General features: G+C 62.2%; 53 protein-coding genes and 1 riboswitch (2 of these 54 running past the window's edge). Of the genes, 15 read left to right on the forward strand and 38 right to left on the reverse strand.

Translation table 11 applies throughout. The annotated features are described in order from the left end of the window. From LDZ28_RS00275 to LDZ28_RS00290, 4 genes are all read left to right on the forward strand, one after another. Positions 1-196, forward strand: the 3' end of a protein-coding gene (locus LDZ28_RS00275; protein ID WP_244826757.1) for an ATP-binding protein. The gene continues 1,097 nt to the left of window position 1, outside the view; only the last 196 of its 1,293 coding nucleotides appear in the window; its start codon lies off the left edge, out of view; the stop codon is at positions 194-196. Between the two features lie 32 nt (positions 197-228). Further along, the gene (locus LDZ28_RS00280) at positions 229-771 is read left to right on the forward strand and encodes a response regulator transcription factor (RefSeq protein ID WP_244826758.1); all 543 of its coding nucleotides are present in this window, start codon (positions 229-231) and stop codon (positions 769-771) included. Positions 772-1,255: 484 nt separating this feature from the next. Next, positions 1,256-2,815, forward strand: a complete 1,560-nt coding sequence (locus tag LDZ28_RS00285; protein ID WP_244826759.1) for a methyl-accepting chemotaxis protein — start codon at positions 1,256-1,258, stop codon at positions 2,813-2,815. A gap of 293 nt (positions 2,816-3,108) precedes the next feature. Further along, positions 3,109-4,410: a solute carrier family 23 protein gene (locus LDZ28_RS00290; RefSeq protein WP_244826760.1), complete on the forward strand. Its 1,302-nt coding sequence runs from the start codon at positions 3,109-3,111 to the stop codon at positions 4,408-4,410. Positions 4,411-4,465: 55 nt separating this feature from the next. Here the strand turns inward: LDZ28_RS00290 and LDZ28_RS00295 are convergent, their stop codons facing one another. Continuing rightward, positions 4,466-6,130, reverse strand: a complete 1,665-nt coding sequence (locus LDZ28_RS00295) for a Na+/H+ antiporter (protein WP_244828152.1) — start codon at positions 6,128-6,130, stop codon at positions 4,466-4,468. A 364-nt stretch (positions 6,131-6,494) separates the two neighbouring features. Here LDZ28_RS00295 and LDZ28_RS00300 point away from each other — a divergent pair, with 364 nt between their 5' ends. Then, positions 6,495-7,814 carry an EAL domain-containing protein gene (locus LDZ28_RS00300; RefSeq protein WP_244826761.1) on the forward strand — a complete coding sequence of 440 codons (1,320 nt, stop codon included), beginning with the start codon at positions 6,495-6,497 and terminating at the stop codon, positions 7,812-7,814. A gap of 24 nt (positions 7,815-7,838) precedes the next feature. Here the strand turns inward: LDZ28_RS00300 and LDZ28_RS00305 are convergent, their stop codons facing one another. Then, positions 7,839-11,414: an indolepyruvate ferredoxin oxidoreductase family protein gene (locus LDZ28_RS00305; protein WP_244826762.1), complete on the reverse strand. Its 3,576-nt coding sequence runs from the start codon at positions 11,412-11,414 to the stop codon at positions 7,839-7,841. A 234-nt stretch (positions 11,415-11,648) separates the two neighbouring features. Between LDZ28_RS00305 and LDZ28_RS00310 the strand changes: the two genes are divergently transcribed. After that, positions 11,649-12,296, forward strand: a complete 648-nt coding sequence (locus tag LDZ28_RS00310; RefSeq protein WP_244826763.1) for a glutathione S-transferase family protein — start codon at positions 11,649-11,651, stop codon at positions 12,294-12,296. A 6-nt stretch (positions 12,297-12,302) separates the two neighbouring features. Here the strand turns inward: LDZ28_RS00310 and LDZ28_RS00315 are convergent, their stop codons facing one another. The 9 genes from LDZ28_RS00315 to LDZ28_RS00355 all read right to left on the reverse strand — a co-directional run bounded on the left by LDZ28_RS00315 (position 12,303) and on the right by LDZ28_RS00355 (position 19,986). Then, on the reverse strand, positions 12,303-12,545 hold the full coding sequence (locus LDZ28_RS00315) for a hypothetical protein (RefSeq protein WP_244826764.1): 243 nt from the start codon (positions 12,543-12,545) through the stop codon (positions 12,303-12,305). 42 nt (positions 12,546-12,587) lie between these two features. Next, positions 12,588-12,809: a hypothetical protein gene (locus tag LDZ28_RS00320; RefSeq protein WP_244828154.1), complete on the reverse strand. Its 222-nt coding sequence runs from the start codon at positions 12,807-12,809 to the stop codon at positions 12,588-12,590. A 63-nt stretch (positions 12,810-12,872) separates the two neighbouring features. Further along, positions 12,873-13,790: a carbohydrate kinase gene (locus tag LDZ28_RS00325; protein WP_244826765.1), complete on the reverse strand. Its 918-nt coding sequence runs from the start codon at positions 13,788-13,790 to the stop codon at positions 12,873-12,875. Between the two features lie 5 nt (positions 13,791-13,795). Further along, positions 13,796-15,040 carry an AGE family epimerase/isomerase gene (locus LDZ28_RS00330; protein WP_244826766.1) on the reverse strand — a complete coding sequence of 415 codons (1,245 nt, stop codon included), beginning with the start codon at positions 15,038-15,040 and terminating at the stop codon, positions 13,796-13,798. Positions 15,041-15,052: 12 nt separating this feature from the next. After that, the gene (locus LDZ28_RS00335; RefSeq protein ID WP_244826767.1) at positions 15,053-16,054 is read right to left on the reverse strand and encodes a LacI family DNA-binding transcriptional regulator; all 1,002 of its coding nucleotides are present in this window, start codon (positions 16,052-16,054) and stop codon (positions 15,053-15,055) included. A gap of 194 nt (positions 16,055-16,248) precedes the next feature. After that, a complete protein-coding gene (locus LDZ28_RS00340) occupies positions 16,249-16,857 on the reverse strand; it encodes a class I SAM-dependent methyltransferase (RefSeq protein ID WP_244826768.1) in 609 nt (202 codons plus the stop codon). After that, positions 16,854-17,660, reverse strand: a complete 807-nt coding sequence (locus LDZ28_RS00345) for a PIG-L deacetylase family protein (protein ID WP_244826769.1) — start codon at positions 17,658-17,660, stop codon at positions 16,854-16,856. Before LDZ28_RS00345 ends, LDZ28_RS00340 begins: the two co-directional genes overlap by 4 nt. After that, the gene (locus tag LDZ28_RS00350) at positions 17,648-18,694 is read right to left on the reverse strand and encodes an acyl-CoA dehydrogenase (protein WP_244826770.1); all 1,047 of its coding nucleotides are present in this window, start codon (positions 18,692-18,694) and stop codon (positions 17,648-17,650) included. Before LDZ28_RS00350 ends, LDZ28_RS00345 begins: the two co-directional genes overlap by 13 nt. Positions 18,695-18,966: 272 nt before the next feature. Then, the gene (locus LDZ28_RS00355; RefSeq protein ID WP_244826771.1) at positions 18,967-19,986 is read right to left on the reverse strand and encodes a bile acid:sodium symporter family protein; all 1,020 of its coding nucleotides are present in this window, start codon (positions 19,984-19,986) and stop codon (positions 18,967-18,969) included. 477 nt (positions 19,987-20,463) lie between these two features. Between LDZ28_RS00355 and LDZ28_RS00360 the strand changes: the two genes are divergently transcribed. Both LDZ28_RS00360 and LDZ28_RS00365 read left to right on the forward strand, forming a co-directional pair. Beyond that, positions 20,464-20,862, forward strand: a complete 399-nt coding sequence (locus LDZ28_RS00360; RefSeq protein WP_244826772.1) for a hypothetical protein — start codon at positions 20,464-20,466, stop codon at positions 20,860-20,862. Between the two features lie 511 nt (positions 20,863-21,373). After that, complete coding sequence (locus tag LDZ28_RS00365; protein WP_244826773.1) at positions 21,374-22,468, forward strand: porin; 1,095 nt, start codon at positions 21,374-21,376, stop codon at positions 22,466-22,468. Between the two features lie 87 nt (positions 22,469-22,555). Here LDZ28_RS00365 and LDZ28_RS00370 read toward each other — a convergent pair whose 3' ends face one another. After that, on the reverse strand, positions 22,556-23,518 hold the full coding sequence (locus LDZ28_RS00370; protein ID WP_244826774.1) for a nitronate monooxygenase family protein: 963 nt from the start codon (positions 23,516-23,518) through the stop codon (positions 22,556-22,558). Between the two features lie 226 nt (positions 23,519-23,744). Here LDZ28_RS00370 and LDZ28_RS00375 point away from each other — a divergent pair, with 226 nt between their 5' ends. Next, positions 23,745-24,635 (forward strand): alpha/beta fold hydrolase, encoded by an 891-nt coding sequence (locus tag LDZ28_RS00375; RefSeq protein ID WP_244826775.1) that lies wholly within the window; start codon positions 23,745-23,747, stop codon positions 24,633-24,635. 31 nt (positions 24,636-24,666) lie between these two features. Here LDZ28_RS00375 and LDZ28_RS00380 read toward each other — a convergent pair whose 3' ends face one another. From LDZ28_RS00380 to LDZ28_RS00410, 7 genes are all read right to left on the reverse strand, one after another. Beyond that, on the reverse strand, positions 24,667-25,569 hold the full coding sequence (locus tag LDZ28_RS00380) for a hypothetical protein (protein WP_244826776.1): 903 nt from the start codon (positions 25,567-25,569) through the stop codon (positions 24,667-24,669). Positions 25,570-25,650: 81 nt separating this feature from the next. Next, entirely contained in the window at positions 25,651-26,133 is a 483-nt protein-coding gene (locus tag LDZ28_RS00385; protein ID WP_244826777.1) for a hypothetical protein, read from the reverse strand. Between the two features lie 453 nt (positions 26,134-26,586). Next, positions 26,587-27,498, reverse strand: coding sequence for an MBL fold metallo-hydrolase (locus LDZ28_RS00390; RefSeq protein WP_244826778.1), 912 nt, complete (start codon positions 27,496-27,498; stop codon positions 26,587-26,589). Beyond that, on the reverse strand, positions 27,495-28,049 hold the full coding sequence (locus tag LDZ28_RS00395) for a DUF1289 domain-containing protein (RefSeq protein WP_244828155.1): 555 nt from the start codon (positions 28,047-28,049) through the stop codon (positions 27,495-27,497). The genes LDZ28_RS00390 and LDZ28_RS00395 overlap by 4 nt, the downstream gene beginning before the upstream one ends. Before the next feature lie 38 nt (positions 28,050-28,087). Next, the gene (locus LDZ28_RS00400) at positions 28,088-28,591 is read right to left on the reverse strand and encodes a YbaK/EbsC family protein (RefSeq protein WP_244826779.1); all 504 of its coding nucleotides are present in this window, start codon (positions 28,589-28,591) and stop codon (positions 28,088-28,090) included. Positions 28,592-28,621: 30 nt separating this feature from the next. Further along, positions 28,622-29,545 carry a hydroxymethylglutaryl-CoA lyase gene (locus LDZ28_RS00405; RefSeq protein ID WP_244826780.1) on the reverse strand — a complete coding sequence of 308 codons (924 nt, stop codon included), beginning with the start codon at positions 29,543-29,545 and terminating at the stop codon, positions 28,622-28,624. A gap of 54 nt (positions 29,546-29,599) precedes the next feature. Further along, entirely contained in the window at positions 29,600-30,541 is a 942-nt protein-coding gene (locus LDZ28_RS00410) for a glyoxylate/hydroxypyruvate reductase A (protein WP_244826781.1), read from the reverse strand. Positions 30,542-30,691: 150 nt separating this feature from the next. On the opposite strand from LDZ28_RS00410, the gene LDZ28_RS00415 reads away from it, so the two are divergent. Together LDZ28_RS00415 and LDZ28_RS00420 are read left to right on the forward strand one after the other, a co-directional pair. Beyond that, positions 30,692-31,291, forward strand: a complete 600-nt coding sequence (locus tag LDZ28_RS00415) for an alpha/beta hydrolase (protein ID WP_244826782.1) — start codon at positions 30,692-30,694, stop codon at positions 31,289-31,291. Positions 31,292-31,401: 110 nt separating this feature from the next. After that, positions 31,402-32,379 (forward strand): sulfate ABC transporter substrate-binding protein, encoded by a 978-nt coding sequence (locus tag LDZ28_RS00420; protein WP_244828157.1) that lies wholly within the window; start codon positions 31,402-31,404, stop codon positions 32,377-32,379. A gap of 46 nt (positions 32,380-32,425) precedes the next feature. Here LDZ28_RS00420 and bioB read toward each other — a convergent pair whose 3' ends face one another. The 11 genes from bioB to LDZ28_RS00475 all read right to left on the reverse strand — a co-directional run bounded on the left by bioB (position 32,426) and on the right by LDZ28_RS00475 (position 43,875). Next, entirely contained in the window at positions 32,426-33,475 is a 1,050-nt protein-coding gene (gene bioB, locus LDZ28_RS00425) for a biotin synthase BioB (RefSeq protein ID WP_244826783.1), read from the reverse strand. Between the two features lie 4 nt (positions 33,476-33,479). Then, complete coding sequence (gene bioD / locus LDZ28_RS00430) at positions 33,480-34,181, reverse strand: dethiobiotin synthase (protein WP_244826784.1); 702 nt, start codon at positions 34,179-34,181, stop codon at positions 33,480-33,482. Next, positions 34,178-35,383 (reverse strand): 8-amino-7-oxononanoate synthase, encoded by a 1,206-nt coding sequence (bioF, locus tag LDZ28_RS00435; protein ID WP_244826785.1) that lies wholly within the window; start codon positions 35,381-35,383, stop codon positions 34,178-34,180. Before bioF ends, bioD begins: the two co-directional genes overlap by 4 nt. Continuing rightward, positions 35,380-36,693 carry an adenosylmethionine--8-amino-7-oxononanoate transaminase gene (locus tag LDZ28_RS00440; protein ID WP_244826786.1) on the reverse strand — a complete coding sequence of 438 codons (1,314 nt, stop codon included), beginning with the start codon at positions 36,691-36,693 and terminating at the stop codon, positions 35,380-35,382. Before LDZ28_RS00440 ends, bioF begins: the two co-directional genes overlap by 4 nt. Before the next feature lie 284 nt (positions 36,694-36,977). Next, positions 36,978-38,222 carry a dienelactone hydrolase family protein gene (locus tag LDZ28_RS00445; protein ID WP_244826787.1) on the reverse strand — a complete coding sequence of 415 codons (1,245 nt, stop codon included), beginning with the start codon at positions 38,220-38,222 and terminating at the stop codon, positions 36,978-36,980. 326 nt (positions 38,223-38,548) lie between these two features. Then, positions 38,549-38,971: a YchJ family protein gene (locus LDZ28_RS00450; RefSeq protein ID WP_244826788.1), complete on the reverse strand. Its 423-nt coding sequence runs from the start codon at positions 38,969-38,971 to the stop codon at positions 38,549-38,551. Then, positions 38,968-39,576 (reverse strand): glutathione S-transferase family protein, encoded by a 609-nt coding sequence (locus tag LDZ28_RS00455; protein WP_244826789.1) that lies wholly within the window; start codon positions 39,574-39,576, stop codon positions 38,968-38,970. The genes LDZ28_RS00450 and LDZ28_RS00455 overlap by 4 nt, the downstream gene beginning before the upstream one ends. Before the next feature lie 47 nt (positions 39,577-39,623). Further along, a complete protein-coding gene (locus LDZ28_RS00460) occupies positions 39,624-40,817 on the reverse strand; it encodes an acetyl-CoA C-acetyltransferase (RefSeq protein ID WP_244826790.1) in 1,194 nt (397 codons plus the stop codon). After that, a complete protein-coding gene (gene can, locus LDZ28_RS00465) occupies positions 40,810-41,586 on the reverse strand; it encodes a carbonate dehydratase (RefSeq protein WP_244826791.1) in 777 nt (258 codons plus the stop codon). Before can ends, LDZ28_RS00460 begins: the two co-directional genes overlap by 8 nt. 42 nt (positions 41,587-41,628) lie before the next feature. Further along, a complete protein-coding gene (aceK, locus tag LDZ28_RS00470; protein WP_244826792.1) occupies positions 41,629-43,428 on the reverse strand; it encodes a bifunctional isocitrate dehydrogenase kinase/phosphatase in 1,800 nt (599 codons plus the stop codon). A 24-nt stretch (positions 43,429-43,452) separates the two neighbouring features. Next, positions 43,453-43,875, reverse strand: coding sequence for a MerR family DNA-binding transcriptional regulator (locus LDZ28_RS00475; protein ID WP_244826793.1), 423 nt, complete (start codon positions 43,873-43,875; stop codon positions 43,453-43,455). Positions 43,876-43,998: 123 nt separating this feature from the next. Here LDZ28_RS00475 and LDZ28_RS00480 point away from each other — a divergent pair, with 123 nt between their 5' ends. Next, a complete protein-coding gene (locus tag LDZ28_RS00480) occupies positions 43,999-45,072 on the forward strand; it encodes an MBL fold metallo-hydrolase (protein WP_244826794.1) in 1,074 nt (357 codons plus the stop codon). Positions 45,073-45,078: 6 nt separating this feature from the next. Here LDZ28_RS00480 and LDZ28_RS00485 read toward each other — a convergent pair whose 3' ends face one another. Continuing rightward, entirely contained in the window at positions 45,079-46,674 is a 1,596-nt protein-coding gene (locus LDZ28_RS00485) for an ABC transporter substrate-binding protein (protein WP_244826795.1), read from the reverse strand. A gap of 199 nt (positions 46,675-46,873) precedes the next feature. Beyond that, positions 46,874-47,038, forward strand: a riboswitch (yybP-ykoY riboswitch). Positions 47,039-47,159: 121 nt separating this feature from the next. Between LDZ28_RS00485 and LDZ28_RS00490 the strand changes: the two genes are divergently transcribed. Beyond that, the gene (locus tag LDZ28_RS00490) at positions 47,160-48,170 is read left to right on the forward strand and encodes a sodium:calcium antiporter (RefSeq protein ID WP_244826796.1); all 1,011 of its coding nucleotides are present in this window, start codon (positions 47,160-47,162) and stop codon (positions 48,168-48,170) included. A gap of 126 nt (positions 48,171-48,296) precedes the next feature. Here the strand turns inward: LDZ28_RS00490 and LDZ28_RS00495 are convergent, their stop codons facing one another. From LDZ28_RS00495 to LDZ28_RS00510, 4 genes are all read right to left on the reverse strand, one after another. Then, a complete protein-coding gene (locus tag LDZ28_RS00495) occupies positions 48,297-48,596 on the reverse strand; it encodes a flagellar protein FliT (protein WP_244826797.1) in 300 nt (99 codons plus the stop codon). 9 nt (positions 48,597-48,605) lie between these two features. Then, complete coding sequence (fliD, locus tag LDZ28_RS00500) at positions 48,606-50,147, reverse strand: flagellar filament capping protein FliD (RefSeq protein WP_244826798.1); 1,542 nt, start codon at positions 50,145-50,147, stop codon at positions 48,606-48,608. A 179-nt stretch (positions 50,148-50,326) separates the two neighbouring features. Continuing rightward, the gene (locus LDZ28_RS00505) at positions 50,327-51,463 is read right to left on the reverse strand and encodes a flagellin (protein ID WP_244826799.1); all 1,137 of its coding nucleotides are present in this window, start codon (positions 51,461-51,463) and stop codon (positions 50,327-50,329) included. Positions 51,464-51,738: 275 nt separating this feature from the next. Further along, positions 51,739-53,979: a glycosyltransferase family 41 protein gene (locus LDZ28_RS00510; protein ID WP_244826800.1), complete on the reverse strand. Its 2,241-nt coding sequence runs from the start codon at positions 53,977-53,979 to the stop codon at positions 51,739-51,741. Between the two features lie 187 nt (positions 53,980-54,166). Here LDZ28_RS00510 and LDZ28_RS00515 point away from each other — a divergent pair, with 187 nt between their 5' ends. After that, positions 54,167-55,117 carry an aldo/keto reductase gene (locus LDZ28_RS00515; protein ID WP_244826801.1) on the forward strand — a complete coding sequence of 317 codons (951 nt, stop codon included), beginning with the start codon at positions 54,167-54,169 and terminating at the stop codon, positions 55,115-55,117. 322 nt (positions 55,118-55,439) lie between these two features. Then, positions 55,440-55,652 (forward strand): 30S ribosomal protein S21, encoded by a 213-nt coding sequence (gene rpsU / locus LDZ28_RS00520; protein ID WP_244826802.1) that lies wholly within the window; start codon positions 55,440-55,442, stop codon positions 55,650-55,652. Positions 55,653-55,752: 100 nt separating this feature from the next. On the opposite strand, the gene LDZ28_RS00525 is transcribed toward rpsU, so the two are convergent. The 3 genes from LDZ28_RS00525 to LDZ28_RS00535 form a co-directional block, all read right to left on the reverse strand. Next, entirely contained in the window at positions 55,753-56,130 is a 378-nt protein-coding gene (locus LDZ28_RS00525; protein WP_244826803.1) for a hypothetical protein, read from the reverse strand. 17 nt (positions 56,131-56,147) lie between these two features. After that, positions 56,148-56,573, reverse strand: coding sequence for a hypothetical protein (locus tag LDZ28_RS00530; RefSeq protein ID WP_244826804.1), 426 nt, complete (start codon positions 56,571-56,573; stop codon positions 56,148-56,150). 441 nt (positions 56,574-57,014) lie between these two features. Then, on the reverse strand, positions 57,015-57,321 hold the 3' portion of the coding sequence (locus LDZ28_RS00535; RefSeq protein WP_244826805.1) for a DNA-3-methyladenine glycosylase I. The gene runs 305 nt beyond the window's last position; the window shows 307 of its 612 coding nt (coding positions 306-612); the start codon falls outside the window, past its right edge; its stop codon occupies positions 57,015-57,017.

Below are 57,321 nucleotides of genomic sequence, written 5' to 3' on the forward strand. Positions count from 1 at the left end.
CGCCGCGCCAGTGGACAGCACGCAGGGCGGCCACGGCGTCGGGCTATACCTTGCGTTCGCGGCGGCGGCGCGCCTGCAGGGATCGATAGAACTCGCGGCGGATCAGCCACGCGGCACGCGCGCGATCTTGCGCCTGCCGAATTTCGGCGCATCGCCCGCCGATGAAGCACGAACCGAATCAAGCGGCGCGGCGTGAGCACGACGCCGGCCAACATTGGAGAAAGAAGCATGAGCGACATGAATTTCCTGATCATCGACGACGACGAGGTTTTTTCGGGCATTCTCGCGCGCGGCCTGGTTCGGCGCGGCTACACCGCGCATCAGGCGCACGACGCGAGCGAAGCGCTGAAGCTCGCCAATCAGCACAAGTTCGGCCAGATCACGGTCGATCTTCACCTCGGCAACGATTCCGGTTTGCGTCTTGTCTCGCCGCTGCGCGACTTGCAGCCGGACGCGCGCATTCTCGTGCTGACGGGTTACGCGAGCATTGCGACGGCGGTTCAGGCGGTAAAGGACGGTGCGGACAATTATCTGGCGAAGCCCGCGAACGTCGAGTCCATTCTTGCCGCGCTGCATGAACAGGCGAGCGAGCAGACGGCGGAAGAAGCGATTGAGAATCCGACTTTGCTTTCCGTGGCGCGGCTCGAGTGGGAGCACATTCAGCGGGCGCTGGCCGAGAACAACGGCAATATTTCGGCGACGGCGCGTGCGCTCAACATGCACCGGCGGACGTTGCAGCGGAAGCTGGCGAAGAAGCCCGTGCGCCAATAAAAAAAGAACCGCCCAAGCCGGGGGAACGAGGGCGGTAATCGGAGAGTTACAACGACTACGTGCATATACAGGGGAATACGCACAGGGAAAGAATACGTCGACTCGTTGCGGCCAAATATACGATTATTCCGAATCTAGGAAGACTCCTAGAAAGCTGCGATTCAGCAGGAACTTGAAGGCGGCGAGCATCCTCGGCGCAGCACTGAACGACAGCGAGCGCGCACGCGCAACGCAAGCGTCCAGCGCTTGCATGACAACGCCAGTTTTCGTCCGCCTTTCGCCTCACATCTCATCCGCCGTATTCTCCGCATTCGATCTCAAGAAGGCCGCAACCCGCGCCGTAAAGCTCTCTGTGCGCGAACCTGAGTTCGCACCACGCCGTCCGTGGGCGTCGTCTGCGGGGCGTGGGACCAGACGGACCGGCGCGGAAAGCTCGACGCTCGAACGCCGGTCGATGAAGCGCTGGTCGACAGAGGAGACATCGATGAACTGGTTTGACCGCCTTTCCGTGTTTGGCAAGCTCGTGCTGTCATTCGCGGTGGTGATTGTATTTACCGCATGCGTGGGCGTGACCGGCGTCGTATCGCTGGCGAAGATGAACAGCTTGATCGGCGAGATCGGCGCGAAACACATGGACGGCCTTTACTGGGTCGAGGAAGCCAACAAGCACAAGCTGAACACCGACCTCGCCGCCGCGAATCTCACCTTCGCCGACGATGCCGGCAAGGCGAAGCTCAAGGAGGGCATGACCGCCTCGCTCGCAAGCATGCATCAGGCGCTCGACAACCTGCGCCCCACGATGACGACGACGGATGGCCGCGCGCTCTACGACTCGGCGGCGCAGGCTATCGCCGGATGGGAAGACATCGTGCATATGCAGATCGGCACGAAACCCATGCCGACGGACGTCGATCAGATGGGTCTCATCGCCCGTGCGATCGATGCCAGCGAGAAAGCGCGCGCATCGCTCGAACGTCTCGCCGACTTCAAGCGTGAGCGCGCAACCGGCGCACGCAACAACGCGGCGTCCGAATACCAGACGATGCGCGTCGTGATGCTCGCACTCGTGCTCGGCGCGATGGCGGCCGGCGGCTTGCTCGCGGTCTTGATCGGCAGGCGGCTGTCGGCGCAGCTCGGCGGCGAGCCGGGCTATGCGGCGCAAATTGCGAACCGTATCGCGGAAGGCGATCTGACGGCGCGCGTGCAAACGCGTCCGGGCGACGACAGCAGCATGCTTCACAGCCTCGGCAACATGAGCGTGAAGCTGGCGGAGATCGTCGGCGGCATCCGGCATTCGAGCGAATCGATTCTGTTCGCATCGCGTGAAATCGCACAAGGCAACACCGACTTGTCGCAACGCACGGAAGAGCAGGCGGCGTCGCTGGAAGAAACCGCGTCGAGCATGGAGCAGCTCACTGCGACCGTGCGTCAGAACGCCAGCAACGCCGATGAAGCCAGCGGCCTGGCGCGCGGCGCATCGGATGTCTCGACGCGCGGCAGCGAACTCGTCGGCGAAGTGGTGGACAACATGCGCGAACTCGCGGCGGGCTCGAAGCGAATGACGGACATCATCGCGGTGATCGAAGGCATCGCGTTTCAGACTAATATCCTGGCGCTGAATGCCGCTGTCGAAGCGGCGCGCGCGGGCGAGGAAGGACGCGGTTTCGCGGTCGTCGCCGGTGAAGTGCGTTCGCTTGCGCAACGCAGCGCGATGTCGGCGAAGGAGATCAAGGAACTGATCGAAGCGTCGACGGCGCGGGTGGACAGCGGCGCGGCGATCGCCGAGCGCGCGGGTTCGACCATGGCCGAAGTGACGGAAGCCGTGCAGCGCGTGACGGACATCATGGCGCAGATTTCGGCGGCCTCGCACGAGCAGAGCGCGGGCATCGAACAGGTGAATCGCGCGGTGGCGCAAATGGACCAGGTGACGCAGCAGAACGCGGCGTTGGTCGAGCAAGCGGCGGCCGCTGCGGGCGCGATGGCCGATCAGGCCGAGCAACTGAAGGGCGCGGTCGCGGTGTTCGAACTGGACGGGCGCGGGTAATTCGGTTCGCGCTGGCCGCTTGCGATGGCGGCCAGCGTCGAATGTCGCCGACGGCGAGCAGCGGACGCGCTAGCGTTTCGGTGCTCATCGTGCGGTCGCGGTCGAGCGGGCCGCGCATGAATCTTGGCGCCAATGCACCTTTCGCAACGATGTGTACGAAGCGCTCATCGCCGCAAGCCTCCCGTAATATCACCTCGCTTGCCACCCTGCATCCCACTCCGTAAACTCGCGCCAGTTTCCAGAACACCCGCGCCGCACGAAACGGCGTCAATGTCGAGAAGGAGTTGTTTCCCATGTCCAATCCCTATTTCCCGCGCTGGCCCGTCCAGCCGGATGCGCAAGGCGGCCGCGTCGTCGGCCCCGATGAGCGCCTGCCCTGGCCGCAGATGTTCGCCATGGGCATTCAGCACGTCGTCGCCATGTTCGGCTCGACCGTGCTCGCGCCGCTTCTCATGGGCTTCGATCCCAATCTGTGCATTTTCATGTCGGGCATCGGCACGCTGCTCTTCTTCGTGCTGGTCGGCGGACGCGTGCCTAGCTATCTCGGTTCGAGCTTCGCGTTCATCGGGCTCGTCATCGCGGTGACGGGCTACAGCGGCCACGGCCCGAACATGAACATTCCCGTTGCGCTCGGCGGCATCGTGGCGTGCGGCGTGGCTTACGCGATCATCGGTGCAATCGTCACGGCGGTCGGCACGAAGTGGATCGAAGCGCTGATGCCGCCCGTCGTCACCGGTGCGATTGTCTGCGTGATCGGACTGAATCTCGCGCCTATCGCCGTGAAAGGCGTGAGCGCCAGCAATTTCGATTCGTGGATGGCGCTCGTCACCGTGCTTTGCGTGGGCGGCGTGGCCGTGTTCGCGCACGGCATGGCGCAGCGCCTGTTGATTCTGATCGGGCTGGCGATTGCCTACATCATCTACGCGGTGCTGACCAATGGCATGAGCATGGGCAAACCGATCGACTTCTCGATCGTCGCGAACGCCGCATGGTTCGGCATGCCGCACTTCACCGCGCCCGTGTTCGAACCGCAGGCGATGACCCTGCTCGCGCCCATCGCGATCATTCTCGTCGCCGAGAACCTCGGCCACATCAAGGCGGTCGGCGCGATGACGGGACAGAGTCTCGACCGTTACATCGGACGCGCGTTCATCGGCGACGGACTGGCGACCATCGTCTCCGGTTTCGCGGGCGGCACGGGCGTGACGACTTATGCGGAGAACATCGGCGTGATGGCCGTCACGAAGATTTATTCGACACTCGTGTTCGCCATCGCGGCATTGTTCGCCATCGTGCTCGGCTTCTCGCCGAAGTTCGGCGCGGTCATTCAAACCATTCCGGGGCCGGTGCTCGGCGGCGTGTCGATCGTGGTGTTCGGGCTGATCGCGGTGACCGGCGCGCGCATCTGGGTCGTCAACAAGGTGGACTTCTCGGATAACCGCAATCTGATCGTCGCGGCCGTCACGCTCGTGCTCGGCGCGGGCGACTTCACGCTCAAACTCGGCGGTTTCGCGCTTGGCGGGATTGGCACCGCGACGTTCGGCGCGATCATTCTGTATGCGCTGCTGCGCCGGCGTGGGTCGGGCGTGGTTTGATGACAAAGCGCCTGCGCGCCCGGTGGAACGCACGCGCAGGCAAGAGAGCATGCTCTCAAGCCGACAACCCCCGCTTCCGATTCACCAGCGCGGTCTCCGCCAGATCGATCTCCCGGATGAGCTTGTTCAACGTCTCGTCGTTGATCGTCTGAGCGGCGCGCAACCTGAACAACTCGGCCCGCTCGGCGCGCATCGCGGCCATGCGCAGCCGTGTCTCGACCATTTCGCTTCTCTTCGCGGCCACGCGTGGCGCTTCCTCATCGCCGAGGGATTCCAGCCTGCGCCGGTAAATGCCCATCACACGCGCGGATGAATCCGTGCAGCGCGCCGCCGCCGTTTCGTCCATCTGCTCGATGAGCGTCTCGTGCGTGTCGTCGATAGCGCGTATCGCCGCCTGCGCGATGCGCCGCCGCGCCATGCGCTCCTCCGCCGCGTAGGGCTTGTCGATGCGCGCGGTGCCGCGCAAGAGAATAGGCAAGCCGATGACCGCAATGATTAGCGACACCAGGATCACCGCCGACGCGATGAAGATTGCCACGTCACGACCCGCGAGCGGCGTGCCGTTATCGAGCGTGACCGGCAGCGAGAGCACGCCCGCGAGTGTGACCGCGCCGCGCACGCCGCCAATCGTGGTCATGGCGAGCGTGCGGAAACCGGGCGCCGCGCCAATGCCCTGTTTCGCGGCGTTGCGGCTCGCCACCCAGCGCAGGCAATACACCCACACGAAGCGCAACGCATACAACGCGACAACGGTCGCAAGCACATAGCCGATCAAAAGGCCCACTTGAGCGTCGCCATCGTGATGCGCTTCGATCAGCGCCTGCCCGATCACGTGCGGCAACTGCAGGCCGAGCAGAATGAACACCATTCCGTTGAAGACGAACTCGATCATCGCCCAGGTGCTCGTCATGCGGATACGCACCGCGCTCGGAATGCTGTCGCGCAGGCTCTGGATGTTCATCATCATCCCCGCCGATACCGCCGCCAGAATGCCCGAGCAACCCGCGCGCTCGGCGATCACGTAGGCGGCGAACGGAATCAGCACGGTGAGAATGACGCCCGCCGCGGGGTCGTCGTCCTCGGAAAACTTGAGGATGCGCGCGGGTATCTCCGTGATCGCCCAACTGATCGCCGCGCCGATGGCGAGCCCGCCCGCCGCGATGATGAAGAAGCTGATGGTCGCGTCGCGCAGGGAGAACACGCCGGTGAGCGCCGCCGCGATGGCGAACTTCAGCGCGACGAGGCCGGACGCGTCGTTCATCAGCGCTTCGCCTTCGAGGATATGCATGAGGTTCGGCGGAATGCGATTGCGCCCGGCAATGCCCGTCAGCGCGACGGCATCCGTCGGCGAAAGTACGGCCGCGAGCGCAAACGCGACGGGCAGCGGCATCTCGGGAATCATCGCGTGCAGGAAGTAGCCGAGCAGCCCGACCGTGATGAACACGAGGCCGAGCGCGAGCATGAGTATCGCGCGGCGCTGCATGTAGAGCTCGCGCTTCGGAATGCGCCAGCCATCCGCGAAAAGCAGCGGCGGAATGAACAGCAGCATGAAGAGTTCGGGATCGAACGTGACGTGAAGCCCGAAGCCGTGCCACGCCAGCACCGCGCCGATGGCGATCTGGATCAGCGGCAGTGGCAGCTTGACCGGAAGCAGGCTCAGTCCGAAGCCGGACAGCGCGACCACCATCAGAAGAATGAGTACGGTGAAGACGATTTCCATATGTGCGGTACTGCACGACGCAAAGAGGCGAAAGCCCTTGATGCCGTCTAGCATTGCTCGGGCGACGCGAAAGTTTATCGCGTGAGCCGGTCAGGGTTGATATACGGTGATATACGACGCTCGCACCGCGGCGGTGCGCATGCACGCGAAATCGCCTGATAGCGGTGCACATTCCACCTAAAACGCCGACAAATCCACATGCATTGCTCGCATGGAGCTTGCTTTATCGTCAGCCACGGGGGACGCAAGACTCCCGGCAGATCAACGAGGGCTGTTCTATGAAATCGGTATTGGACGGGGCCGGGGCGGGACTGGTCAGGCTTGGCCAGGCAAGAGATTCGGCGTTTTGCGGGAGGGCACGGACATGGTGATCGCGAATCCGGAAAAGGCGACGGTCACCACGCGTAGCTTCGAACTGGGCGTGACCTCGGGCTTCGACCGCTATTCCGTCGAACATGGCGACCTGACGCTCTCGAGCGTCTTCCAGCCGGTCTTCAGCCTTTCGCATATGCGCGCGGTCGGCTACGAAGGCTTGTTGCGCGCGCATGACTCGCTCGATCGTCCGGTTCCTCCGGTCGATGTTTTCGGGCAGGCATCGCGTATTGGCGAAGCCATGCTGATCGACCGGCTGGCGCAGGCGCTGCATCTGGAAAACTTCAAGATGCTGGGCGCGCAGACCGAATGGCTCTTTCTCAACGTGCATCCCGGCGCGCTGACCGAGCCGTATCACGCCGCCGCGTTGATGGCCAACCTCAAGCGGCTGCATATCGAGCCGCGCCGCGTCGTGCTCGAAGTGCTGGAGCAGAGCGCCGAAGACATGGAACGGCTCGCGCTCGCCGTGCAGCAGTTCCGCGATCAGGGCTTTCTCATTGCGCTGGACGACTTCGGCGCGGGACATACGAACATCGAACGCATCTGGCAACTCGATCCGGATATCGTGAAGCTAGATCGCGTGATGCTGTCGCACGCCGGGCAGAACGTGCACGCGCCTTCGTCGTCGCGCACGATCAAGCAGCGGCAGAACATGGAAGCGGTGCTCTCGGGCATCGTGTCCTTGCTGCACGAAGCGGGCAAGCTCGTGCTGATAGAAGGCGTCGAGACCGAACACGAGGCGCAATTGGCGCTTGCGAGCGGCGCGGACTTCGTGCAGGGCTTCTTCTTCGCGCGGCCGCATCCGGGTCTCGCGGATGGCGACCACGCGAAAACCGTCATCGGCGAACTCACCGAGCGCTACCGCTTGCAGACCGAGGCGCGCGAACGGCGCGTGGCGACGCGGCTGCAACCCTACGTGCGTGCCTTCGAGCGCGCGGCGGAACGGCTTGCGGCGGGCGAGCCGCTCGACGAAGTGTGCTGGAACTTCCTCGCGCTCGATAACGCCGCCCGCTGCTTCCTGCTCGATGCCAACGGTCGCCAGGCGGGCCGCAATGTCGTGCTGCGCGCCGACCGCGCGGCGCACGAAGCACGATTTCTCCCGCTGATCGACGCGCAAGGCGCGAACTGGCTGCGCCGACCATATTTTCGGGCGGCGCTCGGCGAGCCGGAGCGCGTGCACGTGACGAAGCCGTATCTGTCGATCAACGAGGCGATGCCTTGCGTCACGTTGTCGGTGGAGACGCGGCTCGACGGCAAGCGCTGCGTGCTGTGCGGCGACATCGACTGGATCTCGGACGACGAGCTCGTCTGAGAGCCGAGGCGTCACACGTCCCGATCATTTCGCCACGACGACCGGAATTCCCTTCAGGCTCGATGCGCCCTTCATCGTTTCGATGGACGCGCGCACCGCGTCGCCCGTCGCCGCTTCAATGCCGATGCGCGCCGCGATATCGCGTTCGCCGCGCTTGACCATCGCGAGGCTGGCGAGCTTCACGTGACCGTAGCCGCGCACGCGTTCAAAGAGCGCGGCAAGCGCCAACACGTCTTGCGCGTTGTGCGTATCGCGGTTGGCGAGCGCGCGTTGCATCGTGAGTTCGTAATCGCTGGCGAGTTGACGCTCCATGCGCCGTTCGAGCGTCTTGCCGAACGGATCGAGCACCGTGCCGCGCAGCGCGCGAAAGCTCGACAAGCCGCCGAGCACGGACCACATCCATTGACCGAACACCTTCTTTTTCGACGCGCGTGACATGGCGGGCGGCGCGAGATTGAACTTCACGGTGTAGTCGTCGCCGGCCGCGCCTTCGAACTGCGCGGCGAGCGCGGCGCGAAACGCCGGGTCCGTGTAGAGGCGCGCGACTTCGTACTCGTCCTTCACTGCGAGCAGCTTGTAGAACGTGACCGCGACGGCGCGCGTGAGGGCGTCATCGCCCGATGCGTCCTCGACGAGCTTGCGATAACGCGCGACATACTTCGCGCCGCCGTACGCGAGAAGCCGTTCCTCGCGGTCGCGGATCAGCTCGCGCAAGGGCATGTCCGCCATCGCGACACGCTTGTTTTCCTTCGATGCCGCCAGCGCTTCCAGCGCGCTCTCATCCGCCGCCGCGAGCCGTCCGATGGCGAAGGCCAGCTTGTTCGCGGCCACCGCCACGTTGTTCAGTTCGAGCGCGCGCATGAGCGCCGCGTGCGACAACGGCACGAGCCCCAACTGCCACGCGAAGCCCAGCATCAGAATGTTCGCGCCAATGGTGTCGCCGAGAAAGCGCGTGGCGAGCGCCTGTGCATCGCAGCTTCGGAGCGCGTCGGCGGCATGGGGCCCGGCTGCGTGCCGCATCTTGTCGATGAGCGCATCCGCGTGAAGATTCGCCTCGGGGTTCTGCACGAAGCTCGCGTTGGCGATGGCGTGCGTGTTCACGACGATCTTCGTTCTGTCGTGCCGCACCGTTTGCAAGGCTTCGGGACTCGCGCCCACCACCATGTCGCAAGCGAGCAGCAAGTCGGCCTGTTGCGTGTCGATGCGCACCTGGTTCAGAAGCGCATCGGTCGCGGCGAAGCGCACGAACGACAGCACCGAGCCGCCTTTCTGCGCGAAGCCCATGAAGTCGAGCACCGACGCGCTCTTGCCTTCCAGATGCGCCGCCATGCTGATGAGCGCGCCCACGGTGACCACGCCCGTGCCGCCTACGCCCGTGACCAGGATGTCATAGGGCGCAGCGTCGAGATGCGCTTGCGGCAAGGGCAGGGAATCGACCTTTCGCGCGAGTTCGGCTGGATCGAACGCGTGGCCTTCCGCCTTCTTGAGCTTCGCGCCTTCGAGCGTGACGAAGCTCGGGCAGAAGCCATTCACGCACGAATAGTCCTTGTTGCACGACGACTGATCGATGCGGCGCTTTCTTCCCAATTCCGTTTCCACCGGTTCGACCGATAGACAGTTCGACTTCACGCCGCAGTCGCCGCAACCTTCGCACACCGCTTCGTTGATGAAGAGCCGCTTGTCTGGATCGGGAAATTCGCCTTTCTTGCGGCGGCGGCGCTTTTCGGCGGCGCAGGTCTGGTCGTAGATGAGCACGGTGACGCCCGGCGTGTCGCGCAGACGGCGCTGCACGGCATCGAGTTCGTCGCGATGATGAAACGTCGTGCCGCGCGGAAACTGATCTTCGTGGCCGTCGTACTTTTCGGGCTCGTCGCTGACCACGACGAGCAGCGCAATGCCTTCGGCTTCCACTTGCCGCGCGATTCGCGGCACGGAAATGCTGCCATCGACGGGCTGGCCGCCGGTCATCGCGACGGCGTCGTTATAGAGAATCTTGTACGTGATGTTCGCCTTCGCGGCCACGGCTTGACGAATCGCGAGAATGCCCGAGTGGAAATAGGTGCCGTCGCCCAGGTTCTGAAACACGTGCGGCGTTTTCGTGAACATGGAATGCGAAGCCCAATCGACGCCTTCGCCGCCCATCTGAATGAGACCGGTCGTGTCGCGCTCCATCCACGAAGCCATGAAGTGACAGCCGATGCCCGCCTGCGCCACCGACCCTTCGGGCACCTTCGTCGACGTGTTGTGCGGACAGCCCGAGCAGAAGTAGGGCGTGCGCTTCACGGCATCGGCGATATTGGACAGAATTTGCGGCGCGACGAGATCCACCACTTTGTCGCGGCGATCGAGCGCGGGCTTGTGACGCGCGAGCCATTGCGCGAACACCGGCAGCACGCGCGAGGGCCGCAACTCGCCGAGCGCGGACAGAAGCGGCGCGGCATCTTGCGCCGTCTTGCCAATCACGACGGGACGCGCACCTTGCGCGCGGTTGTAGAGATGGTCCTTGATCTGCTGCTCGATGACCGGCCCTTTCTCCTCGATCACGAGCACTTCCGCGAGCCCTTCGACGAACGATTCGAGCCGCGTCGTTTCGAGCGGATACGAGAGCCCGACCTTGTAGATACGCACGCCCGCCATATCCAGATCGGCGATGGTGAGATCGAGGCGGCGCAGCGCTTCCATGAGATCGAGATGCGCCTTGCCGCACGTCACGATTCCCACGTTCGCGCGCGGGCTCGGCGCAATCCATTTGTCGATGCTGTTTTCGCGCGCGAAGTGCCGCGCCGCTTCTATCTTCGCGGCGAGGCGCGATTCGATGGTGAGACTCGGCAGATCGGGCCAGCGGTTGTGCAGTCCGCCCGGCGGCGGCGTGAAGTCTTGCGGCGCTGGCCAGTCACGGCGGATGCCGTCCAGATCGACGGTCGAGCCGGATTCGACCGTCTCCGAAATCGCCTTGAAGCCGACCCACGCGCCCGAAAAGCGCGACAGCGCCCAGCCGTAGAGACCGAACTCCAGCATGTCGGCCACGTTCGACGGATTCACCACCGGCATGTGCCACGCGATCATCGCCTGATCGCTCTGATGCGGCATCGACGAAGACACGCAGCCGTGATCGTCGCCGGCGACGACGAGCACGCCTCCATGCGGCGAAGAACCGTAGGCGTTGCCGTGCTTGAGCGCATCGCCCGCGCGGTCCACGCCAGGGCCTTTGCCGTACCACATCGCGAAGACGCCATCGACGGTGCGCTCCGGGTCCGATTCAACGCGCTGCGTGCCGAGCACCGCCGTGCCGCCAAGTTCCTCGTTGATCGCGGGCAGAAAGCGCACGTCGTGCGACGCGAGCAGTTTCTTCGCCTTCCACAATTGCTGATCGACCATGCCGAGCGGCGAGCCTCGATAGCCGCTCACGAAACCGGCCGTGTTGAGATTCGCCGCGCGGTCGAGTTCGCGCTGCATCAGGACGAGCCGCACGAGCGCCTGCGTGCCGGTGAGGAAGATGCGGCCGCTCGTGGCGCTCAGGTTGTCGGTCAGTCGATAGCCCGACAATGCCGGTTCTTTAGAGTGCGAGGCGAATGCATCAGCGGGAACACGCGCGTTCATGGAGTCTCCGTTCTTTTAGGTACGCGGGGCAGGTCTCCATTTTTCGCTGTCGAAGGCGGAAAGTTTTTGCGCACTTCCCGACTATCGCGCTCTCTCGGAAAGTAATTGGATTAATTTCGAGATAACCGAGCGGAATCTTCTCGATTGCCGGTGTGCTCACGTATACCCGAAGCGGGATCGCGCATGCTTTGGGTCTAACCTGAACGCCCGACGATCGCCCCAAGAAGGATGCCGATGAAGCTCTATTACTGGCCGAAGACCCGCGCTTTTCGCGCGCTGTGGATGCTCGAGGAAATGCGCGTGCCCTACGATCTCGAGTTCGTGAACATCCGCGCGGGCGTGCAGAACGAGCCCGCGTTCTGCCGCGTCAATCCGATGTCGAAACTGCCCGCGCTGGAAGACGGCGACGTCAAGGTGGCGGAGTCGGGCGCGCTGCTGCTGTATCTCGCGGATCGCTATCCGGAAACGAAGCTCGGCGCTTCGCCGCACGACCCGTTGCGCGGCCGCTTTCTGCAGTGGATGTTCTTCACCGGTTCATGTCTCGAACCCGCGATGGCCGAACGCATGACCGGCGCACAAGGCAACACGGTGAGCTTCGGCTGGGGCGATCTGGCGCGCGTGGAGCGTGCCATCGAAGGCGCGCTCGAAGAAGGCCCGTGGCTGCTCGGCGAACAGTTCAGCGCCGCCGACATCCTCGCGGCGAGCACGCTGCAGATTGCGTTCATGGCGAAGCTGATCGCGCCGCAGGGCGTGCTCTTCGATTATGTCGAACGGGCGGTGGCGCGCGATAGTCATGAACGCGCGGCGGCGATCGATCATCGGGAAGCGGAGCGGCTCGCGTTACGGCCGCATACCGGCGCGATCACGCCGCCCGCGCATTGAATGTGATTAGGGAAAGGTGCGCGGCTTAGGAATTCCCGCACCGGCTTCGATATCCGCTACCGCGCGTCGATGCGCAAGCTCGACCGCGGCGGCGGAATCGGCAAGGCCGTCGCCGCCGACCGTGGACCACGCTTGCACGGGTTTGTCGTTATGACGGATTTCGTACTCCGCATCCCAGCGCGCGCCTTGCAACTCGAGCGGCTTGACGTGGATTGCGTAGACGCCATAGAGGAAGACCTGCTCCGGCATGATGCCCTCCCGATCAGGATAAGCAGCGGCGCGCCGCTGCTCCTACAGTTCGATTTCCCCGAGAATTCGATGCGCAAGCGCGCGCGCTTCTTCCAGCGCTTCGTGCTCGTTCTCCGATGCGGCTTCCACTTCGTAGAGTGTCGGCTCGGTGTCTTCGCCGTCGTCGCGTTCGAGTGAGACGAGACCCTGATACTTGTCCCCGTCGATGGCGCGCACGCCGATCGTCGCGGTATAGATGCCTTTCGTGTACGTCGTGTCTTCCATGAGCGCCTCCGGCAAGGACGAAATCATGCTAGCACGCGGTCATGGAACGCGTATGACGCCGTGCTACCGGAGCAGCTCCTCCACTTCTTCGAGCGATGGCGAATGCCCGCCCGAATGCCGGCATGCCGCCGCGCCTGCCGCCAGCGCGAACTTCAGGTGATCGGGCCATTGGCCGTGACGCGCCATCAGGCTATAGAGCAAGCCGCCGATGGACGCATCGCCGGCGCCGACCGTATCCGCCACTTCGACGCTCGGCGGCCGCGCGCGATATTCCTGGCCGTCCGCATAAAGCGTGGCTTCGTCCGAACCGCGCGTGACGAGCACGGTGGCTTGCGGGTTCATCGCGCGGATTTGCGCGAGCGCGTCCGCTTCGGACAAGCCCTTGAACAGCATGTGCAGGTCTTCGTCGGAGACCTTGATGAGATCGGCGAGGGCGGCCATCTTGCGCAGCGTCGGCTCGTAGCCGTGCTCCATCAAGTTGCGATAGTTCGGATCGAAGCTGATCTTCACGCCGTGCTGACGCAGTTGCGCGGCGAGCGCGGCGAGCGTGTTGCCGAGCGGTTGACGCACGAGGCTGATGCAGCCGAAATGCGCCCACTTCACGCGCTCCATCCAGCCTTGCGGCAGCTTCGACGGATCGAACGCGAGGTCCGCGCCGTTCTCGCCCATGAAGTAGTAAGTGGGCGGCTGCGTCTTGTGGACGATGGCGAGCAGCGGCGGACGTTCCACGCGCTGCAGGAAACGCATGTCGAGGCCGGCGGCGACGCTTGCGTCCCAGAGATCGTCGGAGAAATTATCGGTGCCGAGCGACCCGGCCGCCGCCGTCGGCAACCCGAGACGCGCAACCGCGCGCGCCACGTTCCAGCCCGCGCCGCCCGGACGCGAAAGCCAGCTCGACACGTCGGTGCGGATCATGTCCGTGAGGATGTCGCCTGCGGAAACGAATTGCGGAAAGGTCTCGGATGTCTTCTCGGTTGCCATGCGCGTCACCGTTGTGTCGAATGGGACCCGAGCGCGTTCAGCACTTCGTAGCACGCGCCCATGGTGTGATAGTCGGTCTTGCCGGCAGGACTTTTCTCGTCGCCGTACTTGCGGTTGTCGCACGTGAGGATGCGATACCACGCGCCGTACTCGTGATCGACGAAGTGTTCCCAGCTATAGCGCCAGAGTTCGTCGTAGCTGTCCCAGAAGCGCTCGCGGCCCGTGCGCGCGCCGAGCAGCGCCGCCGCCGCGAAGCTTTCGGCCTGCACCCAGAAGTACTTGTCGTGATCGCAGATGGTGTCGTCGGGGCCGAAGCCGTAATAGAGGCCGCCATGACGATCGTCCCAGGCGCGGCAGAAGCCTGCATCGAACAATTCGATGGCGCGCGGCGCAAGCCACGGCAGCGCGCGATGCCGCTCCAGGATCAGCAGCAGCTTCGCCCATTCGGTCTGATGCCCCGGCTGAAAACCCCACGGACGAAAAATGTTCGAGCTGTCGGATTCGTTGTAATGCCAGTCCACCGACCAATCGCGCTTGAAGTGTTCCCAGACGAGGCCGTGCGAAAGCTTTGCCTGCCGCAGCGTGATGTTGCCCGCGATCTTCTCCGCGCGATCCAGATAAATCACGTGGCCGGTGGCTTCATACGCGGCGAGCAGCGCCTCGGTCGCGTGCATGTTGGCGTTCTGCCCGCGATAGTCGGACAACTGCCAGTCGGGCGTGGCTTCGTCGGCGTAGAGACCGGCTTCGGCGTCCCAGAAGCGGCGCTCCATCAGCGCGAAAGTCTCGTCGATGAGCGGCTTCGCTTCGTCGATGCCCGCCATGGCTGCGTGCGCGCAAGCAAGCAGCACGAACGCATGGCCATAGCAATGACGCGTGCCGTCGAGCGTGTTCGCCTGGCCGTCGCGCCATTCAATTTCCCAGTCGTAGCCTTCGTGCTTCGCGTCCCAGTGGGCGTCGCGCAGGAACCGGAACGCGTGGCGCGCCCAGTCCTGATACGACGGATCGCCGAAATGGCGATAAGCCATCGCGTAATTGAAGACGAAGCGCGTGCTGCTGACGAGATGGCGCGTGGTGCGGTCGTAGACCCGGCCGTCGTCCTTGAAGAAGTGGAAAAAGCCGCCTGACTCGTCGCGCGCGGTGGGCGCGTAGAACGCGAGCGTGTCGCGCACGTGCGAGAGCAGGAAGTCGCGGCTGCGGAAATCGACGCTCGCTTGCGGCGCGGTTTCCACGGGGGATGCGGTCAGGTTCATGTATCGCTCATCTCATATCTGGCCGGAGCTCGCGCGGGCGATGAAATCGACGCCCACCAGCGTGTCGGCCTGCCCCGGCGGGTTCGCATTGTCCTCCAGCAACAAGTCGACGCCACGACGGCCGAGCGCTTCCTTGTCGACCGTCACGGTCGAAAGCGGCGGCGTGCTCTGCGCGGCGGCCGGGATATCGTCGAAACCGACGAAGGCGATGTCCTCCGGCACGCGCATACCGTGCGCGAGGCATACGCGCATGGCGGCGAGGGCCGCTGCATCGTTATAGGCGAAAACCGCGTCGGGCAAAGGAATGGATTGCGCGCGCGACTCGCCGATCAGCCGCTGCATGGCGTCGGCGGCGGCGAGATCGGGAGGCGATCCAGGGTGCGTGACGAGTTCCAGCATTGGGTCGAACAGCAGGCCGGCATCGAAATACGCCTTGCGATAGCCGAGCGCGCGCTGCGCGATGCTGTAATGCGCGAGCGACCCGCCGATGAACGCCACGCGCCGCCGCCCCTGCGCGAACAGATGCTGCATTGCAAGCGACGCGCCCCTTACGTTGTCGATGTTCACCGAGCGAAAGCCCGGCGCGCGCAGGTCGATGAGCACCGTAGGGCGCGCCAGCGAATGCAGATGCGCAAGCAGTTCCGGCTCGACGAAGCCCGCGACCGCGATGGCGTCGGGAGCGTGCAGGCGCATTTGCTGCGCGAGATCGAGCGTGGGACCCGCGGTCAACACCGACGGCACGAGCCGATGTTCGCGGCAGGCTTCCTCGAAGCCATGCAGCACATGCGAGAAAAACGGGCTGGCGGCGAAATTGTTGTGCTGCCTATGCAGCAGAAACGTGACACGGCGAATGCGCGTGCGCAGTTGCGCGGCATCGTAACCGAGTTGCTGCGCGACTTCGACGACGCGCACGCGCGTGGCTTCCGACAGCCCCGGCTGGTTCTTGAGCGCGCGTGACACCGTCCCGATCGAGACGCTTGCCGCGCGCGCGACATCGCGAATGGTGGTGGCCATCGTGGTGATTCAGTCTCCGCGGATTTCCTGCGGCGCGCGCGGTGTTTAGCGCGAACCGGCTACATTCGTTTTGCGGCGATTGTATAGTAAAAAATCGCAAAACAAACTGTGGAGACAGGGTGGGGAAACCACTAAGACCAATGCTGTATGGCGTTTGAAGTCTTTTTGTTTGTTTAGTAAAAAGCAGAAAACATTTACATCGAACCTTCGCGCTCGTGTACCGAACGCTTGTCGGGCGTCCAAACGTCGAGCAGAAGGTCGTCGTCCCAGTAATGGCACAAGAGCGGCAAGCCCATTCGACCGCGCAGACGCGCGTGCACGTCTTCGCCGGTATGCGTCCAGCCTTCCATGGGTTTTCGCCAGTGGCATGCCACGACCGTTCCGTCCGGCGTAAGCGTGCGGCGCACATGTTCGACGATATGCCACAGCTGCGGCTCGTCGAGGTAGTAGCCAATTTCGCTGAGGAGCACGAGATCGAACTTGCCTTCGGGCCACGCGTCCGGAAGCAGCATGTGCTCGACCGTCACGTTGTCGAATTGCGCGATGCGCTGCCGCGTCAGCTCGACGGCGTCCGCGCTGATGTCCGTGGCGACGACTTCGTCGCAGCGCGCCGCAAGCAGCGCCGTTAGTTCACCGTTGCCGCAGCCCGGTTCGAACGCGCGCGCGTAGCGGTCGTTGGGAAGCGTGGCTAGCGTCAACGCGCGCTTGCGGCGTTCGTACCAACGGTTCCTGATCTTCCAGGGATCGTCGTTGTCCTTGTAAAGCTGGTCAAAGTACTGCTTCGGATCGTTGATGTTGCTCATATGAGAATGACTTCGAAGGGCCTCGTCAGGCGGGCCAGGACATGCTCGGGCAGAACCGGCGCTTGTCCGGTCGTCTTATCCGGCTCGGTCTGGCTTCTGAAGGCTTGCACGGCCCGGAGCTTCCTGGTGTGCGTTGCCGCGTCCAGGGCGATGCGCCGCGCGCGGCTCCACGGCACGCGCGAATCGTCCGGCGACGCCCAGTGCCAGGTCCAAAGCGGCACTTCGACAAACGGCAAACCAAGCTCGTTCGCGGCCAGACACGTGGCGCGCCCGACGGCCTCGTGATCGGGATGGCCATCGTACCGCCACGTAGTGAAAACGATGTCACCAGGCTGAAGAAATTTAGCCAGAAGTACTGATAGATCCGCTTCGATTTGTCGCGCCCCGCCATCCGGCAAGCCCAGCCGGACGACTTGCGCGTTACGCAGATGCAGCCGCTGCAAGGCGTCCCGCGTTTCTTGCGGACGCACGCTGGCAAGGCGATCCGGCGTCCATTCGGTCGATTCCGGATGGCTCGCGGTGCCGTCCGTCACGGCGACGATCAACACGTTCCGGCTTAATTCCGAGAGGCGTGAAAGTAATCCGCCCGTACCGAGCACTTCGTCGTCCGGGTGTGGCGCCACGACGACAGCGCGGCCGCCCAGCGGGACGAGATCGGCGGGATCGACTTCCGGTAGCGCGCTCAGCTTGCCCCAGTCCTGCCAGCTTTTCTCGGGCGTGCCTCGCCCTTCGATTACCCTGTCGTGCTCCGGCGCACCGGTTTCGGCGAGCGCCTTCGGCTCTTGCGTCGTCAAACTTTCCATGAGTCAGGCTCCCGTTCGAGCAGATGTTCCGCGAGCGATGCCTCGTCGCGTTCCGCGTGGCTTTGTCTGATGAAGACTGGCAAATCCGCCATCAAGTGAGCGAAGTGATCGTCGCGACAGAGCGGCGCCGCTCCGAGCGCGCGGCCCGCATGCTCGATGACATGCGCGGCGCAGCGTTCGGCCGCCAGACGCGCGCGCATGGCGGCGAGCATGGCGTTGGCCTGCGGCTCGCGGTCGATGAATGCCGCCGTCTCGCGCAGCAGCGCGGCCGTGGCGCAAAGCGTGGTGTCGATAGCGCCGAGATGCGCGAGCTTGTACGGATCGGCGCCGCGTCGCGCGCCCTTTTCGACGAAGCGCGCAATGCCCGCCGCCGCGCCGAACCAGCACGCTGCAATGCCCGCGCCGCCTTGCCAAAAGCCAGGACGCTCGACATAGCTTCCCGGCTTGCCGATTCGCCGCGCAGGCACGTTGTCGAAGTGGACATCGACGCTCGCGCTTGCTTGCATGCCGACGGCAAACCAGCCTTCGCGCGTCACCTTGACGCCCGGCTGGCGGATATCGACGGCGGCGAGCATCGGCTCTCCGCGCTCGTTCCAAGCCGTCACGAGCGCATGCGTCACCGAAGCCGCTCCGGAACACCACGCCTTGACGCCGTGTAGAAGCACGTCGTCCGACTCCGGGTTGCCTATGGCCGCAAGGCGGGCGTTCGGCGGCTCGGCGGCCCATACGCCCCACGCTTCGTTCGAGGCGTGATGCTCTTCGTCGAGTTCGGCGAGGATGGCGAGCGCGTCCGTATGGCCTTCGTACAGTTTGACGAGCGCGAGGTCGAAAGCGGCGACGGCGCCGAGCGCGCGCCAGCGCTCACGCGTGGCGCCGCGTCCGGGCAAGGGCAGCCGGTCGAGGCGCGCGTCGATCAGAACGCGTAGGGCGCGAGCTGTGTCGTCTGCGTTGCCGCGCTGAAATGACAGTTCTCCGAGACATGCTTGCAGGGCGGATGCCGATACAAGCGGCTCGGCGGCCGAGGCGAGTGACATGGCGTGACTCACTCCCCATCTTCGCTGTGCTGGAGGGCGCTAGCGTTCCGCATGGACATCTCCTGTTCTCGTTTGCGCATTACTTGGACAAGAGTGTGGCAAGCGACATGCCCGGACGCCATTCAGCCAGACGGGATAGGCAAAAGCGCCGGACAGGAGTCAGGCAAATCGACTTACGCCGTCCGGCCGAGTCGACGGTATCGATCAGACGGGTTCAAATGCACAAAGGCCGCACGAGGCGGCCTTTGTCGGGAAACGATGATGGAGATGTGTCAGCGCCGCGCGGTTGCGGCGATGTTCTTGCCTTCGCGTGGGGGTTCAGTCGCGGTCTTGCGTGCGCCCCAACGTTGCGCCAAGACCGCGCACACCATTAACTGAATTTGATGGAACAGCATCAACGGGAGCACGACCGCGCCAACCGTATGGGACGCGAAAATCACCTTCGCCATTGGAATGCCGGAAGCAAGGCTCTTCTTCGAACCGCAGAAGATGATGGTGATCTGATCGGCGCGGCTGAAACCGAGACGCCGCGCGGTGAAGGCCGTTACCAGGAGCGCGACGGTGAGCAGCAGCACGTTGACGACAAGAAGGCCCAAAAGCGTGGAAGCGGAAATCGAATGCCAAATGCCTTCGTTTACGGCTTCGCTGAACGCGACATAGACCACGAGCAGAATCGAGCCTTGATCGACGAACTTGAGCACCGCCTTGCGCCGGTCGATCCACTTGCCGATAGCCGGACGCAGCAACTGCCCCGCCACGAACGGCACGAGCAATTGCATGACGATGCTGCCAACCGTATGCCACGGCGAACCCGTTGTCGCGCCATTGCTCGTCACGAGCAAGCCGACGAGCGCAGGCGTGATGAAGATGCCGAGCAGGCTGGACGCCGACGCGCTGCACACCGCCGCAGGCACGTTGCCTTTTGCCATGGATGTGAACGCGATCGACGACTGCACCGTGGAGGGCAATGTGCACAGGAACAGAATGCCGGTGTAAAGGGCAGGCGTGACGAGCGGCATGAGCAACGGCTTGAGCGCGAAGCCAAGCAACGGGAACAGCACAAAAGTGCTCAACAGAACGAGAAGATGCAGCCGCCAGTGTGTTGCGCCAGCGACGATCGCCTCGCGGGATAGCTTTGCGCCATGCAGAAAGAACAGCAGCCCGATTGCAACGTTGGTGATCCAGTTGAACGCCGTGGCCACGTTGCCGCGACAAGGCAAAAAGCTCGCGAGGATGACCGTGCTGACGAGCGCCAGCGTGAAGTTATCGGGAAGAAGTTTGGGCCGCGCCATCGGTTGGATCTCGCACTCGTGCTTACGGGCCGAAGTATTCGGGTACCGCGCGCGTCAAGTCAGTAAAAACCATGATTTTCGCTCGTAGGCGATTGAAAAGGCAAATTCATTTACAGGATTGATTGATTACCACCGCGCATGAGCGCGCTTGTTTTCCTTCGATGCAGAAGCATCAACCGGGCCGCCAGACCGGTCACTTCGACAGTGCGCAAATCCTCCGTGAGCGACTTTTTTCATCGGACGATTTGTCTTTCAAATCAGCAGGATGCAGCGGAAAAACTCCGACGTAACATGGTGTTACAACCATGAATCGGGCCTAACACTTTTTGGCTCGACGGCCGACGCCGGGCGAAATAAATTGTGGAACATGCCGGTCGACGAGTGCGCGCGAGATCTCCTCGCCGTCGCCATTGGTCCGACTTTGACCGGTTGTCCGTTGGGCGTCGACTTCTCTTTTTGCGTCGCTAACGGGCAGGAATGGTGTCGGACACTGGCTGTTTTCTCGACATGGCGCTCATCGGTATACGCACAACGACTCGTTTTCTTGCAGCCACCGCGATCTCTTCGCTGGCGGTCGCGGGTTCGCTCGCGCTTGCCGGTCCGCGTGTCGAATGGCTGTCGTCGGCGGTGTTTCAAGATTCCGCGAGCAGCCGTCAGTCGCTGCACCATACGCCGGTTGCCGCCAAGGACGGTCTCACGCCAGTGAGCGCCGAAGTGCGGCCCGTGCCGCGCGCCGAACAGGCGGCGTCGCTCAGAGGCGCGGGTTCGATTCGCGCGGACATCGCCCGCTATAACGAAGAGCGCAGCCTGCCACGTCAACCCGGCCGCCCGGTCGATGATGGCCGCACCTCCGGCAACGCCAACTTCCGCAACTGAGCTTCACCTGCTGCGACGTCTTGTGCAATTCCGCAATGCTTGCGCGTTAACTTCGTGGTTAACTAAAAATTAATTGCGCGTCTAGTTGCGCCGTGACGGTGACGCAATCACGCCACAGTTGTTCATTCGTGACCGCATAAACATTCCTCTCTTTTCGCGCTGCACGGACAATGCGCCCTGCGCGGGATTTCGCAATCCAAAGCAGTTTCGATTTCCCTTTCATCGCCTTCAAAGGCGCGCCGTTGCTCGGCTTCCTATAAAGACCGCTCGGAACGATTCGGCTTTGACGCGAGAAGCGACGCGCATCGAAGCGTGAAAAGGCGCGCCTGCCTATTCAAACCGTGATACCCGCAATAACCAAAAACATTTTTGACCGGAAAAATGGTCCGTAAAGATGGTGCCGCTCCACTAGCGACACCGCTCTCGCCGAAATCATTAGCCGACAGAAGAGGCGAGTGCACCGTTCCTCGCCCGCCAAGCATTCAATTTTTGACAAACGACAGGAGAGTTCATGAAGCCAACCGTCAACCGTGCGATGAAGACCACGGTCAAGGCCACCGTAGTCGCCGCCATGTTCGGCTTTCTCGCCGCGGGCGCGGCGCAGGCGCAATCGAGCGTCTCGCTTTACGGTCAGGTCGACGAATGGGTCGGCGCACAAAAGTTTCCCGGCGGCGATCGCGCCTGGAATGTGAGCGGCGGCGGTATGTCCACGTCGTACTGGGGCTTGAAGGGCGCTGAAGATCTGGGCAACGGCTACAAGGCGATCTTCACCCTGGAAAGCTTCTTCCGCGCGCAGAACGGCCAATACGGCCGCTTCCAGGGCGACACGTTCTTTGCACGTAACTCGTATGTCGGTATTCAAGGGCCGATCGGTACGTTCACCGCTGGCCGCCTGACGACGCAGTTGTTCGTTTCGACGATTCTGTTCAACCCGTTCGTCGACTCGTATGTCTTCTCGCCGATGGTCTATCACGTGTTCCTCGGTCAGGGCACGTTCCCGACCTACACGACGGATCAGGGCGTGACGGGCGATTCGGGCTGGAACAACTCGTTGCAGTACACGACGCCCGACTTCAACGGCTTGTCCGGCAGCGCGATGTACAGCTTCGGCAACAACGCGGGCGATGGCCGCTCGAAGAAGTACAGCGCGCAGTTCCTGTACTTCCACGGCCCGTTCGCCGCGACCGGCGTTTATCAATATGTGAACTTCAACAACACGCCGGGCGATCTGGTCACCTCGAACGCCTTCGCCATTCCCGGCTACAAGAGCCAGAGCGTTGCCCAGTTGGGTGCGTCGTACGACTTGAAGTACGTGAAGTTCTTCGCCCAGTACATGTACACGAAGAACGACATCGACCCCGGCACGTTCCACGTGAACACGGGGCAGGGCGGTGTGACGGTGCCGCTCGGCCCGGGCCTGGTAATGGCGTCCTATGCGTATTCGCGCAGCAACGGCGGTCTGGACCAGACGCATAAGAGCTGGGCCGTAGGCTACGACTACCCGCTGTCGAAGCGCACCGACGTCTATGCCGCGTACCTGAACGACAAGTACACGAGCATGTCTTCGGGCGATACCTTCGGCGTCGGCATTCGCGCCAAGTTCTGAGTCTTGCGGCAGCAAACGAAAAGCGCGTTCCGGATCATCACCGGAACGCGCTTTTTTTCATCTGAATCTCTGCGACGAGCGTTTTTTTCAGCCAATCCGCAAACGCGACTTCGCCTCGTCGTATTCCTGACGCAAGCGCGCGACCAGTTGCGCGACGCTCGGTACATCGTCCATCAGGCCGACGCCTTGGCCCGCGCCCCAGATGTCCTTCCACGCTTTCGCCTTGGCCGCGCTGTCACCGAAATTCATCGCGGTCTTGTCGGACTGCGGCAGCGCTTCGGGATCGAGTCCCGCATTCACGATGCTCTGGCGAATGTAGTTGCCATGCACGCCGGTGAAGAGGTTCGTATAGATGATGTCGGCGGCATTGGCATCGACGATAGCCTGCTTGTAGCTGTCGAGCGCGTGCGCCTCGCGCGTCGCGATGAAGCGCGTGCCCATGTAAGCGAGGTCCGCGCCCATGGCCTGCGCGGCGAGAATCGAGCCGCCGTTGGCGATGGAGCCTGACAGCACGATGGGGCCGTCGAACATGCGCCGCACTTCGCCGACGAGCGCGAACGGCGAGATCGTGCCGGCGTGGCCGCCCGCGCCCGCCGCCACGAGAATCAGCCCGTCGACGCCCGCTTCGAGCGCCTTTTGCGCGTGCCGCAAGTTGATCACGTCATGCAGCACGATCCCGCCGTACGAATGCACCGCATCGATCATTTCCTTTACCGGTGCGCGCAGGCTCGTGATGAAGATCGGCACCTTGTGCTCGACGCACACGCGCACGTCCTGTTCGAGTCGCGCGTTCGACTGGTGGATGATCTGATTCACCGCGATCGGCCCGATGACCGCATTCGGGTTCGCGGACTTGTGTTCGGCGAGCGATGCCTGAATCTGCGTGAGCCATTCGTCGAGCAATTCGGCGGGACGCGCGTTGAGCGCCGGAAACGAACCGACGATGCCCGCCTTGCATTGCGCAAGCACGAGTTCGGGATAGCTGACGATGAACATCGGCGAGCCGACGACCGGCAATGCAAGGTTCTGCAGTACGGCGGGAAGTGCCATGGCGCGAGTCTCCGGGATGTCGTACTTATTTTACGGTTGGGGCGTCGTCTTCGAGCGGCTAAATTGAGACGCACGATCGTTCGATTATAGGCACAGGCGCCGCAGCCCTGTCATCCTCCGATTCCCGAGGAAATCCTCGGTTTCACCGTTTGTGTGCACGTTGCTCATCGAGCATTCGGAATGCCGCGCCTACAATGGACCGCTACGCCACGAACAAGAAAACACCATGTCCTTCAGAGGCTACGAGCCGTTTCGCGTGAATGCGGCGGGCGTCGAGATTGCCGGCGAGAAGGGCGGAGACGGCCCGCCGCTTTTGCTTTTGCATGGCTATCCGCAAACGCACGAGATCTGGCATTCATGCGCCGATGAACTCGCGCGGCACTTCACCGTGATCGCCACCGACTTGCGCGGCTATGGCGCATCGGCCAAGCCACCGAGCGACGAACGCCACGCGCCTTACTCCAAACGCGCCATGGCCGCCGATCAGGTCGCGGTCATGCGTCACTTCCGCTTCGAACGATTTCCCGTGTGCGCGCACGATCGCGGAGCGCGCGTCGCGCATCGCATGGCGATCGATTTTCCCGATGCCGTCGATCGCCTGATGCTGCTCGATATCGTGCCGACGCTTGCGATGTTCGAAGCCACTGACCGCGCGTTGTTGAGCGCCAATTTCCACTGGTTCCTGATGAACCAGCCATCGCCCTTTCCGGAAAAGATGATCGGCGCCGATACGACCGGGTTCATCGAACACTTGATGGGCCGTGGCCGCGCGGGTCTTGCGCCGTTCGCGCCGCACGCGCTGCAGGCGTATCGCGATGCGCTGGCCGCGCCCGATGCGGTGTTTGCGACATGCGAGGACTATCGTGCGTCGGCGGGCATCGACCTCGAACACGACCGGGACGACACCGAGCGCGGCGTGAAGATAGCGTGCCCCGTGCGCGTGCTGTGGGGCGAGCAAGGCGTGCTCGAGCGCGCGTTTGACGTGCTTGGTCAATGGCGGCGCGTCGCGCGCGACGTAAGCGGCCGCGCGCTCGATTGCGGCCATTACGTGCCGGAGGAAGTGCCGCAGGAGTTACTCGTGGAGATGCGTGCGTTCTTCGAAGCAGAGTTCTGCTGACAAAGAGCCGATGATCCCAGACGCGGCGGCCTTACGCATGCGTCGAAAGTGCTTGGTTGGCTTCGGCCCGGACTTGTTCTATATCGGACGCCGCCAGCCAGTGGCAATAACCACCCAGCGTGGACCTATCGATGTCCTGCAGCGCAATGTGATCGTATGCGCCTTCGCGATACTTCAATTTCGACCAGTACTCTTCTGTTTGCCACGCATGAATATGCAGGACATCGCTGCCATGCGTAAGCGACGCGTAGGGGAAATGGTCCAAAAGGCCTATTGAGCAACGCTGCGGATACGTGCGACGTAGCGCTAGCTCTCCTGCATACATGGTGATCACGTTTCTGCACCAGCCTGGCCACTCTCCACGGAAGTCTTTGAACTCCTCGTCGAGCAGGCGGATGCAACAGTCCATTTGAGCCGGCAAAAAGTCGCACACCATTGTCGATGGCCCCAGCGCCGACGCACCGATATTGTGTAAGCCGGAATGAGGAAATCCCCACCGGGCACTGCATTCGTTAAGTTTCTGTCGGACCGACGCCTCGTATGCGTAGGCTCCGAAACCAAAGCAAAGGCCGGCAGGATGAAACTTCGACAGCGCGGGCGTCACAAAGGTGTCGCAATCTGTTTTCAGAATGTAATCGAACTGCCGACAAACGTCTAAAACTGCTTTATCGCAGAGATTGGCGACAGAATTAATGTATCCATAATCCGACCATTCGCTGTTTTTCTGAGAATAAGGAACGCTCGGAATAACGACTATATTACTGTCTCGCGGCAGTTTAGAAGTTGCTTCCGGATGGCACACGACAATTAACGTGCTTCGGTCAAACAGGCCTGTATGGATGATGCTCTTATAGAGCCAGCCAAATTCTTCGATGTTACTCGGAACATTGTCTACATACACCAGTATGCCGATATCTTTTCGTGCTTGATTCAAGAAAGACCTTTAACGATATATTTATTCAGTGCCAGCGGCGAAGTTGGCCTGCGCTTGCCGGCACTTGGCACTTCTGCTCGCTTAGATCACGGGAAAGATAAATAGCGTAGTGCCAGACTGCAGGGAGACGTTGGTCGAAGTGTAGATTGCAAAATCGGTCCAGGTAGTCAACTGAAGCATGCCGCTGAAAGGAATAATAACATTGCCGGCCTTGCCCCCATGATCGGTGGCTACCTTGAAGTAGTAAGGGTCGTCGTAGAATGCATCCTTGCCGCTTGCGGCCAGGTTCGGCTCGCTTCTGTTAATCGAGACCTGAGCCAAGTTCGCGTCCGCCACCGAAACGACCATTTGCCCCGCGACAGCATACACGCCATTTGGCAGGCTCAATGAACCATCGGGATTAACGTGGCTTACCTGGTCATACGGCAAACCGAAATGCAAAAAATTCCATCTTTTTGCGTTCGAAATCTGCGTGGTGGGTAGCAGCTCCGAGTCTCTCAAACGAATACTGAGATAACGCCCCTGTGCCGTTGTCGTCTGTGCTTGACTTGACGTGGATGTCATTAACCCCGCTAGTAACGGGACCGCTACAGTGGAAGCAGATACGAGATTTCTACGATTAATGTCCATTATGATTTGTAATGAGTTGTAAAAATGGAGGCTCAAAATTACTCAAATTTAAGTAATCTCGGGCGTTTTAATCGTAGCGGAAGCAATTGCCTGCATCAATGCCGATTTTTCTTATTGCTAGAGCAAAGTCATGCCTGTTTTGTCCTTGAGCTTACGGCTTTATGCATCGCTTTGCCGCACATGCAAATCGCATTAAACGGCATTAAAATGAGTGTCGATAGCGCGAACATGGTTGCCTTTAGTGTGCGCGTGTCGTCAACTTACTGTAGGGAAAGCACCGATGCACGTGATATAGCGGCGGGTTACGATGGCGTCGACGTTGATCACGTCCATACTATTCCGCCGCTTGCCGTAGCTGACAAGCGGCTTTCTTTTTGCGCGCGGAGTTCATACCGCCGAGAGCATGTCGCCTTCCACGGTGAGCGATCCGCCGCGCGCCAATTCCCCGACGATCTTTTCCAGCAATGCGCGATGCTGCGCGGGCGCGGCAAGCGCGTTCGCGGCGGCGCGCATGGCGCGGGCAGATGCGGTCATCGCGAGCAAGGTGTCGAAGGGCATCGAACGCACGTCCATCAACTTGAAGACGATCAGCACTTTCAGCGCGTTCTTTGCGTTGCGGGCAGGGTCGGCGCACAGATAGTCGAGCCGCGACGCGGCCACGTCGAGTGCGCGCGCGACATCGGTGAAAGGCGCGCCGTGGCCTGGAACGACGACATCGACATCGAGTTGCGCGATGAGATCGAGCACCGCGCGTTCTTCCGCAAAACCGCTTTCGCCTTCGAGTTCCGGAAAAATCACGCCAAAGCCGTTTTCCCATAACGCGTCCGCGCTGATGAGGATGCGCGCCTCGGCGCAATACAGCATGAGCGAGTGCGGATCGTGGCCCGGCGCGCCCAGCACGGACCATTCAAAGTCGCCGAGCATGAGCGTGGCGCCATTCTCGATCGTGCCGTCGAACGTGAACCGGTCACAACGCTGCGCCGTGGCGTGAAACGTCAGCGCCTCTTCGTCCCAGACACGCACCGCGTGCGCTTCACTTTGCGGGATCAGCGTATTGCACGCATAGGTGCGTTGCAGCAGTGCGTTGCCGCCGCAGTGATCCGAATGCAAGTGCGTGTTGACGATCAGATCGAGCTTGCGCGCACCGAGCGCGTGCCGCACGAGCGCCAGCGTTTGCGGCGCGTGCGAGACGTAGCCCGTGTCGATCAACGCCGTGCCTTCATCGCTCGCGAAGAGCACGTTGTTCGACGACAACCAGCCGCGCTCGAACACCGTCATGGAAGCGGGCAGCGCGATCACGCTTGCTCCTTCGGCATGACGACGATAGTCGCCGTCGCCTCGATCACCGTCTCGCCAAGCTGATTCACCGCGCGGCCCGCGAGCTTCACCAGGTCGCCGCGAAGGCTCGTCTTCCACTTTGCATCGAGCACTTGCCAGCGCATGGCGAGCACGTCGTCGGCCTTCACCGCGCGCGTGAGCTTGATGCCGAACTCCAGTCCGAGCGGTTGCGCGTAAGTCGAGAAGTGTTCGGCGATCATCGCCATGAGATGCGCGGTCGGTTGCGTGCCCGACGCGATCAGCGAGCCGAAACGGCTGGCGCGCGCATACGCTTCGTCGTGATGCAGCGGGTTGGTGTCGTTGACGAGCGTGGCGAAGTGGCGAATGGAGTCCGCCGGCAAGGCAAGCGTCGCTTCGAACGATTCGCCGATACGCACCACGCGCGCGCCGCGACGACGGCTTTCGCCACGCGCGAGCACGTCGCGTTTCGCGTCATCGTCAATGGATGACCACGCCGCGATTTCGTCGATGGTGCGCAGGCAGCCGTCGCAGAAGCCCGTCTCCGGATTCATGCGACAGACGTCCACGCACGGCGACGCGACTTTGCCTTTCATGATGCGCGCAAGGCGACATCGACGACCGGCGCGCCCGTCAGCGACACGAGTTCTTGCGGCGTCAGATTGAACACCGCGTGCGGATGACCCGCCGCCGCCCACAGGCTTTCGAGCGTGAGCAAGTCTTCGTCGATGAGCGTCACGGGTTCGGTCGCATGACCGATCGGACATACGCCGCCAATGGCATAGCCGGTCTTTTCGCGCACGAACTTCGCATCCGCGCGCGCCAGTTCGCCGACGCGCGCCGCGACCTTCGCTTCGTCCACGCGATTCGCGCCGCTTGCGATCACGAGCACGGGCGCGTCGTCGTCGCGGCGCCGGAAGAGAATGGACTTGGCGATCTGCGCCACGGAACAGTTCAATCCCGCCGCCGCTTCCGCCGATGTCTTGCCGGTTTCCGGCAGCATCACGACGGGCCGCGCGTGACCGCGTTCCTGCAACAGAAGCGCGACGCGGCGCGCGGAATCGGGAAGGTCATCGAGATTCTGTACTTCGGTCATTGCTTTCCTTTCCATCGGACGATCAACAGGTCAGACGCAGGCGGCAACGGCGTCGCGCTGCTTGGCGAGCAGCGCCTTGCCCGCACGCGACGAACTCGGCTTGCCGATGGCGCGCGAAATGAAGTCGCCTGTCTCGACCAGTCGATCCAGGTCGATGCCCGTCTGGATGCCGAGTCCATTCATCAGATACACGACGTCTTCGGTCGCGACGTTGCCTGTCGCGCCCTTGGCATACGGACAGCCGCCGAGCCCCGCAACCGACGCATGAAATATCTCGATGCCTTCGAGCAGCGCTGCATAAATGTTGCCGATGGCCTGCCCATAAGTATCGTGGAAATGTCCTGACAGGCGTTCGCGCGGAAACGCTTTCGACGCCGCCGCCAGCACTTCGCGCGTGCGCTTGGGCGTGCCGACGCCGATGGTGTCCGCGATATCGATTTCGTCGCAGCCAAGCGCCTTCATGCGCTCGACGACATCCACCACCGACGCCACGCTCACCTCGCCCTGATACGGACAGCCGAGCGCGCACGAGATGCTGCCGCGCAGACGCAAGCCTGCGTCCTTCGCGGCTTTCGCGACCGGCTCGAAGCGCGCGATGCTTTCCGCGATGCTGCAATTGATATTCCTTTGCGAGAACGCCTCGCTTGCCGCGCCGAAGATGACGATCTCGTCGGCCTTTGCTTCGAGCGCGCCCTCGAAGCCGCGCAAATTCGGCGTGAGCACGGAGTAAATGGTGCCCGCGCGACGCTCGATGCCCGCCATCAACGCGCTGGCATCCGCCATTTGCGGCACCCATTTCGGCGAGACGAACGAAGTGGATTCCACATTGACGATGCCCGCACGCGCGAGCCGGTTCACGAGCTCGATCTTGGTTTCCGTGGCGACGAATTCCTTCTCGTTCTGCAAGCCGTCGCGCGGCCCGACTTCGACGATCTTGACTTGAGTGGGGATCATGCCTGTCTCCTGTTCCGTGACTTACTGACTTACTGACTTACTGACGTCCCGCATTCAATACCCTCGCGAAAAATCCACGATACCGCCAATGGTTTCCCCGCGCGACAGCGCCTTGATCTTCGCCGCGATCTGCACGATGCTCTCCTCGCGCAACGTCTCCGCCGAGATATGCGGCGTGACCGACACGCGCGGATGCTTCCAGAACGGATGCTCCTTGGCCAACGGCTCGACATGAAACACATCGAGCGTCGCGGCGGCGAGCTGGCCGCTATCGAGGGCGGCGAGAAGGTCGTCATCGACGAGATGCGGACCGCGCGCCACGTTCACGAGATAAGCACCGCGCGCGAGCTTCGCGAAAGTGCGCGCGTTGAGAATGCCTTCCGTGTCCGGTGTATGCGGCAGCAAGTTGACGAGCACGTGCACGCCATCCAGAAACGCATCGAAGCGCTCGGGACCCGCATAAACCTCGACACCTTCTATTTTCTTCGCCGTGCGGCTGTAGCCTCGCACCGGCACGCCGAGCTCGAGAAGCCCGCGCGCCACTTCACCACCGAGAACGCCGAGACCCAGCACACCCACCGTGAACGATGCGCGCGCATGCTGCGTGAGCTTCTGCCAGCGTCCCTCCCTTTGCAGCGCTTCGTATTCGTCGAAGCGGCGCAGATAGCGCAGAACGGCATACGTCGAATACTCGACCATTTGTTGCGCCATGCCGGTGTCTTCCAGACGCACGAGCGTGGCGTTCGGCGGCAACGTGCCGGGTTCCTTGCGCTCGACATCGAGAATTGCATCGACGCCCGCGCCGAGATTGAAGATGGCCTTCAATTCCGGCCGGTTCGCAAAGAGTTCGCGCGGCGCGCGCCAGACGATGGCGTAATCGGCGGGCGCGGTGTCGCCAGGCTGCCAGATGCGCAGATCGGCGTCCGGCAGTTCGCGGCGCAAACCGCCGAGCCATGCGTCAGTGTCCGCGTGCTCTTCGTAGAAGATGATTTTCAACGTCCGCCTCCGTCGTTCGATCCACCCATTCTAAAGGGTGCAAAAGCGTGCGGCTGCATCCGCGAGCATATCGACATGACGATTGATTCGTTCGTCCTTGCCGCGTGCCACGCGAAAATGCAAGGTGAACAATGTCAGCGAGAACCGCACATGACGACCAGCAATCGAACACCGCGCCCCGCGCTGCTGACGGTGCCCGGCTTGCACGGCAGCGAGGGCGCGCACTGGCAAAGCTGGCTCGAGCATCAGTATGCCGATACATCGCGTGTCGAACAGGCAGACTGGGACGCACCGCATCTCGACATCTGGGCGAACGCGGTGCTCGCGCAACTCGCGACCATTCGCCGTCCTGTCGTGCTCGCCGCGCATAGCTTCGGCTGTCTCGCGACGGCGCACGCGCTCGCGCAGAATCGAACCGATGCCGAAGTCGTCGGCGTATTGTTCGTCGCGCCCGCGAGCCCGGAGAAGTTCCGTTTCGCCGGTCACTTCGAACCGACGCGTCTTGCCGTGCCTTCCATTCTCGTCGGCAGCGAAACCGATCCGTGGATGCCGCTCGACCACGCGCGCGATCTTGCAGCACGGCTTTCGAGCGCGTTCGTGAATCTCGGCGATGCCGGTCATATCAACACGGCGGCGGGTTTCGGTCCGTGGCCGCGCGCGAAATATTTCATCGACACGCTGGCTCAATATGCTTACCCTGCTGAAAGTTTCGCGGGCGAAGTCTCCTTGCACGAGCACGCGTATGGCTGATGCGCCCGGTTTCATCGACGAACATGAACCATCCGGCCGCCATCGCGCGGCCTTTCTTTTGCAATCGCATTCTTGAGGACGATATGGCGGGATACAGTAAGCGCGTGCTGATGGCAGCCGCGGCGCTCTATATGACGGCGGGCATCGCGCATGCCGATACTTCGTTGCTCAACGTCTCCTACGACGTGACGCGCGAACTGTACAAGGACATCGATACGGCGTTCATCGCCGACTACAAAAGCCGCGCGGGCGAAACGGTGACGGTGAAGCAGTCGCATGGGGCATCGAGCGCGCAGGCGCTGTCGGTGCTTCAGGGACTGCAAGCCGATGTCGTGACGATGAATCAGCCCAACGATATCGACCTGCTTGCCGAACGCGGTCAACTCGTTCCGGCCAACTGGCGCACGCGTCTTCCGAACGGCAGCGCGCCCTACACGACGACCATGGTGTTTCTCGTGCGAAAGGGCAATCCGAAGAACATCAAGGACTGGAGCGATCTCGCGCGGCCGGGCGTGCAAGTGATCATCGCGAATCCGAAGACTTCGGGTAATGGCCGCTACACGTATCTCGCGGCGTGGGGCTACAAGAAGCAGCAGGGCGCAACGGATGCGCAGGCGCTGGACTTCGAGCAAGCGATCCTCGCCAACGTGCCGACGCTCGACACCGGTGGGCGCGGTGCGACCACGACCTTCACGCAGCGCAATATCGGCGACGTGCTCGTGACTTTCGAGAACGAAGTCGGACTGATCGAAGCAGGCGTCGGCGCGAAGGACTTCGATGCGGTGTATCCGTCATCGAGCCTGTTGGCGGAGCCGCCGGTTTCCATCGTCGACAAGGTGGTGGACAAGCGCGGCACGCGCAAGGAAGCGCAGGCGTACGTGGACTTTCTTTACACGCCGCAAGCGCAGGAGATCATCGCGCAGCATCATTTGCGGCCGCGTAACACGGAGGTGCTGGCCAAGCATGCAAGCGAGTTCAAGCCGCTCAAGACGTTCACGGTGGAGCAGATCTTCGGCAGCTGGCAGAAGGCGCAGCAAACCCATTTCGCCGATGGCGGGACTTTCGATCAGGTGGTCGAGAAGAAGTAGCCGAAAGGGCTCGCCACGCGCGAGCCCTTTTCTTTTTACTCTCCGCTCAGTTCGAGCAGCCGCGTTCTTCCGCGCTGACGTTCTGCGCCGATTCCGCGCGCATTCCCAGACGCTCGATCAGCTTGCGGTCCGCTTCGGCTTGCGGGTTGCTCGTCGTGAGCAACTGATCGCCGTAGAAGATCGAGTTCGCGCCCGCCGCGAAACAAAGCGCCTGCAACGCTTCATCCATCTGCTCGCGTCCGGCCGAAAGACGGACCATCGCCTTGGGCATGGTGATACGCGCCACCGCGATCGTGCGCACGAACTCGAAGGGATCGAGCGGCGCGGTGCCCGTGAGCGGCGTTCCGGCCACTTGCACGAGATTGTTGATCGGCACCGACTCCGGATACGGCTCCATGTTGGCGAGCTGCGAGATCAAACCGGCGCGTTCACGCCGCGATTCGCCCATGCCGACAATCCCGCCGCAGCACACGTTGATGCCCACATCGCGCACGCGTTCGAGCGTATCGAGCCGATCCTGATACGTGCGCGTCGAAATGATCTGGCCGTAGAACTCGGGCGACGTATCGAGATTGTGGTTGTAGTAATCGAGGCCGGCATCGCGCAAGCCTTCTGCCTGATGCGGCTCCAGCATCCCAAGCGTCACGCAGGTTTCCAGTCCCATTGCCTTGACGCCGCGAATCATGTCCTTGATCGGCTCAAGATGGCGATCCTTCGGATTGCGCCACGCCGCGCCCATGCAAAAGCGCGTCGCGCCGTTGGCCTTGGCGGCTTCGGCGGCCTTCAGCACTTCATCCACGGCCATCAGCTTGTCGGCTTGCAGGCCGGTGTCGTGATGCACGGACTGCGGACAGTATGCGCAATCTTCCTCGCAGCCGCCGGTCTTGATCGACAGAAGCGTGGAGAGCTGTACGGCGTTCGGATCGAAATGTTCGCGATGCACCGTTTGCGCGCGATACAGCAGGTCGTTGAACGGCAGGTCGTAAAGCGCGACGATATCGGCGACTTTCCAGCGCGCCTGCGCGGGCGTTTGCGTCGGCGCGGAGGTTTGCGCGGCAGTTTGCAACGATGCGTTGGCAGTGATGGTCTGCGTCATGAATTCAGTCCTTGAGTAAAAGCCGGTCGAGCAGAAGGCGCGTGTCGAGATGATCGGCGGCGCGCGCGGCGTCGGATGGCGCGAAATGCGGAATCACGCCGATGAGCGGTGCATCGAGCCGGTGTTGCAGCGAATGAATGTTTTCTTCCGGATAAAGCATGTGCGGATCGACGCGATTCGCCACCCAGCCCGCGATGCGCAAGCCGCGCGACGTGATCGCCTCGGCGGTCAGCAACGCATGGCTGATGCAGCCGAGCCGCATGCCGACCACGAGCACGACCGGCAGCTTCAGCGCGACGGCGAGATCGGCGGTGTCATGGGTATCGTCTAGCGGCACGCGAAAGCCGCCCACGCCTTCCACGACGACGATATCCGCATGATCGCACGCCACGCGATGCGCCTTTACGATGCGCCCGATATCCAGCGCAATGCCTTCACGCGCGGCGGCGATATGCGGCGCAATCGGCTCGCGCATCATGAACGGCGTGCGAATGGCGGGCGGCAGCGCGACGTTGGCGGCGGCATCGAGTTGATCGGCGTCTTCGTTATGCAGCACGCCGTCACGTTCGATTGCGCCGGACGCGATGGGTTTCATCGCGGCGGCGCGCAAGTTCGCGCGCGCGAAGCCATGCAACAGCGCGCATGAGACGAAGGTCTTGCCGATCTCCGTATCGGTGCCGGCGACGAATAGCGATAAAGCGGTCATGTCGTTTCTTTACTGAGCGTGCCAAGTGCTTCGTCGAGTCGGGCGAGGTCGTCGTCGCCATGCGCGGCCGATAACGAAATGCGCAAGCGCGATGTCCCCGCGGGCACGGTCGGCGGGCGGATCGCGGGAACCCAGAGGCCTCGTTTGTCGAGCGCGGCGGCGAGCGCGAGCGTTTCGTCGTTGCCGCCGATGACGAGCGGCTGCACCGCTGTCTTCGATTCGACCGGCAACCAGCGTGTGCGTTTCAACATGCCGCGCGTCGTTTCGATGAGCGATGCCAGATGCTTGCGTCGCGCATCGCCGTCTTCGCTGCCGATCAACCCGATGCTCGCGGATACGGCGTGCGCCACGGCAGGCGGCGACGCGGTCGTGAAGATATAAGGCCGCGCGCGCTGGATCAACCATTCGATGACCGTCTCGCTTGCCGCGACGAACGCGCCGGAAACGCCCGCCGCCTTGCCTAGCGTGCCGACATAGACGAGATGCGGCGAGCGCAGCGCGAATTGCGCGAGCGCGCCGCGACCTTGCGGACCGAGCACGCCGAAGCCGTGGGCATCGTCGACGACGAGCCACGCACCGTATTTCTCCGCGAGTTCCACGAGACTTTGCAACGGCGCGATATCGCCGTCCATGCTGAACACGGTATCCGTCACGATGAGCTTCGTCGTCGCGTCCGCTTGCGATGCATCGAGCATGGCGTCGAGCGCTTCCATGTCGGCGTGTGGATAAATTTGCACCTGCGCGCGCGAGAGCCTGACGCCATCGATCAGAGACGCATGATTCAGCGCGTCGGAGAACACCATCGTGCCGCGTCCGGCGAGCGTCGAGAGCACGGCGAGATTGGCCATGTAACCGGTGCTGAAGTAAAGCGCGCGCGGGTTGTCGACGAAGCCGCCGGAAAACGCGGCGAGATCGTCTTCGAGTTGCGCGTGGGCGCGCGAATGGCCGCCCAGCAGATGCGAGCCGCCGCTGCCCGCGCCATACAGCGACGCGCCTTCGGCAAGCGCTTCCCGCAGCGCTTCGTGGGCGGCGAGACCGAGATAGTCGTTGCTCGCGAAGCCGATCATCGCGCGGCCATCGACGGTCATACGCGCCGAACACGCGCTGTCGATGGTTCTGCGACGGCGGCGCAAACCGCGCGCGTCGATATCGGCGAGTCCTTGCTGCAGCGTTTCGTAGAGCGCTTTCGATGTATCGCTCATGCGGAGGCCTCGGCGGCGGCCAGCGTGGCATCGAGCGTTTCGCGCGTGCGCCTGGCGAGCAGCGCGAGTTCGTCGTCGGTGAGCACGTATGGCGGCATCAGATAAACCGTCTTGCCGATAGGACGCAGCAACAGTTCGCGCTCCAGCCCCAACTCGAAGAAGCGACGCGAGAACGCGCGATCTTCGGTGACGACATCGAACGCGAAGATCGTGCCGCGCTCGCGTAGATTGCGCACGCGTTCATGCTTCACGAGCGGCTGCAAGGCCTCGCGCAAAAGCGCGGCTTTGCGGCGATTCTCCGCGAGCACGTTGGCGCTTTCGAACAGATCGAGCGTCGCGAGCGCGGCGCGGCATGCAAGCGGATTGCCCGTGTACGAATGCGAATGCAGAAAGCCGCGCGTGACGTCGTCATCGTAGAAAGCGGCGTAGATGTCATCGCGCGTGAGCACGATGGAAAGCGGCAGATAACCGCCGCTGATGCCCTTCGACAAGCACACGAAGTCCGGCCAGATGCCCGCTTGCTCGCACGCGAAGAAGGTGCCGGTGCGGCCGCAGCCGACCGCGATCTCATCGGCGATCAAATGCACGCCGTGTTCATCGCACAGGGCGCGCAAGCGGGTGAGATACGACGCGTCGTACATCGCCATGCCGGCCGCGCATTGCACGAGCGGCTCGACGATCACGGCGGCGAGATGCGCGGCGCGTTGTTCGAAGAGCGCGCGCATGGCGTCGATGGCTTCGTCTTCGCCACTCGCCGCCGGCGATGCGACCACATGCGCGTGGCGGATCAGCGGATCGTATGCGTCCTTGAAGAGCGCGACATCGGTCACGCCGAGCGCGCCGATGGTTTCGCCGTGATAGCTGTTCGCCACGCACACGAACTCGCGCTTTTCACTTTGCCCACGGTTGCGCCAGAAGTGAAAGCTCATCTTCAACGCGATCTCGACGGCGGACGCGCCATCGGACGCAAAAAAAGCATGACCGAGCGTGTGCCGTGTGAGCGCGGACAGGCGTTCGGCCAGTTCGACGGCGGGCGCATGCGTGCAGCCCGCGAGCATCGCGTGTTCGAGCGTATCGAGCTGATCCTTGAGCGCGCGGTTGATGTCGGGATTCGCGTGGCCGAACAGATTGACCCACCACGAACTGATGGCGTCGAGATAGCGGTTGCCCGCCGGGTCGTAGAGCCACGCGCCCTTGCCGCGCGCGATGGGCACGAGCGGCATGCGCTCGTGGTGTTTCATCTGAGTGCACGGGTGCCACACCGCGGCGAGCGAGCGCGCGACCCAGTCCTGATTGTCTTCTGTGTTCAAAAACGGCTCCCAGGCGGCGCATGGCGCCAGCCGGATACATCGGGCAAGCCGCGAGGGCCTGCGCTATTCGAGGATTGCGCCTGACTTCGCGCGCTTCGATTATGGCGAAAATATCCGGAAGCTTCGCTTTTCGGCCGGGTCCTGGATCGCCTGCGCACGCTTCCACGAAGTGGTGAAAAGCGCGATCGCGGCTAACTTCGCCGAACGGACCGCCAACACGGGCGAAAGAAGCAAAAACGCCGGCGCAAGGCCGGCGTTCGAAAAATTTGGAGGGAAGAAGCGTATCAGCGCGATGCAGTCTGCGTTTGCTCACCCGCTTCGTTCCACACGACGGCGTTATCCACCGCGTAGAGCTTGCAGGGATCGGCGCTCTGCTTCTGGCAACTGGCGAGCGCGACGGACATCGGGTCGTCGCCGCCTTCGGCCCACGACCACGCGCCCGAGTTCGACACGGCGAACGCGCGGCTCGAATATTGGCTCAGGAAGTTGCGATAGCCGTTGCGGCCGCTTTCATCGATGAAGGGCACCGACTGCACGGCATCGAGGTTCGCAAAGTCGGTGGCCTTCGGCGAATGCGGCTCGGCGACCTGATATTGCACCGTGGTCGGCATGCCGACCTGCGCGAGGAACGCCTTCACGCGCGGCCACCAGACCTGCACGCCGTCGCGGTCGCCGACGAGCCGATGCGCGTCGTTCTTGTAGGTGCCGAAGTCGGTCATCTGCGCGCGTGCGCCGTGCGACACGAATGCGGCATACATCTGCGTGGACAAGTCGCCTTGCCACACCGAATCGTTGTCACCGTAGAGCCACAGCGAAGGCAAACGAACGTTCTCGCCATAAGCGCCGAAGGCATCGACGAGATTCTTTTGCCAGCCGGCGCATTCGTCCTGACGCAGACCGCCCGAGAAATTGATGAGACCGCGCACGCCCGGCGCCGCGACCGCTTCGCGCGCACCGTAGGCCATGGTCGTCAAGCCGCCGTGCGAGGTGCCGCCCACGACGATATGCGTCTTGTCGACATAAGGCTGCTGGCTCATGTACGCGACCGCTGCGGCGACGTCTTCCGCCTGCGCGAAGCCGTTGGCTTCGACATCGCAACCATGACCGGCGTAGTCGCCGCCCGAGCCCGCGAAGCCGCGGCGATTCGGCACGACCACGACATAGCCATGACGCACGAACTCGCGTGCGAGCGCGACCGGCCGATTGCGCGGTTGGGCGTGCGAGTCGCCGGGGAGCTTGCCGTGGTTGAAGACGATCATCGGGAAAGGACCCGCGCCGTCCGGTTTGAAAACGGTCGTTTCGAGCGAGATGTCGGCTTCGGGAATTTGAACGATGCTTTCGTTCAGACCATTGCCGACGACCGGAAGGTGAGCGTCGAGCGCGTCAGGAATTTGGCCAAAGACGGGGGCTGAAAGCCCTTCGGAAGGACGAACGCCGCCAATCGGTTCGGCTTTCACGACAGTCGTGAAGAACGATGTCGCAAGTGAGCACACCATGCTGCATCCGACCAACCAGGTTCTGATCGCCATCCCTTAACTCCGCCTCGCTCCGATTAAGGCTTGATTGGCTTGGCCCCAAATGCTCGATTGAAGTCACAAACCTATCTCGCTGCTCATGATGAGCAGTATCGGATGCGGGTTCCGGGAGCCATGCCCAGAAAAGGCATGACAATTGGCTTCAATACGGGGCTTCGCTGCGAACATCGGGGCGCGGCAATGACAGCGCCCTGACGTGAAGAGAGATTAACTGTTCAAAATTGCACTGCACAATAAGCGTAACCCCGTAACCATTTAATTTGAAAGGAGAAATCAAGGAAATTAATACTGAATCGGATTTATATGTTTTAAAGAGACATTTACTTTTCTTTTACGTCACCGTCGATATAGACCCAGTGGCCGGCGTTGTCGCGGCAAAAGCGGCTGGCTTCGTGCAAGCGATGCGCTCGCCCTCCGACCTTGTAGCGCGCGACGAATTCGACTTCCTCGTGTTGTGTATCGATCACAGCGTGACGTTTGATTTGCAAACCGAGCCAGCGTGTGTGCGTGTCGTTCGAGACATCGAGATCGGGCGGGCGGGTTTTGTCGTCCCAGGTCGCGCGCAGGTAGGTCGTATTGCCGAGGACGTAAGCGGTATAGCGCGAACGCATGAGTTCCATGGCGTTCGCCGGAAAGGCGCCGGCTTCGATAAAGCGCCCGCAGCACGCTTCATAACGCGGCGCGCGGGCGTTCGGATGTTGATTGGGCGATGCTCCGCCGCAAGGACATTCCACCGGCTTCATTGATCCACGCTCGGCATGTCGATGCGCCCCGGCTGGTTCTTCACGCGCGCAAGCCACGCGCGAATGGCAGGATAGCTAGCGAGATCGAGACCGGCTTCATCCGCGACATGCGTGTATGCGTAAAGCGCGATATCGGCCACCGTGTAGCGCTCGGCGGCAAAGAACGTGCGCCTGGCGAGATGCTGCTCCATCACGTCGAGCGCGCGGTACGAACCAGCGATCTTGTCGGGCAGCCGCGGATCGTCGTGCTTCTTCAGGAACTGCTTGATGAAGCGCGCCACCGCGACATATGGCTCGTGACTGTATTGCTCGAAGAACATCCATTGCAGCACGCGCGCGCGTTCGAGCCGGTCGGCGGGCAGGAGCGGCGTGCCATCGGCGAGATAGCAGAGAATGGCGTTCGATTCGGTGAGCGCCGTTTGTTCGTCGATGACGAGCACCGGAACCTTGCCATTCGGATTGAGCTTCAGGAACGACTCGGTGCGCGTGGCGCCGTTCATCATGTCCACTTCGTGCCAGACGTAGGGCAGATTCAGTTGTTCGAGCGCGAGCCGCACCTTGTAGCAGTTTCCCGATGACGAAACGCCATGTACCTGATAAGTCACGTGCAATCTTCCCTTGTTATGGATGGTCGTGGCACGGCGCCAACTCTTTAGACCAGTTCGATACCCATGGCCGTCGCTTCGCCGCCGCCGATACACAAGCTCGCAACGCCGCGCTTGAGCCCACGAGCCTTCAGCGCCGCAAGCAAGGTCACGAGAATGCGCGCGCCGGACGCGCCGATAGGATGTCCGAGCGCACACGCGCCGCCGTTCACGTTGACCTTGTCGTGCGGCAAATCGTGCTCGCGCATCGCGGCCATGGCGACTACGGCGAAGGCCTCGTTGATTTCGTAGAGATCGACACCGCCGGAACGCCAGCCGTTCTTCTCGAACAGCTTGCGAATGGCGCCAACCGGCGCGGTCGTGAACAACGCGGGCTGCTGCGCGAACGTGCTGTGACCCACGACTCGCGCGAGCGGCGTCACGCCCAATCGCTTGGCGGTGGATTCGAGCATCATCACGAGCGCGGCGGCGCCATCGGAGATGGACGACGAATTCGCGGCCGTCACCGTGCCGTCCTTGGCAAACGCGGGCTTGAGCGATGGAATCTTCTCGATGTTCGCCTTGAACGGCTGTTCGTCGCGCGCGATGACCGTATCGCCCTTTCTGCCTTGCACCGTGACGGGCGCGATTTCCCAGGCGAAGGAACCGTCGTCGTTGGCGCGCTGAGCGCGTCGCAACGATTCGACGGCAAACGCATCTTGCGATTCGCGCGAAAACTCATACGACGACGCGCATTGCTCCGCGAACGCGCCCATGAGACGCCCCTTGTCGTAAGCGTCTTCCAGGCCGTCGAGGAACATGTGGTCGAGCACCTGACCGTGACCCATGCGCATGCCGCCGCGCGCCTTCGGCAACAGATACGGCGCATTCGTCATGCTTTCCATGCCGCCCGCGACGATCACATCGGCCGAGCCTGCCAGCAGCATGTCGTGCGCGAACATGGCCGCGCGCATGCCCGAGCCGCACATCTTGTTGATGGTCGTGCTGCCGGTGGAAAGCGGCAAGCCCGCGCCGAGCGCCGCTTGCCGTGCAGGCGCTTGACCTTGGCCCGCAGGCAGCACGCAGCCCATGATCGCTTCGTCGATCCGCGCGGGTTCGAGACCCGCGCGTTCGCATGCCGCGCGAATCGCGACCGCGCCGAGCTGCGGCGCGGTCATCGAGGCGAAATCGCCCTGAAATGCGGCCATCGGCGTGCGTGCCGCCGATACGATGACCACGGAATCCTTCGATGTCTCACTCATGTTTCAGCTCCTTGATGACGCCTTGAATGACGGCGGGAACGTCGCCGAGCCGCGCCGCATCCGACGCGATCACATCGTTCGCCGCGGCATGCGCGCCGCCGCGCGTCAACGCGGCGAGGCATGCCTGATAGGTTGAATCCACCTGGTCTTGCGCGCTGATCATCATGCCCATGTTGCGCAAGCGGCCATCGTGCACGCCATAGGTCCAGCCGTGCACGGTGAGGTCCTGACCGCGCGCCCACGCGTCGTTGACGATGGTCGTGCGGCACACGTTGAGCGTCTGCTCGATGGTATTGAGTTCGACCAGACGCCGATGCCGCGCTTCTCCAACCGGCCATTCATCGAGCAGCGCCGCGTGTTTTTCGCGCACGTCCTCGACGTGCCGCAACCAGTTGTCCGCGAGACCCACGCGCTGGCCGACGAGCGCCGCACCCACGCCCGAGCAGCCGTAGTGGCCGACGACCATGATGTGCTTCACGTTCAGCAAGTCCACCGCGAACTGAATGACGGACAGCGCATTGAGGTCCGAGTGGACGACCACGTTCGCGATGTTTCTATGCACGAACACTTCGCCGGGCGGCAAGCCGATGATCTGGTTCGCCGGCACGCGCGAGTCGGAGCAGCCGATCCACAGATACTCCGGCGCCTGCTGGTGCGCGAGGCGCGTGAAGAACTCCGCGTCGTCGGATAGCTTGCGTTCGACCCACGCCTGATTGTTGTCGAAGAGATGGGCGAGGGGATGGAAGGCTTGGTCGTTTTGCTCAGTCATGGTGATGGTCGTGTTTCGGGTACTTGCGCGCTCGATGATGTATCAAGCCGCGCGTATCGATGCCGTTGCCTTGTCGAAACGCTCCGGATAGCGGATGCAGAATCGCAGGGCCCGGTCGTAGGGGAAAAAATCGGCGAGTTCGCCTCGTTGTAGCTGCTCCTTGTGACGCTGCCACAGCGCGGGATCGAAAAAATCCGCGTGATGACGCATGAATGCTTCGCGCACGCGCGGATCGCCGAGCAGGAACGTGCCGTACGTCTCCGGAAAGATGTCGTGCGGCCCGACGGTATACCACGGTTCCCCGGACAGCTCGTCTTCCTCGTAGCGCGGCGGCGGCACGCTACGCACGTTGCAATCGGTCAGATACTCGATTTCATCGTAATCGTAAAACACGACACGCCCGTGGCGCGTCACGCCGAAATTCTTGTACAGCATGTCGCCGGGAAAGATGTTCGCCTGAATCAACTGCTTGATTGCGTCGCCATATTCGCGGATGCCGTGATCGACGTCCGCGTCGCTGCCGCCTTGCAGAAAGAGATTGAGTGGCACCATGCGCCGTTCGATATACACGTGCTTGATGACGAGCTTGTCGCCTTCGTATTCGATCATCGAAGGCGCTTCTTTTTCAAGTTCGCGGATCAACGCATCGTCGAGGCGCGCAAGCGGCAGCGCGACGCTCGAATATTCGAGCGTGTCGGCCATGCGGCCCACGCGGTCGTGACGCTTGACGAGTTGATACTTGCCCTGAATCTTCTCGCGCGTGGTTTCCTTCGGCGGCGGAAACGCGTCCTTGATGAGCTTGAACACGTAAGGAAACGAAGGCAGCGTGAACACGATCATCACGAGCCCCTTGATGCCGGGCGCCACGATGAAGCGATCGCTCGAATGTTTCAGATGATGCAGCAGGTCGCGATAGAACAGATTCTTGCCCTGCTTCTGCAAGCCCACCGAGGTATAGATTTCGGCCTTCGGCTTGCCCGGCATAATGCTGCGCAAGAACTGCACATACGCGGACGGCACTTCCATGTCGACGAGAAAGTACGAATGCGAGAAGCTGAAGATGACGAGCAACTGCTCCCGGTTCAAGAGCACGGTGTCGAGCGCCAGCAAGTGCGGCTGCGTGTGACGGATGGCAACCGCGAACGGAAGTAAGGCATCGCCATTGATGATGCGCCCGACGACATATGCCGCCTTGTTGCGAAAGAACAGCGACGAGAGCACGTGAATCTGAAAGTTCGGCGCGGGCGTGAGTTGGCCAAAGGCCTCTTCGATTGCATCCACCACGCAATGCACGTCGCGCGGCAAATCCTCGAACGAAGGCTCCAGCTGAAAGTTCGTGACGATGCGTTCGAGCGTGGCCTGCAGCCCGTCTTTCTCGGGGTAATACGCGCGATACGTCGGCTTGGCGGCGGGCTCGTCGTTCTCGATGTATTCGGTCGAAATGGCGGGCCGCACGAAGATGAAATCGTTGTTGAAATACGAGCGATGCAGGATCTTGCAGCACACCGAGTTGAAGAACGTCTCCGCGCATTCCGGCTGCCGATGCGTCGTCAACAAGCCGATGAAGTGCAGCTTGATCTGCTGCCAGATTTCATCGTCGATGGTCTCGGCGTCGTACTCGTCTTCCAGCGATGTCACGCATTCCGCGACGCGATCGTCATAAGACGCGATGCGGTCGCGTGCGCGTTGCGCGAGCGCTTGCCAGTTGCCTTCCTCGAACAGATGCTTCGCCTCGACTGCCGCTTCGCGAAAGACGCGGTAATGGCGATCGAAGCCTTCGAGTATCGTCTGCGCGACATCGAAGCCTATTTGCGACGAGAGCAGCTTGGGGAAGTGATTCATGTCGGCTGGGCGTCTCGTTGGCCATCATGCGGCTTTGGCTCTGCGGGCGCGCTTTTCGACGCCAGCGGCAAGGAGCGCGCGGCCTTGCTTCTCGTATGTTTCGAGTTCGGCGAGTGTCGTGGTGAGATCGACGAGTTGCCGCTCAAGCACTTCGCGATGCGCCGCGATGGTATCGACAAAAGCCTGCAACTGCCGCGTGCCGCCCGTGGGCGAGTCGTACAAGTCCAGCAGCGTGCGAATCTCCGACAACGTAAAGCCGAGCCGCTTGCCGCGTAGCGTGAGTTTCAGGCGCGTGCGATCGCGTGACGAATACACACGCCGCAGGCCGTTCGCGCCTTCGCGCTCGGGCGCGAGTAGACCGTGGTCTTCGTAGAAGCGAATGGCGCGCGACGTGATGTCGAACTCGCGCGCCAGTTCGCTGATGGTGTAGTGAATTGCTTGAGTCATTGCCGGCGCCGGAGCACGTGATCACACATGCGACGTTAGAATGAGGTTTACGTTATCGTCAACCTGGCGAAATTGCAACGTGGCTTGAACCCGCATTCATGCTCACTTCAGAGGCGCAAAAGAATGAACGCACTCGAACATCAACTCGATTATGTTTTTGCCGACGAATTGCCCGAAGCGGGGCGCGTGAAGGAAGTCGCGCCTGGCCTTTACTGGCTGCGCATGCCTTTGCCGTTCGCGCTCGATCACATCAATCTGTGGCTATTGCGCGATGAGATCGATGGCGTGCAGGGCTGGACCATCATCGATTGCGGCATCTCGAACGAAAATATTCGCGCGAACTGGGAAAGCGTGTTCGACAGCGCGCTCGACGGCTTGCCTGTGCTGCGCGTGATCGTCACGCATTGCCATCCGGATCATCTCGGTCTTGCCGACTGGATCTGCAAGGGTGGGGACAAGGCACGCTGGAACGTGCGTCTCTGGATTGCGCTCGGCGAGTATGCAATGGGCCGCGTGATGGCCGCGGGCGATGGCTCGAACGCGGGCGGCGAGCGCGCGGCGAAGCACTTCGGGGCGCATGGTCTAACGGACGAGGCATCGCTCGATGCATTGAGAAAGCGCGACAGCTATTACCCGACGCTCGTGCCTTCCATCCCCGCCGAGTTCCGCCGTATCCGCGATGGCGACCGCATCGCGATTGGCGGACGCGAATGGCAAATCATTTCGGGCTACGGTCATTCGCCCGAACATAGTGCGCTGTATTGCGCGGCGGACAAGCTGCTCATTTCCGGCGATATGGTTTTGCCACGCATCTCGACGAACGTGTCCGTGTTCGCTATCGAGCCAGAAGGCAATCCGCTTGCGCTATATCTCGAATCGTTGGGACGCTACGAACACTTGCCCGCCGATGTCCTCGCCTTGCCTTCGCATGGCAAGCCGTTTCGCGGCGTGCTCACGCGTATCGGTCAGTTGCGGGACCATCATCGCGCGCGGCTTGCGGAAGTGGTCGAGGCGTGCACGCAGCGTCCGTGCAGCGCGGGAGATATCGTGCCGATCATGTTCAAGCGCAAGCTCGATATCCATCAGATGACCTTCGCACTTGGCGAAGCGCTCGCGCATCTGAACTTGTTGTGTCTGGATGGCACGCTTACGCGCGAGACGGGCGAGGACGGGGTGATCCGGTACTCGCCCGCGTAAAACCCCTCACTGCACCGTCACAGCCCCGAAGTTCTGCCGCCCGAACGGACTCACGTTGTAGCCGCTGACGTTGGCACGCGTGATTGCCGCCGCAGTCGGATAAACGAGCGGAATCCACAGTGCCTGATCGTGGATGATCTTCTGCGCGTCCACATAAGCCTTCGTGCGTTTCGCGACGTCGGAGGTGACCTTGCCATCCGCGATGAGCTTATCGAGTTGCGGGTCGCAGAAGCGCGCGAAGTTGATGCCCGACTTCACCGCATTGCAACTGAAAAGCGGCGAGAGGTAGTTGTCCGGATCGCCGTTATCGCCGGCCCAGCCCATGAAGAGCATGTCGTGCTGGCCCTGCTTGGCTTCCTTGATGAGTTCGCCCCACTCGATGATCTTCACCTGCGCCTTCACGCCGATCTTCGCGAGATCCGCCTGCAGCAGTTCGGCGCCAGCTTTCGGATTCGGATTCAGCACACTACCGTTCGGACGCACCCAGATGGTCGTTTCGAAGCCATTGGGCAAGCCTGCATCCGCGAGCAGTTTTTTCGCGGCATCGGGCGAATACTTGTACGCCGCGATGTTCTTGTCATAGCTCCACGTGTTCGGCGGATACGGGTTCACCGCGGGCGTTCCCGTGTTTTCGAACACCGTCTTCGTATAGGTGGTGCGGTCGAACGCCATGTTAAGCGCCTGGCGCACCTTCGGGTTATCGAGCGGCTTCTTCTGCGTGTTCAGCGCGACGAACGCGGTCATGAATGCGGGCGTCTCGCTAACCTTCAGCGACTTGTCCTTCTTCGCGTCGAGCACGTCCTGCGGCTTCGGCGACAACGCGATCTGACATTCGCCCGCCTTGATCTTCTGCGCGCGCACGGCGGCGTCCGGCGTGATGGCATAAATCAGGCGATCGACTTTAGGCTTCGGCCCCCAGTAGCTCTGATTCACGTCATAACGGATCACCGCGTCTTTCGTATAACTCTTGAGCACGAACGGACCGGTGCCGACAGGCTTGCTGTTCAGATCGACTTGCTGGTTCGCTTTCAGCAGCTTGTCCGCATAATCCGCCGAATAGATCGATGCGAAGCCCATCGTGAGGATCGGCACGAAGGTCGCGTTCTGCTCGTTGAGTTCGAACTTCACCGTTTTGTCATCGACCTTGGTCACGGCCTTGATGAGCTTTACGAGACCCATCGATTGCGCATGCGGAAAGCCGCTCGCGCCCGCGATCTTGTGCCAGGGGTTGCTGTCCGACAACATGCGCTCGAAGGTGAAGACGACATCGTCGGCATTGAGCGGACGCGTCGGCTTGAAGTAGTCGGTGGTCTGGAACTGCACGTTCGGACGCAGATGGAACGTGTAGGTGAGACCGTCGCTGCTGAGCTCCCACTTCTCGGCGAGCGCGGGCGCGACTTTCTTCGCGGCCTCGTCGTATGACACGAGCGTGTTGAAGATGACATCCGCCGACGCGTTGGTCGTGACGAGCGAATTGAACTGCACGACATCGAAGCCGTCCGGGCTCGATTCTGTGCAGATGGTGAGCGGCTTGGCCATTGCGATAAGCGGCGCGGCGGCGAACGTCGCGGCGATGGCGGCAGCGAAAAGTGTGTTGCGCATGAGATCTCCCGTGACCCGGCTGGTCACATTACGATTGTTCTTGTGGCTGGTTTTACCCTGTGCGCGTGTGGCGAGCAAGTAGCGCATCCGCGCGGCTAGGTTAGCGAAGCGCTCGCCGCTCGACAACGAATCGTTGCGCATACGCTTATGCCTCGAACGCGCCGTGCGGGTTGCCGAACCGGGCGGCTCAGGCTACACTGCCCCGGTCTTTGGGGAGTAGCCTTCCTTCCATCAGCGAAGGAGAACGCGTCAACATCCTCGGCCTTGCTGCCGTGGCGCGTTCGACCGGTCGGTGCTGTCGCATTCCGGCGGTTTGGCGAGACCATCGATGCGCTTTGTCGTTCTTGGTCGGACGGCGCATGGCGCATCGTGGTTCGCTGAACGTCCGACCGTGGAATCATCGTGTCCCCACAACTACAAAAATCCCTGTCTCGCTGCGCGCTCATTCGCGCATGCGCGTTGCATCGTTTCCCGCGAGGTGCCGCATGACGATGCTCTTCGTCGAACTCGCGTTGATGCTCGCGGTCATTCTCATCGCATCGGAACTCTTCACCAATGCGCTCGAACATCTCGGCGAACGGCTCGGCATATCGGAGGGCGTGACTGGATCGCTGTTCGCGGCGGTCGGCACGGCGCTGCCGGAAACGACCGTGCCGATCATCGCGCTGCTAGGCGGCACGGCGAGCCGTTCGGTTAACGAAGAAATCGGTGTCGGCGCCATTCTCGGCGCGCCACTCATGCTCGCGACGCTTTCCACTTTCCTGATGACGCTCGCGGTCATCAAATCGCGTGGCTTGCGCGGCCGGATCATGCCCGAGCGCAGCGGCTTCACGCGCGACCTGAACTTCTTTCTCGTCGCGTTCCTGATTGCGGCCGGCGCCATGTTCGTGCCGCATCATGCGTGGCAGGTGCGGGCGATGTTCGCGGTCGGCCTCGTCGGCTTATACGTGATCTACGTGATCACCACGTTCAAGGCATCGGCGAGTCTTGTCGAAAGCGGACACGGCACGGAAGCGCCCGAGCGTCTCTTCATCACGCGCGTGGGTTTGCCGAACGGTATCGGGTCGATCATGCTGCAGTTCCTGATCGGCATCGTGCTGCTCGTCGGCGGGGCGAAGGGCTTCATCCACGGTGTGGAAGGCGTGTCGGCGGCGCTTGGCATATCGCCGCTCTTGCTCTCGCTCATCATCATTCCGATTGCGACCGAACTGCCGGAAAAGGTGAACAGCATTCTTTGGGCGCGACGCGGAAAAGATACGCTCGCGTTCGGCAACATCACAGGCGCGATGGTATTTCAGGGCACCTTGCTGCCGGGCATCGGCATCATGCTGACGCCGTGGGAGCCGCGCGTGGAAGTGCTGACCGGCGTGCTGATCACGCTCGCGGCGGCGGCATGGCTGCGCTTCAACGCGCGCGGCAATGGCGTGGTGTTGTGGGCATTGCTTGGCAATGGCATCTTGTACGCGGCTTATCTGACCTTAACCCTCGGCCGCTGAAGCCTTCGAGCGACGCAAATAAAAAATGCCCGCGCGAGGCGGGCATCAAGAGCGAAGCGCCGCGTCATGTCTGACGCGTTCTTCTCGTTGTTCTTATTAAGGTTATCGGCGCGTTCTGGAAAAACTTTAGAAGCGCGCGGCCTGTTGATATCGTCCGGCGGCTTTCGCCTGATCCATCGACTTGCGGTACGCCGTCGACAGCATGGCTTGCGCGGCGTTCGCACGGCCCATCGTTGCTTCGATGCTCGCCTGAATCCGGCGAATGGTCGCGAGCGATTCAGCCGGCTGATTCGCTTCCACAGCCATCAGGAGCGGCGTGCGCGCCTCTGTGAGTTCGGCCGCGCGCGCCCAGTTTTCTTCGTTGACCGCTGCTTCGATCGCCTCGGTCAGTGCCCAGGCGTGTTGAATCATTTCTTGCTGGTTCATGTTCGTTCCTTACGACTTGTTGCTTGCCAGCGCGCCCGCGCTGTTGGTGCCGCCGAAGAGTGCGGTCAGGTAGCTGCCCTGCGTCGCCATCTGCGACATCAGCGTGTTGAGCGCGGTGAACTGATCGTTGTAGGTCGTGGTCAGTTGCGCCGTGTAGGAAGCGAGCGCGGTTTGCTGGTCCGTGATGCTCGAAAGATCGGCGGTGAGCGCGGTCGTGCGCGTATCGACAATACCGCCTGTCGCGAGAAATCCGGTCAGGCTGTTGTTCAGTTGCGCGGCTACGCCCGTGCTCGAATTGAAGAGCGATGCCACCGCGCCCGAGTTGCTCGACAATGCCGCGGTCAACGCGTCTTCGTCGGTCTTGAGCGTGCCGTCCGGTTGCAGCGTAATGCCGATCGATGCAAGGTTCACCTGGCTCGTGCCGGAACCCACGCCCTTGGCAATCGTGCTGGAAAGGGCGTTGCGAATGGTGTTCATCATCGAGTCGCCGAGCAGCGCGCCGCCTTGCGAACCGGCTGCCTGGGTCGAGTCGAACGAAGTCAGCGACGCGGCCGTCGTGATGAAGTTGTTGTACGCGGTGACGAAGCCATCGATGGCCGTCTTCTGCGTGGCCGTGTCCTGCGCGATGGTCAAGGTCTGCGTCGTCCCGACCGCATCCGACGTGAGATTCAGCGTCACGCCGGACAGCGCCGTCGTGACCGCATTGGTCGAGCTGCTGGCAGGCGTGCCCGCGATGGTGAAGTTGGCGTCCATGCCGGCCGTCGTCTGCGTCCAGTTCGACGAGCTGATGGCCGTCTGCGCCGGAACCGCATTGCCGTTCGAATCTGTCGTGGCGGCGCTCAACGTCGATGCCACGTTGAGTTTGGACAAACCATTGTCGTCGGGCGTCGTGCCGTCGGACTGCATGTTCGGCGTGACCGCCACGGTAATGCCGTTGGCCTGGCCCGTCGACGCCGAGCGCAGCACGAGGTGCGCGCCATCGGTGCCGTTGACGACCGCCGCCGTGATGCCGGGGTTACCGCTTGCCTTGTTGATCGCGGACGCAATGCCCGCGAGCGTGTTGTTCGAAGAGTCGATGCTGATCGACATGTCCTTGCCGCCCACCGACAGCTTCATCGTGCCCGTGCCGAGTTGCGCGGTGCTGGTGAACGCGGTGGAGGTAAGCGATTGCGAGGTGGCGATATTGCTGACCGCGACCGAATAAGTGCCCGCGACCGCGCCGGTGCTGGCCGTGCCGGTCAGACCCTTGCCGCTGCCGGTCGCCGTGAAGGCGCCGAGCGTCGTGCCGTCCGCGAGCGAACTCACCGAGCTTTGCAAAAGCGACAGCACGGACTTGAGCGTGCCGACCGCGGTGAGCTGGGTGTTGTCCTTGGTTTGCTTGGCTGTCAGCGCATCCGTCTGTCCGGCGACCTTCGCGTTGACGATGGCGGTGACGAGCGAGTTCACATCCATCGTGGAGTTGGTCGAGCCACTGATGATCGACTGCGCGGCCTGCTGGACGGCGCTGGTCGGATCGACCGTGGATGCCGAAGTGGTTGCTACCGTGGACATGTATGGCTCCGTTTCTGGCTTCTTGCCGTGAGCGGTTGAAGATGCGTTTTACTGCGCCGTCAGCAGGCGATTCGTCATGAAGGCGCCTCTGGCGGAAATGCAAATCGGGAGGCAAGCCTCCCTGGGTACGTCGCCGGCGCGCCGTGATCGAGACGCGCCGGTTACTGCGTCGGCGATGCTTAGCCGAGGAGCTTCAGAACCTGCTGGGGCATCGAGTTCGCTTGCGCCAGAACCGAGATACCAGCTTGTTGCAGAACCTGAGCCTTCGAGAGGTTCGCGGTTTCTTGCGCAAAGTTCGCGTCGGTGATCTGCGACTGAGCGGACGACAGGTTGGTCGACTGCGCGGTCTGGGTAGCGGCAACCGAGCTGAAGCGGTTCTGCACAGCGCCCAACTGAGCTTGCAGCGAGTTCACTGCGTCCAGTGCGTTGTCGACTGCCTCGATTGCGGACGATGCGCCGTTCGCCTTGCTGATGTCGATTTGCGACACTTGCGGCGGCGTGTTGTTCGCGGTCAGCGCGCCGACTTCGGACGTTTGAGCTGCGGTTGCCGAAGGAACGTTGGTGCTGTTCAGGCTGATGCTCGTGCTGCCTGCGGACAGACCCGTGAACACGTTCGACGAGGCGAACGAGCTGCCGAGTGCCTTGTTGTCCTGGTCGGTGAACGTGTAGCCGCCGGAGCCGTCAGCGATGACGTTGACCGACGTGATCGTTGCCGAGCTGGCAGCTGCGGATGCACCCGTGTCGCCCAGGCTCAGACCGTCGACCGTGCCGATGACCGTGCCCTTCTGCGGGTTGCTGCCGCCGAGCGACAGAGCCGAGACGTTTGCTGCCGAGCCGAGGTCGATCGTGATCGACTGGCCGACGTTCGCGCCAACCTGGAACGTCTTGCTGCCGGCGGTGCCGTCGAGCAGGTTCGTGCCGTTGAACGTGGTTTGCGACGAGATACGGTTGATTTCGCTGATACGCTGCGTCACTTCTTGTTGCAGCGAGGTCTTGTCAGCCGTCGACAGCGAGCCGCTCGATGCTTGCACGGCCAACTGACGGATACGCTGAAGGTTGTCCGTGATCTGCGACAGACCGCTCGAAGCCGTCTGAACCATCGACACGCCGTCGTTCGCGTTCGAAACGCCTTGGTTCAGGCCGTTGATCTGCGAGGTCATGCGCGAAGCGATTGCGAGGCCAGCTGCGTCGTCTGCTGCGCTGTTGATGCGCTTGCCCGACGAAAGACGCGTGATTGCCGACGACAGTGCGCTTTGCGTGCCGTTCAGGTTTTGCTGAGCGACCAGCGAGTTGATGTTGCTATTGATACCGATCATTTTGTTTCTCCGATGAGGCCTGGCGCATTTATCTGAGTTGATAACGCCATCGTTTGGCGGAAGCGTCCGTCGTTTGTTTGTTTGGCCGCTTGTTTAGGTTTTCGGCCCGTGCTAGGCAAACTTTAGTGCTCGATTCGATTTGCCTGATAAATACCTGGAAATCCGTGCTAAAGCTTGCCCAGCGGGGCTCTGCTGCCGATGCTCGCGGTTTTTGAATGCCCCGTCTGAGAGCTTTAACGGCAGACGCAGCGACTTCTTTCGTTAAAAAATTCGCTTCAGACGTCGAACGTGGCCGCAGCCTTGCCGGCGCACCAGCGCTGCCACATCTGGCGCATGCTGGCGGAGAGCGCGCGGGCCACCGTGTCGGGCTGGAACCCCGGCGACTGCAGGCAGCGCTCGCGCATGCCGGCGCGGATCTGCGCGAGTTCTTCGACCCGGCCCGCCCATTCGATGCCCTTCGCGACGAAGTCCGCGCGGTCGCGAGCCACGAAGTCGCCGAGGCCCGTGTTGGAAAGCACCGACGTGCTGCCTCGGCTCGCGATCAGTTCGCCGGGCAAGGTGAGCGTGGGCACGCCCATCCACAGCGCCTGCATGGTGGTGACGCCGCCCGCGTAAGGGAACGTGTCGAGCGCGATATCGGCGTCGAGGTGATGCGCGAGATAGCGCACGAGCGACGAGCGCTGACGAAACTCGAGCCGGCTCACATCGATTCCTTCCTTCTCGAACCAATCGATCAGAATCGTGTGGCTGTTGTCGCGCGGCACGCCTGCGATCAACATGCGCGCATCCGGCACCGCGCGCAGCAGTTCCGACCACAGCGCGATGGTGCGCGGACGCAGTTTGTTGAAGCGGTTGAAGCTGCCGAAAGTGATGTGGCCGTTGGTGAGCGCGGGCAACGCGTTGAGCGCCGGCGCATGTTCCGAGGGCTTGAAAGGCGCATACGCCGGCAGATACGCCAGCTTTTCGACGAACTGACCGTCGATCTGTTCTTCAGGCACATAGTGGCGATCGCCGATGTAGTAATCCATCGCGGTCATGCCGGTCGTGCCGAGATAGCCCATCCACGTCGCCTGGATCGGCGCGGGTTTGCGCGCGAAAGTCAGCAGGCGGTTATAGGCCGTGTGCCCCGAAAGATCGATCAGCACGTCGATGCCGTCCGCGCGAATCTTGTCGGCGAGCGCGGCATCGCTATAACCCGAGACGTCGTGCCAGCGCGGCACGATATCGCGCAGCGTGCGCGTGACCTCGTCGGTCACCGAGCGGTTGTAGTACGCGTGCACCGTGACGCTGGGATCGTTTACGAGATAGCGGAACACCGGCTCGATGAAGACAGCCACCGGATGCTGGTTGTAGTCGCCCGAGACGAAGCCCACGCGAATGCAGCGGTTCGGGTCCGGCTGGTTCCGATGCTTCTTCCACGTCGATTGCAGCGGCTTCGCGCATTGCTCGGCGAAGTACAGATGCTGCTCGAAGTACGCCTTCCGGTCGATTTCTTCCTTGTGCGACAAGCAGAACAACAGGTTCTCGTGCGCGCTGTCGCAAGTTGGATCGAGTTCGATCGCGCGACGCGAATGCTTCTCCGCGTCGTCGAACCGCGTCTGGTCCATCAGCACCACGCCGAGCGTTTCGTGCGCTTTCGCCGACAACGGCGCGAGTTCCACGGCGCGACGGCAAGCAGCTTGCGCGTCGTCGAGGCGCATCAGCGAGCGCAGCGTCACGCCGAGAATGCGGTGCGCTTCCGGATAGTTCGGGTCCTGCTCGATCATGCGCCGGCATTCGGCTTCCGCTTCGAAGAACTTGTCGAAGAGGCGCAGGGAGTCGGCCAGGATTCGGCGAACGTCGATTCCATCCGGCTTCAATTGCAGATAACGGCGTAGCGAGGGAATGGCCGACTGCAGGTCCATCAGGCGAACCTGGGCCACGCCCATGACTTCCCATCCCAGCAGAAAAGTGGGGAAGCGCTGCGTCAGGGTCTTCGCGAGCGCCACGGCTTCTTCGAGTCGCCCGCCATTGAAGTGCGCATGCAACTGCTGTACTTCCTGCGGCGTCGGCGTCGTGCGGCCGTTTGGCGCCGTGATGCCTTCGCGCGACTTTGTCGCATCGCGCAGTTCGGCGGCCAGTTTCTCGATTGCCGGCCCGCTCATGCCTTGCGCGACCGCGACTTCGAACACGATATTCGCCGCCGCGACCTGACCGCTGCGCGTCAGCACGTCGATATACGTAGCCCAATAGATATGCTGCGTCGGGTCCGTGCCGATCGCGGTTTCGAAGAACGGCACGGCTGCCTCGTATTGACCGCGCTGCGCCATCAGCATGCCGAGGTTGAAGTTGGCGTCGGCGTGTTGCGGCCGCGCGTCCAGAACGAGGAGATAGAGCTTCTCGGCCTCGTGCAGGTTGAGCGTCTGATGCTGCAGGATCGCGGCTTGCAGCACATCGGCGAGATCGGCCTCGAACTGCTGGTCGGCGTTCGTCGCGACGTGTGCGGGCGTTTGGTCCAGTGCTTCGAAGGTGTTCATGGTCTCGGCATTTCGGTAGCGTTGCACGGATTATCGAGCCGTCCACCTTGAGCCGAAGGGCGGAACTGGCGGGGAAAAACCGCTCAGTTCGGCGCTTTTGCGCGAGGCACCGAAAAGCGCGCCGAGCGCATGGGCGCGTTCCCGCGTATCCTTTTCGATCCGTACCCATCAAGCATCCGGAGCACACATGCAGACACGCACCATCGGCAAATCGGATCTCAAAGTCGCGCCGCTTTCTTTCGGCGGCAACGTGTTCGGCTGGACCGCGGACGAGCGCACGTCGTTCTCCATCCTCGACGCATTCGTTGATCACGGCCTCAATTTCGTCGATACCGCCGACGTTTACTCCGCGTGGATCGACGGGCACCAGGGCGGCGAGTCGGAGACGATCATCGGCAAGTGGTTCAAGGAAAGCGGCAAGCGCGACAAGATCGTGCTGGCGACCAAGGTCGGCATGCTGAGCACGCGCTCGGGGCTTTCGGCCGCGAATATCGCGGCGGCGGTGGACGACTCGCTGCGGCGCCTGAAGACCGATTACATCGACGTGTACTACTCGCATCGCGACGACGAAAACACGCCGCTCGAAGAAACGCTCGGCGCTTATCAGAAGCTCATCGCCGCAGGCAAGGTGCGCGTGATCGGCGCGTCGAACTATTCGGGCGCGCGGGTGGAAGAGGCGCTGAAGATCTCGAAGGAGTCGGGACTGCCCGCATACGAAATCCTTCAGCCGGAATACAACCTCTACGATCGCGAAGCCTACGAGACGGATCTCGAACCGGTCGTCGATGCCAACAAGCTCGCCGTGGCGACGTACTTCAGTCTTGCAAGCGGCTTTCTGTCGGGTAAGTATCGCTCGAAGGAAGACACGCAGGAAAAGGCGCGCGGCTCGCGTGTGGAGAAGTATCTGAACGACCGCGGTTTGAAAATTGTCGATGCGCTCGTCGAAGTCGCCAAACGCAATGACACGGCGCCCGCGACGGTCGCGCTTGCGTGGATCATCGCGCGCCCGAGCGTGACCGCGCCTATCGCCAGCGCGACGTCCGTGCAGCAACTGGAGAGCCTTGCGGAAGCCACGCGCCTGCAACTCACGCCGGAAGATGTCAAAGCGCTCGACGAAGCCAGCGCCTGGCAAAAATAATTCCGCTGCATCAAAGGCTTGCAGTGAACCGGGGTGTTGGCACGGGCGCGAGGTTCTGGTAACATCGCGCCCGAATCGAGAAATGTGTCCGATTTTTGCCTTTGCCGTCGAGCGTGAAAATGCTCAATGTGCAGCAGACGGCTCCAAATGCGCGTTCACGTCGTTCCAGCGAGCGCGCAACTGAATCTCAACTCTCTCTCTATTCCGGCCTCCGTGGCCGCTTTGCTCGTGTCCGCCGTGTTGGGTGGACGATCGGAGTGCCGGCGCGCGGCGGGTTTGTCCGTCGTGCAGTTAGAAATACGTTTAGCGAAACAGGATTTACATGACCACCATTACCCTTAAAGAAAACGAGCCGTTTGATGTCGCGATTCGGCGTTTCCGTCGCACGATCGAAAAGAATGGCCTGATCGCGGAACTCCGCGAGCGCCAGTCGTACGAAAAGCCGACCACCGCGCGCAAGCGCAAGAAGGCAGCAGCCGTTTCGCGTCTGCGCAAGCGCCTGCGCAGCCAGATGCTGCCGAAGAAGATGCACTAAGCGTCTTCGCCTCGGGCCGGGTGCGAATCTGGTTCGGCAAAGGCAAACGGCGGTGCGACCCGTAAGGGCGCACCGCCGTTTTGCTTTCTACCGCCGGTCTTTAGACGAACGCGTGACGCTTGCCGAGTACCGCGAGCCGATGTGGCCATTCCTCGACGCTCGAGTCGTCGTGAATCTGCTCCAGCTCCATCAATAGATCGATCACGTTCGGATCGTACGCATTCACATTCGACGCATACAACGCGCGCAATAGCTTGCCGTCGTGCGCGTGCCGGTAGTACGAAATTCCCACGCCTTCGAGCGCCGGGTCGTAATGCTCGTCGCGCACCAGCGAACCGATTGCGCACTTGCGCCCGTTCGCGCTGCGCAGGCGGCAGGAACCGTTGTCATCTTCCGATACCGCGCCTTGCTCCAGCAAATGCCGGCTGACGCGTTGGTAGATGTCCTTCGGACTCAACATCGTGATTGGGCTCAACATCTCGACACCCGAAGCGCTTATGCAGCCGTTTTCAGGAGCTCGGCCGACAGACCGAACTGGCGCGCGATCGAAGCAAGACGCTCGCGCCATTCCCATTTGCCGAAAACGTCATGCACGTTCTGCAGGCAGGAGAGCAACTCGACGGTGTTGGGATCGAACACGTTGATACGCGCGCGCAAGAGCGCACGCTTGAGACCCGCGACGCCTACATCCATATACGCCGGCACCACTTCGGGCGCCTTCGCGATGTAGCGAATGGGAATGCCTTCCATCGCCGTGATGTAGTCGCGCGGCTGAATGAAGCTGCCGATCGGGCAGCCGCCGCAGTATCCGCGATACGCGCCGCCGCCGTGTGGCAGCAATGCGGCTTGTCCTTGCACGAGAAGATGCTGGACTGCGCGGTTGAAAATGTCCTGATGGGTCAGGAAGTTAAGGCTTTTCATATTCAATCTCCCCTGCGCCCCTGCGCAGCGGCCAAGCGTTGAGTAGTTCGAGCAACCTGCACTTGCGGCACCGGAACAACGGCGTTGTTGCGACTGCTTTCCGGGTACTGCTTCGAGCATGATGGTTTTCCCGGCCTGGACGCCTGGGTCTCATAGCGTCCTTATGCTCGCGTCGGATTCTTGATTCCTTGAACGATCCGCTTACCGACAGTTATAACGGTTCGGCTCGGTAAAAAGGTGCGGTGGCGCACGCGAGGACGCCATTTTTACATGAACCGCACGTTCGTGCAGTGCGGAAGAAGCATCGGAAACCCTTATCCAGTAAGGTTTTCGCGCTGCTTCACTGCAAAAAAACGTCAGCTATAAGGATCTTCCCTTATACGTAGTTTTTGCACTCAGGCATGTTGCCAAAAAGCAAAGATTTTCCATATCGGACTGGGCTCATTGCTTGGTCTTGGCGGGCGCTTTCCGTTTTGTCTTGATTTTTTGCCGCGCCTGACACGTCGCCACGTGGTCGTTGACCATGCCGGTCGCCTGCATGAACGCATAGCAAATGGTCGTGCCGATGAACTTGCAGCCGTACTTCTTGAGCGCGCGGCTGAGTTCGTCCGACTCGGGCGTCGATGCTGGTGTTGGATTGACCGCGCTCCGGGGCGTGTCGATCGGCGCGTCGCCGACGAACGACCACACGAAGCTGGCGAACGACCCGTGCTCCGCCTGAATTTGCTGGACCGCGCGCGCATTGAGC

The organism is Caballeronia sp. TF1N1, from assembly GCF_022878925.1.
Lineage (GTDB): Bacteria > Pseudomonadota > Gammaproteobacteria > Burkholderiales > Burkholderiaceae > Caballeronia.

Coding starts and splice junctions, on each gene's coding strand:
- LDZ28_RS00385 (WP_244826777.1), bottom strand. CDS start 26,133: ATGACATCCACGTCAAGTCAAGCACAGACGACAACGGCACAGGGGCGT.
- LDZ28_RS00515 (WP_244826801.1), top strand. CDS start 54,167: ATGCAGACACGCACCATCGGCAAATCGGATCTCAAAGTCGCGCCGCTT.
- LDZ28_RS00525 (WP_244826803.1), bottom strand. CDS start 56,130: ATGTTGAGCCCAATCACGATGTTGAGTCCGAAGGACATCTACCAACGC.
- LDZ28_RS00395 (WP_244828155.1), bottom strand. CDS start 28,049: ATGAATCCGGAGACGGGCTTCTGCGACGGCTGCCTGCGCACCATCGAC.
- LDZ28_RS00340 (WP_244826768.1), bottom strand. CDS start 16,857: ATGAGCAACATCAACGATCCGAAGCAGTACTTTGACCAGCTTTACAAG.
- aceK (WP_244826792.1), bottom strand. CDS start 43,428: ATGAATCACTTCCCCAAGCTGCTCTCGTCGCAAATAGGCTTCGATGTC.
- bioB (WP_244826783.1), bottom strand. CDS start 33,475: ATGACGCAGACCATCACTGCCAACGCATCGTTGCAAACTGCCGCGCAA.
- LDZ28_RS00315 (WP_244826764.1), bottom strand. CDS start 12,545: ATGCCGGAGCAGGTCTTCCTCTATGGCGTCTACGCAATCCACGTCAAG.
- LDZ28_RS00445 (WP_244826787.1), bottom strand. CDS start 38,222: ATGGCGATCAGAACCTGGTTGGTCGGATGCAGCATGGTGTGCTCACTT.
- LDZ28_RS00305 (WP_244826762.1), bottom strand. CDS start 11,414: ATGAACGCGCGTGTTCCCGCTGATGCATTCGCCTCGCACTCTAAAGAA.
- bioD (WP_244826784.1), bottom strand. CDS start 34,181: ATGACCGCTTTATCGCTATTCGTCGCCGGCACCGATACGGAGATCGGC.
- LDZ28_RS00505 (WP_244826799.1), bottom strand. CDS start 51,463: ATGATCGGTATCAATAGCAACATCAACTCGCTGGTCGCTCAGCAAAAC.
- LDZ28_RS00370 (WP_244826774.1), bottom strand. CDS start 23,518: ATGGCACTTCCCGCCGTACTGCAGAACCTTGCATTGCCGGTCGTCGGC.
- LDZ28_RS00415 (WP_244826782.1), top strand. CDS start 30,692: ATGACGACCAGCAATCGAACACCGCGCCCCGCGCTGCTGACGGTGCCC.
- LDZ28_RS00450 (WP_244826788.1), bottom strand. CDS start 38,971: ATGAAGCCGGTGGAATGTCCTTGCGGCGGAGCATCGCCCAATCAACAT.
- LDZ28_RS00485 (WP_244826795.1), bottom strand. CDS start 46,674: ATGCGCAACACACTTTTCGCTGCCGCCATCGCCGCGACGTTCGCCGCC.
- LDZ28_RS00490 (WP_244826796.1), top strand. CDS start 47,160: ATGACGATGCTCTTCGTCGAACTCGCGTTGATGCTCGCGGTCATTCTC.
- LDZ28_RS00320 (WP_244828154.1), bottom strand. CDS start 12,809: ATGGAAGACACGACGTACACGAAAGGCATCTATACCGCGACGATCGGC.
- LDZ28_RS00480 (WP_244826794.1), top strand. CDS start 43,999: ATGAACGCACTCGAACATCAACTCGATTATGTTTTTGCCGACGAATTG.
- LDZ28_RS00420 (WP_244828157.1), top strand. CDS start 31,402: ATGGCAGCCGCGGCGCTCTATATGACGGCGGGCATCGCGCATGCCGAT.
- LDZ28_RS00365 (WP_244826773.1), top strand. CDS start 21,374: ATGAAGCCAACCGTCAACCGTGCGATGAAGACCACGGTCAAGGCCACC.
- can (WP_244826791.1), bottom strand. CDS start 41,586: ATGACTGAGCAAAACGACCAAGCCTTCCATCCCCTCGCCCATCTCTTC.
- LDZ28_RS00345 (WP_244826769.1), bottom strand. CDS start 17,660: ATGGAAAGTTTGACGACGCAAGAGCCGAAGGCGCTCGCCGAAACCGGT.
- rpsU (WP_244826802.1), top strand. CDS start 55,440: ATGACCACCATTACCCTTAAAGAAAACGAGCCGTTTGATGTCGCGATT.
- fliD (WP_244826798.1), bottom strand. CDS start 50,147: ATGTCCACGGTAGCAACCACTTCGGCATCCACGGTCGATCCGACCAGC.
- LDZ28_RS00300 (WP_244826761.1), top strand. CDS start 6,495: ATGGTGATCGCGAATCCGGAAAAGGCGACGGTCACCACGCGTAGCTTC.
- LDZ28_RS00510 (WP_244826800.1), bottom strand. CDS start 53,979: ATGAACACCTTCGAAGCACTGGACCAAACGCCCGCACACGTCGCGACG.
- LDZ28_RS00360 (WP_244826772.1), top strand. CDS start 20,464: ATGGTGTCGGACACTGGCTGTTTTCTCGACATGGCGCTCATCGGTATA.
- LDZ28_RS00290 (WP_244826760.1), top strand. CDS start 3,109: ATGTCCAATCCCTATTTCCCGCGCTGGCCCGTCCAGCCGGATGCGCAA.
- LDZ28_RS00335 (WP_244826767.1), bottom strand. CDS start 16,054: ATGGCCACCACCATTCGCGATGTCGCGCGCGCGGCAAGCGTCTCGATC.
- LDZ28_RS00350 (WP_244826770.1), bottom strand. CDS start 18,694: ATGTCACTCGCCTCGGCCGCCGAGCCGCTTGTATCGGCATCCGCCCTG.
- LDZ28_RS00285 (WP_244826759.1), top strand. CDS start 1,256: ATGAACTGGTTTGACCGCCTTTCCGTGTTTGGCAAGCTCGTGCTGTCA.
- LDZ28_RS00355 (WP_244826771.1), bottom strand. CDS start 19,986: ATGGCGCGGCCCAAACTTCTTCCCGATAACTTCACGCTGGCGCTCGTC.
- LDZ28_RS00280 (WP_244826758.1), top strand. CDS start 229: ATGAGCGACATGAATTTCCTGATCATCGACGACGACGAGGTTTTTTCG.
- LDZ28_RS00330 (WP_244826766.1), bottom strand. CDS start 15,040: ATGAACCTGACCGCATCCCCCGTGGAAACCGCGCCGCAAGCGAGCGTC.
- LDZ28_RS00295 (WP_244828152.1), bottom strand. CDS start 6,130: ATGGAAATCGTCTTCACCGTACTCATTCTTCTGATGGTGGTCGCGCTG.
- LDZ28_RS00405 (WP_244826780.1), bottom strand. CDS start 29,545: ATGATCCCCACTCAAGTCAAGATCGTCGAAGTCGGGCCGCGCGACGGC.
- LDZ28_RS00495 (WP_244826797.1), bottom strand. CDS start 48,596: ATGAACCAGCAAGAAATGATTCAACACGCCTGGGCACTGACCGAGGCG.
- LDZ28_RS00310 (WP_244826763.1), top strand. CDS start 11,649: ATGAAGCTCTATTACTGGCCGAAGACCCGCGCTTTTCGCGCGCTGTGG.
- LDZ28_RS00375 (WP_244826775.1), top strand. CDS start 23,745: ATGTCCTTCAGAGGCTACGAGCCGTTTCGCGTGAATGCGGCGGGCGTC.
- LDZ28_RS00400 (WP_244826779.1), bottom strand. CDS start 28,591: ATGACCGAAGTACAGAATCTCGATGACCTTCCCGATTCCGCGCGCCGC.
- LDZ28_RS00530 (WP_244826804.1), bottom strand. CDS start 56,573: ATGAAAAGCCTTAACTTCCTGACCCATCAGGACATTTTCAACCGCGCA.
- LDZ28_RS00460 (WP_244826790.1), bottom strand. CDS start 40,817: ATGAGTGAGACATCGAAGGATTCCGTGGTCATCGTATCGGCGGCACGC.
- LDZ28_RS00475 (WP_244826793.1), bottom strand. CDS start 43,875: ATGACTCAAGCAATTCACTACACCATCAGCGAACTGGCGCGCGAGTTC.
- bioF (WP_244826785.1), bottom strand. CDS start 35,383: ATGAGCGATACATCGAAAGCGCTCTACGAAACGCTGCAGCAAGGACTC.
- LDZ28_RS00325 (WP_244826765.1), bottom strand. CDS start 13,790: ATGGCAACCGAGAAGACATCCGAGACCTTTCCGCAATTCGTTTCCGCA.